Below are 57,671 nucleotides of genomic sequence, written 5' to 3'. Positions count from 1 at the left end.
GCAGGACGGCGGCGTGGTACGGGTGCGCGATCAGGTTGACCGCCACGACCAGGGCGGCGTCGCACTCGCCGGAGCGCAGGGCCGTGGCCGCGAGGTGCAGCGCGGTGAGCGCGGAGGAGCACGAGGTGTTCACCGCGATGCTCGGGCCGCGCAGGCCGAGGCAGTGCGAGATGCGGCTGGGGATGTCCGCGGCGACGCCGGAGACCCGGGCCGGCCCGCCGTCCGTCCAGCCGGCCGCGCCGACGTGCTGGTAGTCCTGCCACATGACGGCGGCGTAGACGCCCACGCGGGGTGCGGCGGCGCGCAGCCCCTCCGGGGTGTACCCGGCGTTCTCCAGGCACTCCCACGCCACCTCCAGCGCCAGGCGCAGCTGCGGGTCGAGCTCGCGCGCCTCGGCCGGGGCGATGTGGAACAGCAGGCTGTCGAAGCGGTCGATGTCGTCGAGGTACGCGCCGGGCAGCGCCGAGCCGATGTCGGCGGCCCGCGCGGGCGGCGGCGGGGCGACGCTGCGCCACCCGGCCGCCAGGTTCTGCCAGAGCCGGTCCACGTCGGGGGCGTCGGGGTAGCGACCGGACAGGCCCACGATCGCCACGTCCCGCACGTCCGGCACGGTCGGCTCGTCCGGCACGGTCGGCTCGTCCGGCACGGTCGGCGCGGCGGGACCGGCCGGCGCGGCGGGCAGCGCGAAGGCGGGCGCGGCGCCGGCCGTCGCGGGGTCGTGGCCGGCCGGGCCGCCGAGGAACGCGTGCAGGAAGCGGTGGCCGTCGTCAAGGGCGAACTGCGCCCGGACGCGGTCGAAGGCCAGGCCGCCGACCGGGCACAGGCCGAGCCCGAACGCGGCCTGCCCGAGCATGAGCAGCTCGCCGAGGTAGCCGGCCTCCAGGCGCAGGTACCCGTCGGCGTCCGGGCCGTAGACGGGCTCGATGCCGCGCGACTGCCCGATGAGGTACACCTCGAAGGACGCGGCGTCGAAGACGGGCCGGTTGTAGAAGAAATGGATGCCGCGCGGGATGTCGGGCGCGGGGTTCACCAGCTGCAGGGCGCGCTCCTGGGCCCGCAGGTAGTACAGCCCGGCCGGCACACCCTCCACGGCGTCGGGCCGGACCCGCACGTAGACCTGCACCGCGTAGGTGTCGCCGGCGGACGGGTACAGCCGCCGCTGCCCGTCGCCGGGGTCGGCCCCGAGCAGGCCGAGCAGCCCGTCGAACGCGGCGCGCGGAACCGGCCCGGCGGCGAACGTGCGGCGGGTGCCGCGCCACCGGAAGTGCTCGGCCGCGGGGGCCGCGCCGCTGAGGGGCACGAGGACGTCGTCCGGCCCGGCGGGGCGCTGTCCCCATCCGGCCGCCTTGAACGCGGCCTGCTCGTGCGCGGAGAAGACGTCCACACTGGACGGTGCGGGAACCTCGGGCACGGCGGGCCCGGGCGGATCGGCCGGCGCCGCGACCGGGACCGGCGCCGCGACCGGGACCGGCGCCGCGACCGGGGCTGGTGCCGGTGCCGGTGCCGGTGCCGGTGCCGCGACCGGGGCCGGGGCCGGGGCCGGGGACACCGGCCGGGCGCCGGTGGAGGCCAGATGGCGCGCCATCGCGGCGACCGTCGGCTCGGCCAGCAGCACGTTGACCGGCACCCGGCGGTCGTAGCGCCGCCGCAGCTCCCCCGCGACCTGGACCATCGTGAACGACGTCGCGCCCTGGTCCCACAGGTCCTGCTCCGCGTCGACCGACGCCTGGCCGAGCAGCCCGGCGAGGATCGCGCCCAGCTCGCCGGTGAGCCGCTCCTGCGCCGCGGGCTCCACCACCGCGGTGGGAGCCGGAGCGGGAGGCGGAGCCGGAACCGGGGCCGGGAGCGGCGTCGCGGCCACGGGGGCGACGACGGCACCGTCGACGATCGGGGAAGGGGGCGGCGGCCACGGCAGCGCGTCGCGGTCCAGCTTGCCGTTGGCGGTCGCCGGGAACGCGGGCACGGCGACGACCGCGTTGGGCACCATGTAGTCGGGCAGCGTCCGCGCGGCGAACGCGCGCAGCTCGCGGGTCGGCGGCAGCGGGCCGGCCGCGACGATGTACGCGACGAGCTTCCTGTCGCCGGCCGGGTCGGGCCGGGGCACCACGACCGCGTCCGCGACCGCCGGGTGGCGGCGCAGGCAGTGCTCGATCTCGCCCGGCTCGACCCGGAACCCGCGGATCTTCACCTGGGTGTCGGCGCGGCCGAGGAAGACGATGACGCCGTCGGGGCGGTAGGCGGCCCGGTCGCCGGTGGCGTACATCCGCTGCCCGGCGGGGCTCGCGAACGGGTCCTCGACGAAGCGCTCGGCCGTCAGGTCGGGCCGGTTGACGTACCCCTCGGCCAGGCAGACGCCGGCGATGTACAGGTCGCCCTCGATGCCGACCGGGCAGGGGCGGCGAGCCTCGTCCAGGATGTAGTACCGGCAGTTGTCGATCGGGCGGCCGTAGGGGATGCTGCGCCAGGCCGGGTCGACGTCCTCGATCGGGAAGTGGTTGGACCACACCGTCGCCTCGGTCGCGCCGCCGAGGCTGACGATGCGGGCCCGGGTGAACACGGCCCGCAGCGCGTCGGGCAGCGTCAGCGGGGTGTAGTCGCCGGAGAGGAAGACCAGCCGCAGGTTGCCGGTGCCGGGGTGGGCGGGCTCGGGGCCGGGCAGCAGCGGCATCAGCTGCGCGAGCGTGGTCGGCGCCGAGTTCCAGAACGTCACCGGCTCGCTCAGCAGCACGTCGAGCAGCAGGGCCGGGTCCTTCTGCTGTTCGGCGTCGGCGACGTAGAGCCCGGCGCCGCTGCCGAGCAGCCCGAAGATGTCGTAGACGGACAGGTCGAAGCCGAGCGACGTGACCTGCAGACCGACGTCGCCGGGCCCGGTGGGGTAGGCCCGGGCGGCCCAGTGCAGCAGGTTGTCCAGGGCCCGGTGGGCGACCAGGACGCCCTTCGGGGTGCCGGTGCTGCCGGAGGTGAAGATGACGTACGCCGGGTCGTCGGGCGTGCCGCGCCACTGCGGGCCGGCGTCAGCCCCGGGCACCGCGTCGGCATCGAGGACCGCGACGCCCGCGGGCGGCTCCCACTGGGCGGCGCCGCCGGAGCTCAGCACGATCCGGGCGCCGGTGTCGGCGAGCATGACGTGCGCGCGGGCCTCGGGCAGGGCCGGGTCGACGGGCACGTAGGCCGCGCCGGTCTTGGCCACGCCGAGCACGGCGGCGATCATGCCGGGGCCGCGCCGGGCCCGGATCGCCACGAACGTGCCGGGGCCGGCGCCGAGCGCCTGCAGCCGGGCGCCGATGCCGTTGGCCCGGCGGTCGAGCTCGCCGAAGGTCATCGCGCCGCCGCGGGAGCGCAGCGCCACGGCGTGCGGGCGCTGCCGGGCCTGCCGCTCGAAGCGCAGGTGGGCCGGCTCGGGCGGCGGGTGCGCGACGGCCGTGTCGTTCCAGGCCGGCGAGGGGGCGTCCGCGGCGGGCCCGGCCGCGAATGGTTCGCGCAGCAGTCGCTCGTAGGACGCGAAGGCCTCGTCGAGCGCGCCGGGCGGGAAGTCGCCGGGCACGGCGTCCCAGCAGTAGACGAGCTCGTCGCCGTCCTCGGCGGCGATGCAGTCCAGGGACACGTCCGGCGTGTACGTCATCCAGGGCCCGGCGGCGACGCCGCCGGGCAGGCGCTCCTCGGTGAGTTCGAGCAGCCCGGTATACACGATCGGGAAGCCGTAGTCACCGCCGCGGCGCTGGGCCATGACCACCCGCCGCAGCTCCTCCAGGCCGCTGATCGCGTCGCCGGCGGCGTCGCGCAGATACTGCTGCCGGATCAGCGCCGCGCGCTGCGCGACGGGCAGCGCTCGCGGGCCGCGGGCGATCCAGCTCAGGCCGGTGTGCTCGCCGGGGCGGTACGGCTCTTCCTGCGGCGTCCACCGCACGGCCGGCAGCGCGAAGTCCTCGTCGAAGACGGTCGCGAGCGCCTGGACGAGGATCGCCAGCAGGAGCGGGTCGGCGCCGTACCCTTCGGCCTCCGCCCGCTCGCGCAGCGCCCGCCAGCCGGTCAGCCGCCCGGTGCGCCGCTGCCGGTGCCGGTCCGGGTCCTGGGCGAGCCGGGGTCCGGGCGGCATGCCGGCGAAGCGCTCCCGCCAGTAGGCGCGGGCGGCGTCGCGGGCCGGCGGCGGGTGCTCGGCCGCGCGGTGGCGCTCGAGCGCGGCCCAGGGCCGGGCGGTGCGCGGGGCGGCGGCGGGGTCGGCGGCGAGGCGGAACAGCTCGCGCAGCATGCGGTGAATGCTGATGCCGTCGGCGATGGTCAGGTCGATGCCGCAGTGCACGACCCACCGGGGGTCGCCGTCCCCGGCGGTGCGGGTCACCCGCAGGTCGAACTGGGGCCAGCGGTCGAGCGGGAACGCGGTGCCGGCCATCTCGTCACGGATACGGGCCAGCTCCGCCGCCTCGTGGCCGGGGTCGAGCTCGATGACCGGGATGTGCCAGCCGTCACCGGCCCTGGCCCGCACGCGCAGGGTGCCGTCGTAGCACAGGCGCGAGCGCAGCACGTCGTGGGCCTCGATCATGCGCTGCCAGGCCGCCTCCAGCCGCGCGAGGTCGAGGTCGGCGACGGTGAAGCTGTGGTAGACCTGGCAGCCGTCCCATGGTGCCGGGCCGCTCACCCGCGGTACGAAATAGGCCTTCTGCAGCTCGTTGAGGGGGCGTTGCTCGTCGTGCGCGCCGTCGTCCGCGGCGAGGGCCCGCAGGGCGTTGGTGAACGAGGCGAGCAGCGTCTGCGGGGTGCCGGCCGCGAATCGGGCCGGTGCCACGTCCCAATGGATGCGCAGTGCGCCGTCCTGCTCCCACATCTGGTGGTCCAGCGCGACGCCGGACGTCCGGCTGCAACGGTGGGTGGTGTACGCGGCGAAACTGTTGCGCACGTCGGCGGTGGGCAGGTCGAGCAGGCTGGTGAAGACGACGGGCAGGGGGTCGTCGCCGCTCGCGTGCCGGTCGCGCAGGGCCTCGACGCCGCTGGTGCGGGCGTGGCCGAGATCGCGCCAGAGCGCGGCGTGCAGGGCGGCCGCGGTCTCCTCGAAGGGGCCGGACGCGGGCTCGACCGCGAAGACGACGGTGGAGGTGAACGGACCGGGCACCGCGTCGGCCGCGGCGGGCAGGCGCATCCGGTCGCTGGCGGTCAGCACGAGCGCGTACGGGTCCCGGGCACCGTGGCGGGTGAGGGTGTCGGTGAAGACGGTGAGCACCAGCGCGGTCGGCGACACGTCGAGGGCGGCGGCGTGCTCCCGCAGCCGGCGCCACTGGGCCGGGGTGAGGGCGGCCCGCAGGACGCTGCGGGGCAGCCGGCCCGCGGGCGGCTCGTTGCCGAGCACCGCCGGAGCCCGCAGCACCGCGGGCAGGCGGTCCCGCCAGTAGGCCAGGTCCGCCTCGCGGGTGCCGGTGTCCGCGGCGAGGGTGCGCAGGCAGTGCTCCAGCGTGAGCGGGCCGCCGCCGAGGTCGTGGCCGGGCTCGCCGTACGCCTGCCACCAGTGGGCGAGCACCAGGTCCAGGCCGCGGCCATCGATGATCAGGCCGTCGATGACGAGATGCAGCACCACGGCGTCACCGGGGCCGCGGCTGACCTCCAGGGCCCAGCGGTCCTCGCCGCCGGGGCCGAAGGTGCGGGCGGTCAGCCGGGCGCGGACCTGCCCGAGGTGCGCGGCGAACTCGGCGGGGCCGGCGGCCGAGCGGTCGTGGACCGGCACCGTGGCCGGCGTGGAGGCGGGCGGCGCGACGCGCTGGCGCCAGTCGTCGCCGACGCGCAGGCGCAGGGCGTCATGCGCCGCGACGACCCGGTGCCAGGCCGCGACCGCCGCGTCCGGGTCCAGGCCGGCGACGGTGAACTCGCGGTAGAGCTGGCAGCCGACCGGGTCGGGGCTCAGGTCGGGGTCGGCGCCGATGAGGTACGCCTGCTGGATCGGGGTGAGGGGGAGGCCGTCGTCCGCGGCGGGCCCGGGGCGCCGATCGTCGTCCCGGTCGCGGGACGGGTCGTAGCCGGGCGCGAGCGCGGCGAGGCGGCCGGCCAGGCCCCGGATCGTGGTGCCGCCGGTGATCCACTCGATCGGCACCTCGGCCCCGAGCCGCGCGCCGAGCTCCAGCACCAGCCGCACCGCCAGCAGCGAGCTGAGCCCGTGGTCGCGCAGCGGCTGATCGTCCTCGGCCCGGGGGCCGCCGGGCAGGCCGGCGAGGGTGGTGCGGACCAGGTCGGCGTACCGCTCGTCGTGGGTCATCGTCTCCCCCAAACGGGCGCGCGCCGCCGTCCGGCGCACGGCCGCGGCCGCACGCCGGTTCATCGGCGCGTGAAGAGATTTACGATGGTTGTTATTGCAATGCCGATGCTAAACGCCGCCGAGCAACATTCCTGCTCAGAACTGAGCAGGGTCGGCAGCCGTTTTCAGACACCGGCCTCAACATAGGCGGCCATTGACGGCTCATGGACCGCGAGAAACGCCTGCGGCGAGAGGTCCACGAGACCGGCCGCCCGGAACCGCTTGAGAAAGAACCCCACCCGCGAACGGGTCGTGCCGACCATTCCGGACAGGTCGTCCTGGGTGATGCGGTCGTCGATGAGTAAGTGCGAGCCGTGCACCCGGCCGAGCTTGCGGGCCAGGCTGAGCAGGGTGGCGCCGAGCCGGCGCTCCGAATCCATCATCACCAGGTTGGCGATGATCTGCTGCTGCTCGGCCACTCGCTGCGCGAGGTGCCGCACCAGGCCCTCGACCAGCTCGTCGTCGGCCAGGGCCTCGAGGAAGCGCACGACCGGGATCTGCCACACCACCGAGCGCTTCATCGCCGAGGCGGTCTCGGTGCAGCACGGCAGGAACATCGCGAGCTCACCGAGCGAGTCGCCCGGCGTGCAGATCGACAGCAGGCACTTCTTGCCGTCCTTGGCATATATGACCGTCTTCATCAGACCGGACTCGAGGAGATAGACGTTGCCGTCACTGTTGCCGTAGTTGTAGAGATTTTCGCCTTTTTCGATCGTTACCTTGGAAACGCTCGCGGGACTGTTTTCCACGAATTCCCGCAGCTTGTGACCGAACATCTCCGGCATGGCGTCATGATTGCCGATTGACACGGAGCCCCCAAGCCCACACTCGTTTCGAAACCGAGCAACGGCACCGGACTCGACCGCACAGCATGGCGGCCCGGCCGTCCGGGCACGAAGCGTAACACTACGCTGACGTAGCGCGAATCAACACCTGGCGATGTGTGTCACGTCGTGCTAGGGGGAGGTCCGCGGCGCAGATCCGCGCAGCCGATCGGCGCGCCCCACAGACAGCGCGGCCGGCAGGGGCTGGTCCGCGGGGACCACCCATGCCGGCCGGCACTGGAGCCGAGCACCCCGACACCGCGGCATCGCGGTGCCCGATGACACGCGAGGGTCACGGCGGCGCGGGTCACGGCCGGTTCCGCTGCGCGAAGTCCAGGGCCAGATCGATCAGCTCCGCGGGTCCGCGGAAGAGTGAGATGTGATCGCCGTGCGGGGCGATGTGCAGTGTCACCTCGTCGAGGCCGCGGGCGACCGCGATGGAGCCGTCGGGGTGGGCGGTCGTGTCGTCGGCGCTGGTCACCACGAGCGTGGGCAGGGCGATTCGGGGCAGGTGCCCCCGCACGTCGGTGGCCATGATGGCGCCGTTGAGCAGGCTGTAGCGATACCACAGCTCGCCCGTCGCATACGGGTAGATGACCAGGTGCGCCATGTCCTCGGGCAGCTGCTCGACGAGCGAGTTGCTCAGCACCCGGTGCACGGCGGCCGATCCGGCGCGCCCCTGCCGGGCCATGTCCAGCAGGGCCTGCAGGTTGCGCTGGTGATCGGTCTTGGGGGCGACCGGGCCGAGCTCGAAGTCGCCGTGCCACAGGCTCATGGAGGTGAAGCGGGCCGGCCACCGCACCGCGGCGTCCAGGGCGATCACCGCGCCGCCGCACAGCCCCATCAGGTGCGCGCGGCCGACGCCGAAGTGGTCCATCACCGCGATCAGGTCGGCGGCCTGCGCGGCGACGTCGGAGGCGGGGCCGTCCTCGGGGTCGCGCACGCCGGGGCCGAACAGCCAGCGGCTCTCCCAGGTCACGACGTGATGGGTCCGCTGGAGCCGGCGCACCCAGTGCTCGCTCAGCTCGACCGGCATACCGCAGGCCGAGGCGAGCACGACGGCCGGGGCGGCGGGGTCACCGGCGGCGTAGGCGGTCAGCCGCGCGCCGTCGGGCCGGAGCAGCTCGGCGCGCCGGCAGGCGGCGCCGAAGCTGCGGGCCAGCACGTCCGCGGCGGCGGCCGCGACGTCGGGTGGCTCGGGCGGGTCGGCGGCGGCTTCACGCAGCCAGGCGGCCGAGAGGTCGAGACGGCGCCCGACGACCCCGGCGAAGACGTCCGGGGCCGCCTCACCGGCGCCGAGCAGCCGGAACGCCCCGGCGCCGACCCGGTCGGCCACACAGCCGAGCAGGCGCCCGGTCGCGTGCAGCTCGACCGGGCCGGCCGCGGCGCTCGCCACGGCGACCGGCGGGCTCAGCACGCCCGCGAGCGGCCGCACACTCAGCACGCGCTCGGTGAGCCGCGCCACCGCCTCGATGGAACCGGCTCCCATCGCCTCTGACCTCCATCGCCGACGCAGCGCGCCGGCCCCTCGCCGTTGCCGTTGCTGTCCCGGAAGCGCTCAGTCGCGCCGGAACTGGTGCCCCCGGGTCGTGCGGTCGGTGAGGCGGTTGTGGCCGAAGCGATCGTCGCCCCGCACCAGCACCACACCGTAGCGATCGAGTGAGACCCGGCCGCCGTACTCCTCGATGGCATCAGTGTCCGGATACACTCTTACCGATGTCGGCACATACCGCGCGGCGAAGCCCAGCCGCATCTCGTCGGTCCGGCCGCTGTGCGGGTGGGAGGCGTGCATGAGCGTCGACCAGAACATGATCGCCTCACCCGGGCGCATCACCATCGACACGGCCTTGGACTCGTCGGGCTTCCAGTCCGGGTCGACCTGCAGCTCCCGGTAGTCGTAGCCGAAGAAGCCGCGGCGCACGCCCTCCTTGTCCCGCGCGTTGATCCCCGCCGGGTCGTAGTGCATCCGCTTGGTCTCGTCGTAGTGCATCTGCTGGTGTGAACCGGGGATGAACTGCAGGCAGCCGTTGTCCTCGTTGGCCTCGGTGAAGGCGGTCCACACGGTGATCGTGCCGCCGAAGTCCTTGGCCTCGTCCGGCCAGAGGATCTGCGGCGTGCCGGAGGCGTTGGCGAACGTGTCGGCCTGGTGCCAGTCGGTGCCCTCGTCGCCGGGGTACTTCGGGAAGAACTCCGTGCGCCAGCACAGCACGTCCGGCCCGAGCACGCTGGCCACGCGGTCGGTGATCTGCGGGCGCAGGATGTGCTCGGCGAGGAACGCCATGTCCAGGTGCCGGTCGTAGTTGGCGATGTTGGTGTTGCCCGACGTCGCCGCCTCGTCCTGGTAGACGGCGGCCGAGCGGTCCATGAGCGCGAGCCGCTCGCGCCGCCACGTCTCGCGCATCTGGTCGATCTCGTAGACCTTGAACGGGCCGAAGTATCCGCGCTCGCGGAAGCTCGCCAGCTCCTCGGCGCTCAGCGCGAAGCGGTGGGTCTCGTCAGCGATGGTCATGACTGCTCCTTGACGCAGGTGGCGATCCGCCGCAGCGTGGCGACGCCGAGCTCGCTGCCGTTGAGCTCGGTGCCGAAGCGGCGGTTCACCTCGGCGATGATCCGGATGAAGGCCAGCGACGTGGCGCCGATGTCGAACAGGTCGGTGTCGGGGTTCACCCGCTCCCGGCCGAGCACCGCGCCGGCGAGCGAGCCGACCACGGCGAGCACGTCGCCGTCGCCCGCCGCGGGGGCCGCGGCGGCGGCGGCGCGCGGGTCGTAGGCGGCCAGCGCGGCGCGGTCGGTCTTGCCCGACGGGGTCAGCGGCATCCGGTCCAGCACCCGGTACTCGGCCGGGCGCAGGTGGACCGGCAGCTCGGCCCGCGCCCGCGCGGCGAGCGCCCCGTCCAGGGCGTCGCGGCCGGCTCCGGCGGCCGGGACGACGTGGGCCACCAGGCGCAGGTCGCCGTCGCCGAAGTCGTGCGGGAGCACGGCGACGGCGCCGACGCGCGGGTCGGCGGCGAGGCAGGCCTCGATCTCGCCGGGCTCGACGCGGAAGCCGCGCACCTTGAACTGCTCGTCGGCGCGGCCGGCGTAGTACAGCTCGCCGCCCTCGCGCACGACGAGGTCGCCGGAGCGGTACAGCCGCTCGGGCTCGGCGCCGTCCACGCAGAGCGTCACGAACCGCTCGGCGGTCAGCTCCGGGCGGTCGAGGTAGCCACGGGCCACGCCGGGGCCGCCGACGTACAGCTCGCCGGCGACGCCGTCGGCGACGGGCCGGCCGTCGCCGTCCAGCACGTGCACGCGCAGGTCCGGGATCGGCACGCCGATCGGGCTGTCGCCGGGCCGGTCGAGGTCGGCGCGGCGCATGCGGCGGTAGGTGACGTGCACGCAGGTCTCGGTGATGCCGTACATGTTGACCAGCTCGGGCCGGGCGTCGCCGAAGCGTTCGATCCAGGGGCGCAGCAGCCCCGGGTCGAGGCGCTCGCCGCCGAAGACCACGCAGCGCAGCGACGGCGGCAGCTCGGTGGCGTCGGCCATCAGCTGGCGGAACATCGACGGCGTGGCGCTGAGCACCGACACGCGCTCACGGGCGAGCAGCTCGCGGAACAGCTGCGGACTGCGGGTGGCCTCGACCGGGACCACGACCACCGTGCCGCCGTGCAGCAAGGCGCCCCAGAGCTCCCAGACCGAGAAGTCGAAGCTGGTCGAGTGGACCATCGTCCAGACGTCGTCGGGCCCGTAGCCGAACCAGGACCGGGTCTGCTCGAACAGCCGCAGCACGCTGTGGTGCTCGACCCGCACGCCCTTGGGCGCCCCGGTCGAGCCGGACGTGTAGATGACATAGGCGAGGCGGTCGCCGTCGCAGCCCGGCGCGTCCGTCGGGGCGGGCCCGGGGGCCGCCGGCGAATCCAGCGGCACGACCTGCACCGGGGCGTCGGCGGGCAGTGCCGCGGCGTCGTCGGCGACGACCACCGCCACCTTGCTGTCCTCGAGCAGGTAGCGCAGGCGCGCCGCCGGGTACTCCGGGTCGAGTGACAGGTACGCCGCGCCGGCCTCGAGAATGCCCAGCAGCCCGGCGATCAGGCCGGTGCCGCGGCGGGCCGCGAGCCCGACGGTCATGTCGGGGCCGATGCCGGCCTCGCGCAGCCGGGCCGCGACCCGGCCCGCCCGCTCGGCGAGCTCCCCGTAGGTCAGCCGGCCGTCCGGCGCGACGACCGCCGTGCGGCCCGGGTCCTGCTCGGCCCGGCGGCGGAACACCTCGTGCAGGCAGGCGGCGCCATCCTCACGCATCATGCCCCCTCGTGGTCGCGAACTTCATCTCCGCACTCCGTATACGTCGGTCTGCATACATCGATGATCGTCACTTACATCGTAGCGTTGCCGCCGCATCGCTGCTGCTCACATTTGCGCAGAAGCCCGCCAGCCACGCCGCGGCCCCTTGCATCAGGCGCTGCGCCACGACGTCGACGTGGCGCTGCCGCCAGTCCTGCAGCGGCGTCCCGGCGACGAAGCGGTTGAACGCCCCCATCGCCGGGCCGCAGTGGATCTGGTAGTTTGCCCGCTGCTCGTCGTCGGCGGCCGCGGCCATCCGGGTCGAGTGCACGAAGTACCAGCGGAACACCAGCGCCATGCGGAGGCGCGGGTTGCGCTCGGCCCGGGCGAGCTCGTCCGGGCGCGTGCGGGCCAGGTAGTCCGCCGTCTCCTTCCACACCTCCTCGACGGTGCGGCCGAAGTACCGCTCCACGGTGGCCAGCTCCGCCGCGTCCAGGGCCTCCAGCGCGTCGTACTGCCGGTAGAGCTGGTAGAGCTTGTTGGCCCGGGCCGCGAACAGCGTGCCCCGCCGCACCACCTGCACCCGCGCGCCGAGCTCGAACATGTCCCCGGCCGGCGCGTACGTGGTGTCGGCGACATCGAGCCCGGCCAGCAGGTCCTTCACCGCGGCGGACGCGCCGGACTCGGGCGTGCACTGGTTCACCGAGCCGGTCACGACGAAGTCGGCGCCGAGCACGAACGCCGCCGCGACCGCCTCGGGCGAGCCCAGCCCGCCGGCCGCGCCGACGCGCACCGGCGTCGCGTACCCGTAGTGCCGCACGGTCCGGTCCCGCAGCCGCACGATGGAGGGCACGAGGGTCAGCGCGACCCCGGCGTCGGTGTGCCCGCCGGAGTCCGACTCGACGCACAGGTCGCCGCTGACCGGCAGCTCCCGCGCGACGGCCGCCTCGTCCTCGGTGAGCCGCCCGGTCTCCACCAGCTTGCGCAGCAACGGCTCCGCCGGGGGACTCAGGAACGCCTCGGCGACCTCGGGCCGCGACACCTTGGCCAGCACGTGGCGCACGGCGACCGGCCGGCCGGCGGCGTCGCGGTGCGCGCCCGAGAACCGGAACCGCACCACCGGGGCGGTCACCTGGGTGTACCCGGCCGCCTCCACGAAGCGCACGCCGTGGTCGAGGTACAGCCCGACGGTGGCGTCCTCGCGGGCGCCGTCGTCCAGGCCGTAGAGCAGGTTCATGCCGAACCGCCCGCCGCGGCCGAGCGCGGCGCCGAGCTCCCGCAGCGCGTCCTCGATCTCGTCCAGACGCAGGCCCCCGGCGCCGAAGAACCCGATGAGGCCCGCCTTGGCCATGCGGATGACGAGGGCGGTGGAGGCGATGCCCTGGTACATCGAGCCGGCCGCGTAGGCGTACCGCACGCCGTAGTCGTCGCGGAACCCCCGGCTGCCCAGGCTCTCCGCCGGGTCGGGCGGCGTGATCGCGGCCGCGGCGCGCCACAGCCCGGACAGGACGGCGCCGGGCCCCACCTCCGCCGCCTCCTCGACGCCGCACGAGCGCAGGAACAGCATCGTGTCCCACCACCGCACCGGGCTCGCGACCTGCTCGCGCAGCAGCCTCGCGATCTCGCCGGCCGGGTAGGGCCGGGCGGTCACGTTGGCCACGACCGGGATCCGCGGCGCGGCGAACGTGAAGCCGCCGAGGAACGCCCCGAACTCCCGCGCCGCGTCGCGCATGTAGCGGGAGTGGAACGGCGCGCTGACGTTCAGCGGCACCGCCCGCCCGCCGGCCGCGCGCACCGGCGCGACCAGGGCGTCGAGGCGCTCCCGGGGGCCGGAGAGCACGAGCTGCTCGTCGCTGTTGTGGTTGGCGACGTCCACGCCGTCAGGGCCGTCAGGGCCGTCACAGCCGGTCTCGCGCAGCAGCGCGGCCACCCGGTCGGCGGGGAGCCCGACGACGGCGAGCATGCCGCCCGCGGCGGCCTGGGCCATGAGCTCGCCGCGGCGCCGCACCAGCCGCACGCCGGTGGCGAAGTCGAAGCAGCCGGCGGCGAAGAGCGCGTCGTACTCCCCCAGGCTGTGCCCGGCGAGGAAGTCCGGCTCCGGCTCGCGCTCGCGGCGCTGCAGGCAGTGCAGCGCGTTGACGATGAACAGCGCCGGCTGGGCGTAGCGGGTGTCCCGCAGCCGGTTGTCCGGGTCGCGCAGACACAGCTCGCGCACGTCGTATCCGAGGATCTCGCCCGCCTCGGCCAACAGGTCGGGCCGATGGTCGAACACGTCGGCCCCCATGCCCCGCCGCTGCGATCCCTGGCCGGGAAACAGCCATGCCCGCACGATGCCTCCTTCAGCAGGTTTCGTCGGATGGGCGCGGCTCACCGGTCCCAGGGCATCCGCGCGCCGCTGGCGAACGCGGTGATGCGCTCCCGGGCCACCGGCGAGTGCATGAGACGGCCGAACTCGCGCACGGCGTCGGCCTCCATCTCCTCCGAGACGATCCACATGCGGCGGAAGTACCGCTTGAGGTCGCCGATCGTCGTGCCGTCGAGCTTCGTGGCGCGCACGAGCAGCCGCCGCAGGGCCGGCTCGGGATCGTCGGCCAGCTCGTCGACGAGGCCGCACCGGGCCGCGTCGGCGGCGCCGACCGGCAGCGTCGACAGCGTCATCGCGTAGGCGCGCTGGAAGCCGACGCGGCGGATGAGGTACGGCAGCACGCAGCACGGCAGCAACCCCCACAGCGCCTCGGGCAGGCCGAACTGGCTGCCCGGCGTCGCGTGCACGAGGTCGCTGGCGGCCACGATCCCGACCCCGCCGCCGGAGGCGCGACCGTCCACACAGGACACGACGATCCGCTCGACGGTGGTGAGCCGCTTGAGCAGTCCCAGGAATCGCTCGCCGCCGTGCGCCGCCAGGTCGTCGGTGCCCGCGGCGGCCGCGTGCAGGTCCATGCCGCTGCAGAACGCCGAGCCCTCGGCCCGCAGCACGACGACGCGGCAGCCGGGGTCGGCCTCGGCGCGGTCGAGCGCGCCGTGCAGGTCGGCCATCAGCCCGGGGGTGATGCTGTTCTGCTCGCGCGGCCGGTCCAGCGTGACGGTGAGCACGGCGCCCTCGCCGCGCAGGCGCAGGGTGCCGTTGGGTGCGGTCAGCTCCACCGGTACCTCCGGTGGAAGTCGCGGATCTCGCCGAGCACGAGCAGCCCGCGCCCCTCCATCCGGGTCTTGTAGATGTGCTCGTATGCGCCGACGTCGAAGACGTGGTCGCGCACCCCGCACATGCGGTGCAGGCTGTCGTCGGAGACGGTCTCGTACTCCGCGATGGTCAGCGGGTGCCGGGCGGCGATCGCGCCGGGCAGGTCGAGGGCGGCGAGCCGGGCGGCGGCGCCCTCGGCCACCACGCCGCTGTAGAACTCCGAGGCGCAGCCGGAGCCGTAGGAGTACAGGCCGATGCGTCTTGGCCGGTCGAAGTCGCCGTGATCGAGCAGGGCGCACAGTGCGAGGTACAGCGCCGCGGAGTAGACGTTGCCGACCTCGGTGCAGTAGCGCAGCGACGGCGTCACCCGGGCCTGGAAGTCGGCCTCGATCTGCTCGGGCGGCATGCGTTTGAGCTTGCGCAGCAGCTGGCGGTGGGCGCTGCGGACCATGCCGGCGAACGGCGTGTGCAGCACCAGGTAGTCGAAGGTGGTCATGATGTCGGCGCCGGCGACCCGCTCGGTGTAGTGCTGGTAGGACTGCTCCAGGCAGTGCATGTACGACAGCAGCGACAGGTCCGAGTCCCCCGCCTCCAGGTCCGGGCGCGGGCGCAGCGTGTCCATCACCTCGTGGCTGTAGTAGCCGTTGGCTCCGGCGTCCAGGGCGAGGATGTCGGCCTGGCGGCTGACCACGAGCGCGACCGCGCCCGCGCCCTGCGACGGCTCCCAGTAGGTGTTGCGGGCCGCGACGCTGGCCGCGTCGGCGGCGATGACGAGGGCGCGCACCTGCGGATCGGGGTGGGTGGCGACGAAGCCGGCCGCCATCTGCAGCGCCGCCGTGCCGCCGTAGCAGGCGTGCTTGGTCTCGAACGACCGGCACCGCCGGCTCAGGCCCAGCGCCTCGTGGACGTACGTGCTGATCGGCTTGCCGAAGTCCAGGCCCGACTCGGTGCCGACGATCACCAGCTCCACCCGCTCGCGGGCGTCCGGGGTCAGCGCGTCGACGATCGGCTTGGCCGCGTTGACCGCGTTGGTGACCGGATCCTCGCACGGCAGGTTCACCGATTTTCGCGTCATCAGCAGGTTGCCGAAGCGGCGCAGGTCCAGTCCCCGGGCCTCGAACAGCTGCCGCACGTCCAGCGACGCGGGGCCGATGTACGCGTTGATAGCCTCGATGCCAACGGTCGTCACACCGCCACGCTACGAAGCGCTCTCGTCGCCGTCTGCTCAAATCTGCGCAGGCGAAACACGATGGCATTGATATTTGCGAATGAGCATTCCTGAGTAGACGCGGGGCGCCGGCCGGGCGAGCATGCGGCGATGGACGACTGCAGCCTGCCGCGGCGAGCGTGCAGCGAGGTGTCCAGCGCCTGCGGCGAACCACTGTGCGCCACGGCCGGGCCCGCGGCCGGATGGGTGCTGATCGAGCAGCCCGGCCCGCTCGGCCGCCGGCCCGCCGCGCAGAGCCCACTGGTGCCGCCCGCGCTGCTCGCCGAGCTCGGCCGCCTCGGACTGCGCCCGCAGCTGATCCGCCGGCCGGGCCGGGTGCGCCCCGCCGAACACCGGACGGTCTTCCTCGCCGGCGGCGCCACCCTGCGCCGGCTGCTGGTGCGGGAGCCGGCCGACCTGCTGCGGCCCGGCGCCCGGACGGCGCTGGCCGCGCTGGCCGCCGGCGAGGTGCCGCAGCTGGGCGAGGCGTGGACCCGGCCGCTGTACCTGGCCTGCGTGCAGGGCTCCGTCGACGCCTGCTGCGCCCGGCTGGGGCGCCCCGTGGCCGAGGCGGTGCGCCGGCTGGTCGGCGACCGGCTCTGGCAGACCAGCCACCTGGGCGGCTGCCGGTTCGCGGGCAACCTGCTGTGCCTGCCGGACGGGGCGCTGTACGGCCGGCTCACCCCGGCCGCGGTCCCGGCCGTGGTGGCCGCGTGCGAGCAGGGGCGGGTCGAGCCGCGCTGGTTTCGCGGCCGGACCGGCTGGCCCCGCGCCGCCCAGGCCGCCGAGGCGCACCTGCACCGGGCGACGGGCGGCTACGGCTGGGCGGACGTGGCGCTGCACGGCGTGACCCGCGACGGCAGCGGCGGGCACCGGGTCCGCCTGGCGGTCGGCGAGGAGCGCTACGAGGTCGACGTCCGCGCCCATGACCTGCCGCCGCGGCGCACCCGATGCCCGCACGGGCACCAGTCCAGCCCGTGCCGGTTCGTCGTGGCATCGGTGCGGACGCTCAAGAGTGCGCAGACAGATCCGCGACCGGCACCGGAGCATGGATGGCGTTCAATGGCAGACTCGCGGACCGAGGAGGGGCCGATGACCCAGAACATGGTGCAGATGCACCCGATCTTCCTCAAGCAGGCGGAGTACCTGGCCAAGGGTGACCTGGACGGGCTCATGCAGTGCTACCACCCGGAGGCGATGGTCGTGCGCTTCCAGGACATTCTGACCGGCCGCGACGAGATCCGCGGCATGATCCAGGGCTACATGGACATGAACATGCAGTATCTGGAGATGCTCGAATACACGCACACCGACGACACGATCCTGATGCGCGGCGTGATGAGCGTGAAGGGCGTCGAGGAGATCGGCTTCGGCGCATACGTGCTCAAGGACGGCCTGATCTGGCGTCAGGTTTCCGGATCCGAGGGCGGAATGCGCAACTGGGACGAGGTCGAGGGCTGATCAACGACCCCACGAGAGGCATTCACGTTGTGTGCGTGAATGCACCGTGGGTATCCTCGGGCGATACGGCCGCCATTGTCGCGGAAATTGCCGGAAGCACGATCGGACGGGGCCGCGCGATCCCGCGCGGCCCCGAACTCCGCGCGCATCGCATCGCACGACGACAGGACGACGCATGCCGACCGACACGCCACCCGCCGCCGAGCCATTGCCGGCCCGCCGGCGCGCCCTGGGCACGGCCAGCGCCCTGCTGGCCCTGGCCCTGGCCTCGCTGGACCAGGCCATCGGGGCGATCCTGCCCCGGGTCGCCGCGCAGCTGCACGGGCTGCAGCTGTACGCGTGGGTCGGCACCGCCTACCTGATGTCCTGCGCCGTGGCCGTGCCGATCGCCGGCAAGCTCGGCGACCTGCTCGGGCGCAAGCCGTTCCTGATCGCCGGGATCGTGGGCTTCATGGCCTCGTCGGGGCTGTGCGGCGCCGCGCCCGGCATGGGCTGGCTGGTCGCCGCGCGCGCCCTGCAGGGTGTCTTCGCCGGCATGCTCATCGCCACGGTCTACACGGTGCTGGGCGACCTCTACCGGCCCTCCGAGCGTGCCCGGATCCAGGGCGTGGCCAGCAGCGTCTTCGGCGTCAGCTCGGTCCTCGGGCCGCTGGCCGGGGGCTTCGTCACCGACCAGTTCGGCTGGCGGTGGGTCTTCTACATCAACGTGCCGCTGGGCCTGATCGCGCTCGCCTTCGCCCTGTCGCTGCCGCGGGTGAGCGGCCACACCACCTGGCGCGACCTGGACCTGCTGGGCTCGGCGCTGCTGGCCGCGGGGCTGACCCCGCTGCTCGTCGGGTTGTCCCTGGCCGGGACCGCGCCCGGGCACCCGTCGGTCACGGCCTGGGTGCTCATGCTCGGCGGCGCCGCCGTGCTGGTCGGCTTCTACCTGGTCGAGACCCGGGTCGTGGCCCAGCCGCTGGTGCCCTTCGGGCTGTTCCGCAGCAACCCGTTCACCGTCGCCATCGTCATCGCGTTCCTGTCCACGTTCGGCATGATGGCCGCGGTGTACTTCGCCCCCCTGCTGTTCCAGGGCGTGCTCGGGCAGAGCCCGACCCGCTCGGGCACGCTGCTCGCGCCGCTGATGCTCGGCCTGATCGTCACCAGCACGCTCACCGGCCGGCTGCTGTCGCGGGTGCCGCGGTACCGCTACCTGGCCACCGGCGCGCTGGCCGGGCTCGCCGCCGCGCTGGCGATCCTGGCCTACACCCGCCCGGGCGCCGGCGGCGGCCCGGCGACGCTGGCGATGGTCCTCGTCGGCCTCGGCATGGGCGTGCTGCTGCCGCTGACCACCTCGGTGGTGCAGAACGCGGTCAAGCGCAGCCACCTCGGGGCCGGCACCAGCCAGATCCAGTTCTGGCGGGTCATGTCCGGCCCGGTCTCGGTGGCGGTGCTCGGCGCCGTGCTGTCGGCCGGGCTGGCCGGGAAGGTGTCCGAGCGGCTCGCCACCGTCGGGCTGCCGCCCGGGGTCGCCCTGCCCGGCGGCCTCGCCGACGGCGACCCGCACAGCGCGCTGGACCCCGCGGCACTGGCCCGGATGCGCGACACCCTGCCCCCGGACCGCCCGGATCTCTACGACGCCATCGTCGGCGCCGTCCGCCTCGGCGTCGCCGACGCCCTGCACACCGTCTTCCTGGTCGCCGCGGTCATCGCCGTCGCGGCCGCGGTTGCCAGCCTGTTCCTGCGCGAGGTACCACAGTCGGACCCCGTGCCCGGCCCCACCGATCAAGCCGCCGGCCGCCCCGCGGCCGCCGCCCGCGACGGGGCCTGAGCGCTCCGGCATCCCGACGGGCCCAGCCGCCTGCGTGGCGACCGGCCGGCCGAGCCCAGAGAGGATCGCCATGTCCCAGCCCCCCGCGCTCCCGGGGCGCCGCGAGTGCCCGCTCGACCCGCCACAGCAGCTGGGCGACCTGCGCCGCGAGCGTCCGGTCGCCCGGGTCCGCCTGTGGAACGACGACGAGGCGTGGCTCGTCACCCGGCACGACCTGGCCCGGCAGGTCCTGCAGGACCGCCGCTTCAGCGCCGACGCGACGAACCCGAGCTTCCCGCGGCTCAGCCCCGGCCTGCTGGTCGGCGCCGAGCGGGCCGGGCGGCGCAGCTTCAGCCGGATGGACGAGCCGGAGCACGGCGTGCTGCGCCGGATGGTCGCCCAGCCGTTCTCCACCCGCTCGGTCGAGCTGCGCCGGGCCGAGATCGAGACGGTCGTCGCCGACCTGCTCGACCAGATCGTGCACAAGGGGCCGCCGGCGGACCTCGTGCGCGACTTCGCCCTCCCGGTGCCCACGCAGATGATCTGCCACCTGCTCGGCGTGCCCTACACCGACCACGCGTTCTTCCAGGACCGCACGGCCACGGCGATCGTGGCCCGCGACGCGACGGCGGAGCAGTCCCGCACCGCCCGGGCCGAGGTGTACGCGTACCTCGACGACCTGGTCGCGGCCAAGGAGCGCGACCCCGGCGACGACCTCATCGGCGACCTCGTGCGCCGGCAGGTCCGCGAGGGCCGGCTCAGCCACGACGACGTGGTCACGATGGCGTGGCTGCTGCTCGTCGCGGGTCATGAGACGACGGCCAACATGCTGGCCCTGAGCCTGCTCACCCTGCTCACCCACGACCACCTGCGCGCGGCGATGCTCGCCGACCCGGCCGTGGTCCCGCGGGCGGTGGAGGAGCTGCTGCGGTACCACTCCGTGCTCAAGGACGGCGTCCCGCGCGTCGCGACCGAGGACGTGACCATCGGCGGCACGCTGATCCGGGCCGGCGACGGGGTGATCATCTCGCTGCCGGCGGCCAACCGGGACGACGCGGTCTTCCCGGCGCCCGACACCGTCGACTTCGACCGGCCGAACGCCCACCAGCACGTCGCGTTCGGCCACGGCCTGCACCAGTGCCTGGGCGGGACGCTGGCCAACCTCGAGCTGCAGATCGCGCTGCCGGCGGTGCTGCGCCGGCTGCCGGGGGCGCGCCTGGCCGTGCCGCTGGAGGAGATCCCGTTCCGCGACGACATGAGCGTGCACGGCGTCCACGCGCTGCCGGTGACCTGGTGACACAGCGGTGCCCCGGGGCCGAGTGGCCCCGGGGCACCTCGTGCCGGGCTGCGTCAGGACGACTTGGCGCCCTGGGTGGCGTGCATCCCCCAGTGCTGCGGGGTGAGCGCGATGTCGGTGAGGGTGGCGTCGATGAACATCCGGTCCCAGGTGCCGCCGCCCTTCTCCGGCGCGATGCGCTCGCGGGTGTAGACGTCGAGCACCTCGGGCTTCATGAACGCGCGCATGTCGATCATCGCGTAGTAGGAGCTCAGCGACTTGAGGTGCAGCAGCCAGTGGATGCGGTCGGAGCGGCCGAAGGCCTCCTCGTAGAGGAAGACGGTGACCTCGCCGCGCTGCTGCTCGTTGATCATCTCGGCGACGTCGCGGGCGAACTGCCGCCCCTCGGCGCGCAGCCCGTAGCGCAGCTGGCCGTAGCGGTGGATGATGATCCCGGCGTTGGCCGAGTGCAGGATCTCCTCCGGCGCCAGCCTGGTCTGGTGCTGCGCGGGCGGCACGACGGCGGCCCCGCCGAGCCGGTCGCCGGGGGCCGGCGGGGTCGCGTCGCCGGTGCCGTACATCCCGGTGAACTGCGGCAGCAGCACCGTCTCGCGCAGCCCGGCGTCGAGGAACATGCGCTCCCAGCCGCCCCCGCCGCGCTCGGGCGGGATGCGGTGGCGCAGGATCAGGTCGCGCCAGCCCTCGTCCCGGGTGCCCATGCGCAGCAGCGTGTCGTAGGCGTCGAACGACTTGAGGTGGATGAACCAGTGCAGCAGGTCCTTGGTGCCGAAGGTCTCCTCGTAGAGGAAGACGGTGACCAGGCCGGCGTAGTTGGTGTTCATGTACTCGGCCAGCTCGCGGGCGAACTGGCGGCCCTCCGAGCGGAAATCGCCGCGCAGCTGCCCGACGCGCTCGACGATGACGCCGGCGTTGGCCGAGTGCAGGATCTTGTCGGGGGCAACGCTGGTCTGATGCTGGGCGGACAGTACCGCCGCGTCGTGCGTCACGGTCACGGAAAACTCCTCACCAGGGGTCAGAGCGGCAGCTTGGGGCTCACGCCGCCGACGTAGGGCACCAGCACCGTGTCGTGGATGGTGCCGGGGATGAACATCGAGGCCCACGAGCCGCCGCCGCGCGAGGCCGGCACCCAGTCGCGGCCCAGCAGCTCCTCGGCCTCCGGCGTGCCGGCGGCCGCGCGCAGCGCCGGGTAGTCGGCGAGCGAGCGCAGGTGGATCAGCCAGTGGATGCGGTCCTGCTTGCCGAACGTCTCCTCGTACAGCAACGAGGTGACCAGGCCGGGCAGCGCCAGGTTGAGCCGCTCCTGCCAGGCCGCGGCGAAGTCGCGGGCCGGCTCGCGCACGTCGTAGCGGACCTCCGCGGTGCGGTGCAGCAGCGCGCCGCAGCTCGCGGTGTCGAGCTGCAGCTCGCGCGGCTGGGCCGTCTGGTTGCGCGCCGGCGGCACGAACAGCTCCTTGGGGTCGAAGCCGTCGCCGGCGTGCGTCTGGCCGTGCTGCGGGCAGAAGATCCGCTCCTGGATGCTGCCCTGCACGAACATGCGCTCCCAGTTGCCGTGGCCCTTGTCCTCGAGCCGGTCGCGCTCGGAGATGTCCTGGAAGTCCCGGTCGTGGTCGACCATCTCCAGCACCCGCTGGTAGTCGTGGGGCGACTTCAGGTGGATGTACCAGTGCAGCCGGTCGCGCGTGCCCAGCACCTCCTCGTACAGGAACGTGGTGATCGCCCCGGCCTGCGCGGTGTTGAGGTAGGCCAGCACGTCGTGGCCGAACTGGCGGCCCTCGGCGGCGAACTCGTACTGCAGCTGCCCGACCCGGTGGATGATCAGGCCGCAGTTGGCCGAGTGCAGGACCTGCCCGGGTGGCAGGGGCGCCTGGGCGGCGGCGGTGGGCACGTCCGCCGCCGGCGGGCGGATGTCCGTGGTCATGCTGGCTCTCCAGTCTTCGCGACGGGGGTGAACGTGACGGGCAGCGCGGCCAGGCCGCGCATGATGCGGGTCTCCCGCCAGCGCAGCGCGTCGGCGGGCACGGCCAGGGCGAGGTCGCCCAGCCGGCGCATGAGCGCATCGATGGCGACCTGGCCTTCGAGGCGGGCCAGCGGGGCGCCGACGCAGTAGTGGATGCCGTGGCCGAAGGCCAGGTGGGCCGGGCCGGCGCGGCCGATGTCGAGCTGCTCGGGGGCGCTGAAGCGGGCCGGGTCGCGCCCGGCCGCGCCGAGCGCGACGGTCACGACGCTGCCGGCCGGGACCCGCACGCCGTCGAGGTCGACGTCGCGCACGGCGACGCGCAGCGTGGCCTGGTGCACCGGCGCGTCGATGCGCAGGAACTCCTCGACCGCGCCGGTGATGAGTTCGGGCCGCTCGGCCAGCAGTTTGCGCTGGTCGGGCGCGCCGAGCAGGGCCAGGGTGCCGTTGGCGATGAGGTTGACGGTGGGCTCCTGGCCGGCGCCGAGCAGCAGCTCGGACATCGCCAGCAGCTCGCGCTGGGACAGCCGGCTGTCGCCGTCACGGGCGACGATGAGCGCGGAGAGCAGGTCCGGCTGCTCCTCGGGGGGCAGCGCGGCGTCGACCGTCGCGGCCTTGCGCTCCAGCAGCTCGGTGAGGAACTCGCGCATGCGCCGGTTGCCCTCCTGGCGGGTCATCGGCGCGTCGGTGACCTCGGGCCCGGTCAGCATGGCCGTGGACCACAGCCGGAAGTCGTCGCGGTGGCCGTGCGGCACGCCGAGCAGCTCGCAGATCACCGTGGCGGGCACCGGGTGCGCGTACTCGCGGATGAGGTCGGCCTCGCCACGCTCGACGAACGCGCCGATGGCCGCGTTGGCGATCCGCTCGATCATCGGCCGCAGCCGCTCGACCCGGCGCACGGTGAACGCCTTGGAGACCAGCGAGCGCAGCCGGGTGTGGTCGGGCGGGTCGGTGTTGATCAGGTGGAAGATGTAGTCGTTCTCGTCGGGCTGCTCGGCGGTGACGTAGCCGGCCTCGCGCAGCTGGTCCCAGAAGCGGCGGGGGTCCTTGGAGAAGGACGTGTTGTCGGCCAGCACGTCGCGGGCGCTGTCGTAGCGCACCACCAGCCAGTGGTGCAGGCCGTTGGGCTCTCTGACGTGGCAGGCGGCGCCGCCCTCGCGCATCGTGGCGTAGGCCGGGTAGGGGTCGGCACGGAATCCCTCGGGGTAGTCGACCGGCGCACCGGCCGCGGTGTCGCCCATGACGGCTCCAATCTGTGCTCCGCCGACCGGGCGCGGCCGGCACCGCGGAAATGATCAATGAGCAAATGGCGCATACCTCGACCAGCGTCAATCAATTGGTGCCCTTGCGTCTGCCTCATAGTGAGCATCGGCGCAATGTTCGCGGCCTTATCACGGGAAGCTGCGGAAGTCTGCTCAATATTGAGCACTGCCACGGGTTGAGGTATACCCTCGTCAACTCCCGTTCGATGGAACTTCTCTTGACCAATGACATCGGAGCGCGGTAGTCACAATCATGCAGACATCGACCGACACTGGTGAGCAGACCGTTACGCAGGTGCCTCGGCAACGCAGAAGCGTCAGTGAGCTGTGGAAGGCCCCCGAAAACGACCCCGCGTGGGCCCGCCCCGTCCTGCTGGTCATCGTCGCGTGCGCCGCATTCCTCTACCTGTGGCAGATGCGCGGCAGCGAATTCAAGCCGATCCACGGGCCGATGGTCCGCAGCATGACCCAGAGCTTCGAGAACTTCTTCTTCGGCGCGGTGGACCCCAACGGCTGGGTCGGGCTGGACAAGCTGCCCGGCTACCTGTGGCCGCAGGCGATCTCCGCGGCGATCTTCGGCTTCCACCCGTGGGCGCTGATCCTGCCCCAGGCCGTCGAGGGCGTGATCAGCGTCGTGCTGATCTACGCCATGGTGCGCCGCTGGGCCGGACTGCACGCGGGGCTGCTCGCGGCGGGCCTCTTCGCGTTCACGCCCGTGACCGCGGCCCTGTTCGGCAACCAGATCGAGGACGCGGCGCTGCTGTGCTGCCTCGTCGTGGCCGCCTACGGCTACCAGCGCGCGGTCGACTCCGGCCGCCTCGGCTGGCTGATCTTCTGCGCGGTGTGGGTGGGCCTGGCGTTCCAGGCCAAGATGCTGCAGTCGTGGCTGGTGCTGCCGGCGTTCGCGGTGGCCTACCTGCTCGCCGCGCCGGTCACCGCCGGGCGGCGCTGGGCCAACCTCGGCATCGCGGGCGCCGTCATGGTGGTCGCGTCGATGTTCTGGATGATCATCAGCCTGATCGTGCCGAAGGACAGCCGGCCCTACCTGGACGGCACGACCAACGACAACGTCTTCTCCCAGGTGTTCGGGTTCAACGGCTTCAGCCGCATGGGCGACAGCATCCACGTGCCCGGCGCGATCGTGCCGCTGCTGGGCGGCTACGCCGAGATCGAGGGCAGCCCGGAGAAGCTGTTCTGGAGCAGCCTCGGCTCGCAGATCGGCTGGATGTACCCGGTGGCCCTGGCCGGGCTGGTGCTCGGGTTCCTCTGGGGCACCACGCGCGGCGAGCGCACCGACAAGATCCGCGCCGGCCTGGTGATGTGGGGCCTGTGGCTGATCGTCACCGCGCTCGCGCTGAGCTTCGGCACCCTCGCGCACACCGCCTACGTGGCCGCGCTGGCTCCGCCCATCGCGGCGCTGGCCGCCTACGGCCTCGTGCTGCTGTGGCGCGAGTTCAACGCCGGCGGTCAGCGGGCGTGGGCACTGCCGGTGGTGCTCGCGCTGACCGTCGCCTGGGGCGCGTACTTCACCCTCTCCTACAGCGAGTTCCTGCCCGGCCTGGCCGAGGTCGTCATCGTCGTCGGGATCGTCGCCGTGGTGCTGCTCGCCCTCGCCGCAGCGCGGGGCGGGCAGCGTGGCGGCCTGAGCCGCTACGCGTTCGTCGCCGGGCTCGTGGCGATCCTGCTGCCGCCCGTGGTCTGGTCGGGATCGGTCATCTCGCCGACGTACCGCGGGACCGTCAGCGAGGCCACCGCCGGCCCCGTGCGCGGCGTCGGATTCCTGCCCAAGGGCAAGGACGCCGACGCGATGCGCAAGGTGCTGCAGCAGATCCGGCCGATCTTCGGCACCACCACCGAGCTCACCCCGGCGCAGCGCTCGCTGCTGGAGTACCTGCGCGCGCAGCAGCACGGCGAGAAGTATCTGGCCGCGATCTACCCGGAGATCCAGGCGCTGCCGCTGATCCTGGCCGAGAAGGCACCGGTGCTGCCGATGGCGGGGCTGTCGGGGCGCGCGTACACCCCGAGCACCGACGAGCTCAGCGGGCTGGTGGCGCGCAAGGAGCTGACGTACGTGTACTTCGGTGACGCCAGCGTGCTGGGCAAGCTGCTGCCCAACCCCAACACCGACGCGCTGCGGGCGTGGGTGAAGGACCACTGCACGGTGGTGCCGCCGGCCGAGTACGGCGCCAAGGCCCCGCAGAAGCCGGAGATCGGCCTCTACCGCTGCGGCGGCTGACCCTCAGCGACCCTCGCCGAACCTCGTTCGAACCAGCGTCCGCCGCTGCTCACTTTGGAGCAGCGGCGGACGCGTGAACGGGCTTACGGTCACCGCATGGCGGACGCTTCCGACTACTCCCCCATGGCTGCGGACCTCCTCCGGCTGCGCGCCCGGGAGCACGGCGACCGGGTGCCCTTCACCGTCGGCGCCGAGCCCGGCCCGTCGTACGCGGAATGGGACCGCCGCTCCGACCGGGTCGCCGCCGCGCTCGCCCGCGCCGGGCACGGCCGCGGCGACCGCATCGCCCTGCTGTTCGGCGGGATGGACTGGACCGACTACGCGATCGCCTACGCCGGCGTGCTCAAGACCGGCGCGACCGCCGTGCACCTGCCCGCGACCCTGGGCGCCGCGGACCTCGCCGACCGGCTGGGCGAGTGCGGGGCCGGTGACGCCGTCGTCGGCGCCGGGGTCACGCCGCCCGACGGCGTCACCGTGCACACGGTCGCCGGGCTCACCGCCGCCGGCACCGGATTCGCCCCGACCGTCGCCGTCGCGCCGCACGACATCGCCGACATCCTCTACACCTCCGGCACGACCGGACGGCCGAAGGCGTTCACCAACCCGCACGGCGCGCTCACCTACGGCCGCGGCCCGGCGGCGCTGGCCTCCTTCGACGGCTCCGCGCCGCTGCTGGCGCCGATGCCGCTGGGCACGCCCTCCAGCGCCAGCACCGTCGGCATGCTCGCGCTGACCACCACCTCGGCCGTGGTCATCTGCCCGGTCGACGACGTCGAGCTCATGGCGGCCCTGACGGCGCGGTTCGGCGTGGTGTCGCTCATGCTCACCCCGTGGACGGCGATCCGGCTGGCCAACGCGCGCGTGCACGAGCGGCACGACCTCAGCAGCGTGCGGCGCCTGGCGCTCGCCTCGGCGGCGCTGCCGCCCGCGGTCGCCCGCCGGCTCACCGCGATGATGCCGGGCCTGCTCATCAGCACCGCCTACGCGCAGGGCGAGGCGGCGCCCGCGGTCGTGCTCAGCACCTACGACCCGGACCGACCGCTCTGCGTGGGCCGGCCCGGGCCGGGCACCGAGCTGCGCGTCGTCGGACCCGGCGGAGACCCCGCGCCGACCGGCGAGATCTGGCTTCGCTGCCAGGCCCCGAAACGCCTGTACCTCGACGAGGCGCGCAACCGCGAGATCCACGCCGGCGGCTGGACCCGCACGCGCGATCTGGGCCGGCTCGCCGCCGACGGCCGGCTGGAGCTCATCGACCGGGCGGCCGACGCCCTGCCGACGCCGTCCGGCTGGCTGTCCACATTGGAGGTCGAGCACGCCGCCTACGAGCACCCGGGCGTGGTGGAGGCGACGGCCTACGGCGGCACCGGCGGCGACGGGGCGCCGTGGCTGCGCATCGCCGTGGTCCTCGCGCCCGGTCACGCCGTCGACGGCCCCGGCGGCGTCGCCGAGGTGGTCGGCGGGCAGCTGCCGGCCGACGCGCCGCCGTGGCGGGTCGAGCGGCACGAGCGGCTGCCCCGCGGGATCACCGGCAAAGTCCTCAAGCACGTGCTGCGCGACGGCACACGGGCCGTCACATCCGGAGGTGCACATGTATGACGTCGTGGTCGTCGGCGCGCGCTGCGCGGGCGCGCCGGTGGCGATGCTGCTGGCCCGCGCCGGCCGGCGGGTGCTGCTGCTGGATCGGGGCACGCTGCCGTCGGACAAGCTCTCGACCCTCTACATCCAGCAGCCGGGCGTCGCGCTGCTGCGCCGCTGGGGCGTGCTGGACGCGGTCCGCGACTCCGGCTGCCCGCCGCTGGAGCGGGTCGTGTACGAGCTCGGCGACGTGCGGCTCGCCGGCTGCGCCAGCCCGGTCGACGGCGAGCGGGCCGCGTACGCGCCGCGCCGGTTCGTGCTCGACACCATCCTCGCCGAGGCCGCCGTCGCGGCCGGGGCGGAGCTGCGCCAGCGGTGCCGGGTCACGGCGCTGCTGCGCGACGGCGAGCGGGTCACCGGCGTGGAGTACCGCCGCAGCGACGATCCGGACGCCGAGCCCGTGCGGGTGCCGGCCCGGCTGGTGGTCGGCGCGGACGGGATGCGCTCGAGCGTGGCCGAGTTCGCCGAGGCGGAGAAGCTCGTCCAGCACCCGCGGCTGACGTGCGCGTACTACGCGATCTGGAGCCGCTTCCCGGCCGACTTCGAGCTGTACGAGGGGCCGACCGGCTGGGTGTCCGCCGTGCCGACCAACGACGCCGTGCTCGTCTCGGCGTACTATCCGCAGGACCGCTTCGAGGAGGTCCGCCACGACGCGCAGCGGCACTACCTCGACAACGTGCGCACCAACGCGCCCGGGCTCTTCGCCCGCCTGGGCGGCGCCACGCAGCTGGAGGCGCTGCAGGGCACCGGGGACCAGCAGAACTTCTTCCGCCGGGCGCACGGACCCGGGTGGGCCCTCGTCGGCGACGCCGGGCACCACAAGGACTCGCTGACCGCCCGCGGGATCGGCGACGCGTTCCTGCAGGCGCAGCTGCTGGCCGACCTCGCGGCGCCGGCGCTCGGCGAGCCCGCGGCGCTGGACGCGGCCCTGGCCGACTACGCCGCCGAGCGCGACCGGCGGCTGACCGAGTCGTATCAGGGCACGCTGCTGGTGGCCCAGGCCGCGGCCCGCGAGCAGCGCAAGGCCCTGCTCGCCGCGGTCGGGCGCAGCGAGGAGCTGACCCAGGTGTACTTCGACGCGGTGGCGGGCCTGCGCTCCCCCACCGAGCTCTACACCCCCCAGTTGCAGGCCATGCTGGCCGGCCGCTGAGACGCCGAAGGAGTTCACGCATGGCCGAGAACGTCAGCGGTACCTTCGACATCACCTCGCAGGATCGCCCCTACGACGAGGCCGAGGGCGCCCGCCTCATGCACGCCACCGGGCACAAGGTGTTCCGCGGCGGCATCGAGGGCACCAGCCGCGTCGAGCTGATCAAGGCCGTCTCCGCGGTCCCCGGGTCGGCCGCCTACGTCGGTCTCGAGCGGGTCGTCGGCGCCGTGGGGGGCCGCGCGGGCAGCTTCGTGCTGCGCCACACCGGCCTGATGGACCGCGGCGACGCGACCCTCGAGGTGACCGTGGTGCCCGACACCGGAACCGGTGATCTGACCGGCATCGCCGGCCGCATGACGATCACCGTCGTCGACGGGCACCACGACTACACGTTCGAGTACAGCCTGCCGTCGTCCTCACCCGAATGAGTGGGGACCCCTACTCCGACCGGTCCTGCATCTCCCACAGGTGATCCAGGACGTGCCAGACGAAGCGGCGAGCGGCGTACCGCGGTGGCCACCCCTTGGCTGCGGGCGCGACCTCGCCGCTCGGCTTGCCCAGCACCTCCAGCACGGCCGCCCGCAGCGACTCGATCGCCTCGGTCTCGCCCGGCTGCGGCTCGGGGTGCTTGATCCCGATCTTGCGCGCGTACACCGCCTCGGAGCTCAGCACGTGCCCGACCATGACGTCCCGGTCGCGCCCGCCGCCGCGGGGCCCCTTGCGCAGCTCCTCCGGCGACACCTGGGCCTGCGCGTCGAACAGGCCCCACGCCGCCGTCAGCAGCGCCACGTGCCGCTCGGCGAGCGCGGCGTCGACCGCCGCCCGGTCCTCGTCGCCGACGGCGGCCGGCACCCCGAAGTCGGTGTTGCCCGAGCCGGGCCACCGCCGCACGATCTGGTAGGTGAGGTCGGCCTCGGCCGGGAACGCCAGCCCCGCCGCCACGGCCACGGGCCGGAACCGCTCGGCGTAGTCGGCCAGCGCGGCGACGGCCGCCTCCTCGCCCGCGGCGGCCCGGGCCCAGCCGGGCCAGTCCAGGGCCACGGCGAACGTCTTCTTCTTGCCCGCCTCGACGGCGATGCGCACCACCGTCATGACGGCTAGGGCAGCTCGTACTCGAGCCACACGCGGTGCGTGCCGTCCCCGTCCACGGTCATCCCGCCGCCGCCGGAGATGCCGGCCAGGTCCGCGGTGCCGCTGCCGGCCACGATGGTGAAGAACTCCCCGGTGCGGTCCGAGCCCGACGTCGACGCGGAGTGCACGAAGTTGAACGCGCCGGAGCGGCCGTCCACGCTGCCCTCGAACGACTCCATGGCCACGTACGTCCCGGCGCCGGACGCCTGGTCGAACGCGGACGTGAACAGCGTCGCGGATCGCCCGCTGATCTCACCCTCGTAGTGCTTCTCCATCAGCGCCACGCCGACGGGCAGCGCGGTTTCGATCGGAGGGTCGGGTGCCACCGTCGTGGGGACGAAGCTCTTGACGCTGAAGGTCCCGCTGACTCGCATGCAATGTCCTCCCAGATACGACTTTCGATTACGCGACGCGATCACGAGGTCACGCAATTCACAACCCGCGATGGTACTGTACGAACCAGACCCGCGCCCGGCGCAACCATATCCCGTGTATAGATTACCCTCTATCGAATGATCGCTCCGGGGTGACTCGATCCGGGGTGAGCCGGTAGCCGTGGATCGCCGCCGCACTCCTGACCCCGTAGCCGCGCCCCGCACTTGCATCCGGTACTCGGGTACAGGTTTATCGTCAAGGCCAACCGCCAGCGCGAGGAGCTGCGATGACCTTCGACATACCCGGCGCCTGCACCCTGCCGGCCGCGGACCGCCCGCTGCGACTGGCCGAGTTCGACGCCCTGTTCGGCACCGCCACCCGCACCGTCACCGCCGTGAGCCCCACCCACGCCCGGATGCGCCTGACCGGCCCCGCCGGCCTCGAGGCCGCGGTGCGGGACCTCGCCGCCCGCGAGACCGCCTGCTGCTCGTGCTTCACCTTCACCGTCACCCCGCAGGCCGCCGCGCACGGCGAGGCGCTCGTCCTCGACGTCGAGGTCCCCGCCGCCCACGCCGCCGTCCTCGCCTCACTCACCGAGCGCGCGGCCGGGGCGACCCCATGACCACCAGCCCGCCCGCCGAGGAGGCCGGGCTGCGCTCCGGCGAGGTCGCCGGGCGGGCCGGGGTGAACATCCAGACGCTGCGGTACTACGAGCGCCGCGGCCTGCTCGCCCCGCCCGATCGCACCCTGGGCGGCCACCGGCTCTACCCGCCCGGCACCGTCGCCCTGCTGCAGGTCATCAAGGTCGCGCAACGGCTCGGCTTCACCCTCGACGAGGTCGCCGGCCTCCTCGACACCGGCCGCCGCCGGCACCCGACGCCCGACCTGCGCCAGCGCGCCCTCGACAAGATCGCCGAGGTGGACGCGAAGATCGCCGACCTCACCGCGATCCGGGCGGCCCTGACCGAGGTCGTCGACGCCCGCTGCGACTCCCTCACCAACTGCACCTGCGCCGACTGTCCGATGCCGATGCTGACCATCGGCACCCGCCCCGACCCCGACGGAGACCACACATGAGCCTGCTCCTGCGGCCCGCGCCCGCCCGCCCCGAGCAGCCGCCGGTGGACCACGGGCCGCCGCTGCGATCCAAGGTCAGCGGGGTCCTCGCCGCGATCGCCTGCGCCGCCTGCTGCGCCCTGCCGCCGCTCGTCGCCGCCGGCGTGCTCACCACGGCGGGCGCCGCGATCCTGCGCCAGACGCTCCTTGCCGTCTCCACCGGCCTGGCCGCGACCGGGCTCGGCCTGTGGTGGCTGCACCGCCGCCGCAGCCCCCGCCGCGCCGCCGCGCCGCCGCGACGCCCACCGCGAGCCACGGCTGCGCGGAGGACTGTCGCTGCTGACCGACGACCGCGGCCGCCACGGCCCGTGACCGCGGCGGCTGCCGAGCGGCGGCGGACGCGGCCGGGCGGGCTACACAGGAACCGGGGTCTGCAGCCGCTTCCCGCGCCCGCGCAGCTCCTCGTACCAGCCCCAGTCCTCGTTCTGGTCGATGACGGTCTGCAGGAAGCCCTCCACCGTCTCGGTGCGGGCCCAGTCCCGCTGGAGTTCACACGCGACCGAGTTCCACGTCGTGGGCTGCGCCCCGGCGTTGTTGATGCGCTCGAGCGCATTCTGGTGCGACTCGATCGTCGTACCCCCGAGCGCGTCGACGACCGGGAAGACCTGGTACCCCTCGTTGAGCGCGTCCAGGCTCGGGAACAGCAGGCACGCCTCCGTCCACAGTGCGCACATGATGAGCTTGCGGCGCCCCGTGGCCTTCACCGCGTCGAGGAACTCCCTGTCCTCCCACGCGTTGATCTGCGTCCGGTCGTACGAGGGGATGTCGGGAAGCTCGTTTCGCAGCTGCGGCACCGTGTCCGGGTTCACGCCCGACTGCACGTTCACGGTCGAAAGGACGGTCGGCACGTTGAACACCCGGGCGAGACGCGCGAGCGCGACCATGTTGTTGAGCATCCGCCCGGTGTTCATGGACCGCACCGTGTAGATCTGCGGCGGCTGGTAGTCGATGATCACGAGTGCCGCGTTGCCCGGGCTCAGCAGGTGATCCTTCGCCGGGTCACGCTTGGGAAGGCTGGTCATCGCGTCCTCCACGCTGCGACTGGCCGTACGGCGAGCGGCTGCGACCGGCCCGAAGGCGAGCGGCCCGCTCACCACCGTCGGCTCCGAGCTACCCCCGGCCGGCCGGGGAAAACCCCCGTCGCCACGTGGTGAGTGCTGTCATGTGCAGGCCTCCGGCCCCGGAGCGCGCCACCCCGGGCCGGAGGCCTTCATCTACGTCAGTTCTACGGCGCCGGGCTCAGTACGAGTAGCCGCGCTGGGAGATCCAGTCAGCCAGCTTAGGGGTGCTGACCCAGTAGGTGCCGTCGCCCCGGGGATTGGCCGGATCGGCGATCTTCACTGTGCTGCCGCCGTCCTGGTACCCCACGACGGTGAGGTAGTGCCCGCCCTCGTAGGAGTGGAAGACACCGGCGTTGTCCGTGAGGTGCCCGGCGATGTTGGCGACGACCGCCCGCCCGCTGCTGACGGTGGACACCACGTCGGCCTGCAACTGCTTCGCCTGCGCCGGCGTCGCCGGGTAGGCCGGAATCTCCCTGGTGCGGTACACCGTGCGGCCGCCGCCGATCACGCTGTTGAGCACCCGGGTGGTGTCCAGGGCCGAGTTCGTCCCGTTCGTGGTGGTGCCCAGCAACGACGCGGCCCGGTCCTGGCTGATGGCGTGACCCGCCGCCGTCAGCGCGATCCGGGTGGCCGCCGGGCCGCAGTAGTAGAAGTTGGGCTGCAGCTGGAAGTCGTAGGCGAGCACCTTCTCCGCCGGGGCCGGCGCCGTGGACTGCGTCGGCGCCGCGGCGGCCGGGTCAGGCACGGCCCGGGCGGCATCAAGCCCGGCCGCCGGAGCGCCCACTGCGGCCGCGGGGGCCGACGACGTGTCGGCGACCTGGCCGCACGCGCTGACGGCCGCGGCGGTCGCGGCGAGCAGGGCGCCCGAGATCGCGACCGCTCGCACCCGGCGGATGCCTCGGATGCGGCCGGCCTGCTCACGTACGGGTTCAGCATGCATTGCGACTCTCCTCAAAAACCCCGCGCAGGGGCGATCGATCAGGGTTGAGCATCGGGGGTTGTGCGCGCGGCACGGCGCTCGGGGGCGGGCCGCATGGGCCGGCCACCGCGATACGGCGTGGGCCGCGCGGAGCAACGCGTCCCGGCACGCCCGCGGCGCCACTCGGCGCCGCGCGACGGCGGTCCGCCCTGCGTGTGATCAGCGCTCGGCGGCCGCCGGCGATCGACGCAGACCCGGGCCTACATGCTCCGGGCGAGGATGGCTGCAACAGGGGTTGCGGCTGTGCACAGGCGAATCTCCCTCACGCATCCGCTTACCGGGTTAGCTGACGGATTCGGGCGCGAAGGTCGCCCTACCGCGGGCACTCGGCCCGCGGATTCACCCCAGACGTGCGGTGGGTCCCCGGCTCGTGCATGGCACGACTCAGCGGGCCCGTCCCGGCGCCACCCGTTGTGGACACGAACCGGGGCGAGCGAGTCATGACGTTACGCAGGGCCGCCGGCCTCGCCTAGACCTGCTAGCTGGAAGAAGCGCACTCCGCGCAACTACACAACGCGGCCGCCGACCCACGGACCGTCAGATCCGTGGCCCGGCGGCGGACGGCGATTGGACATCCGACGGCCGCGAGGGCATCTTCGACACCGCCGGCAAGGCGACACGGGAGGAGCTGGCAATGCGCGGTGACCGGACCGGCGGAGCGACGCGGCGGCTCGGCGCCGCGGCATGGTGGTTCGTCGCCGGTTACGGCGTGTCCGCGGTCGGCACCGGGCTGTGCTACCCCTTTCTGGCCATCTATCTGAGCCAGTTCCGCGGCCTGTCCGCCGCAGCGATCGCACTGCTGCTGCTCGTCCTGGCCGGTGCGGCCGTGCCGATGTCGGTCGTCGGGGGCTGGCTCGTGGACCGGCACTCGCCGCGGATCGTGGCGGTCGCCGCGCTGCTGACCCAGACCGTGGGCTGGCTGCTGGTCGCACTCGGGTCCGGGTACGCCGCCGAGCTGGCGGCGGTCCTCGTCATCGGGGTCGGGACCGGCGCGTTCCTGCCCGCCGTGGTGCCGATCATCACCGCGCTCAGCGCCACCGCCGAGGCCAAGGTCCGCACGATGTCGCTGCGCTACCTGCTGCTCAACCTCGGCCTCGGGGCCGGGGCCGGGCTCGGCGGTGTGCTGCTCGGCTCCGCCACCGGCTATCGGTGGATGTGCGTGGCGAACGGGGTCAGCTGCGCGGTGTACGCCCTGATCATCCTCTTCCGCGTGCCGCTGCCGCGATCCGACGGCGACGCGGCGCAGCACCGGGAGCGGCTCGTCCGGTTCCGGCCCGGCCTCAACTACGCCCTCCTGCTCGTCGCGCAGCTGCTGCTGGTCACCTTCGGCCTGGCCCAGATGGAGAGCGGCGTGCCGCTGGTCATCCGCACCGAGATGTCCGGCTCCACCGCGCTGGTCGGCGGTCTCTACGCCGTCGCCACCGCCGTGGTCCTCATCGGGCAGCTGCCGGTGTCTCGCTGGGTGGAGCGGGTGCACAAGACCAGGGCGCTGATCACCATGGGACTGCTGTGGGCGGCGGCGTGGCTGCTGGGCTACACCGCCGGGGCGCTCACCGGCGGCCCCCGGGTCGCGCTCCTGGCCGTCATGATGGTCACCTTCGCGCTGGGCGAGTGCGCGTACAGCCCGGCGTTCTACACGCTCGTCGAGCGGATCGCCCCGAAGGGCACACTCGGGCGCTCCTCCGGCGCGGCGTGGGCGGTGTTCCAGGTCGGCAACACCGTCGGCCCGCCCATCGCGGTGTTCCTGCTCGGCGCCCGCGTGCCGCTCTGGCTCGTGCTGGCCGCGGCCGCCGTGGCCGCCGCGGTGCTGCTCCTGATCGTCGACCGGCGGATGCACGCCGCGCACCGCACGGCGCTCACCGCGCGATGACGCCGGCCCGGCCGGGCGGCGGGCCGCTGGTGCCACTGGCTGACGATCTCGGGGCCGTGCGTGCCGGCGATGCGCCGCTCGCTGTTGGCGACGGTGGCGCCGAACGGGCGCAGGCCCGCACCGCCGGTGCCGAACTCGCGGATGCCGGCCGGGGTCGCGACGCCGTCGGGGCGCTGGGGCGCGAAGCGCTCGTAGTCGTGGTCGTCGCCGTTGAGCACCGCCGCCTCCGTGATGCCGGCCCAACAGGTGCTGCTCGGCGTTCCGCCAGAACGCGGTCCGCACGCAGCGCGCCTGGTGCGGGGTGAACGCGTAGGTCTCCGCCGCGCGCGTCGTGCCGGTGCTGCGGCCGGCGTGACGTTGCGGTAGCGCAACCGTCGAGGTCCCTCGCGGAGGGTGCCGGTGCGGCCACCGCGAGCGATCCCCGCGCACCGCCGCCGGCCGGGAGGTTGCTGTGCGGCGTCCGGCGATTGCGTCGTCCGCCGCTGGGTAGGGCCGCGTATGCACCGGAAACCCTTGAAACCCTTGAAACCCTTGTGTGCAAAGGAAGTACGGGAAGGCGAGGCGCATGACGGTGGTGGCTCGGCTGCTGGCCGCACGAGCGCGGGAGCAGCCGCGGGAGCCGGCGTTCATCGCCGGCGCGGACGGTCACGCGGTCTCGTGGCCGGCCCTGGCCTCCTACGCCGGACGGCTCCGGCGGCTGGCCGCGGCGCGCCGGGTGCCGCCGGGCGCGCGGATCGGCCTCTTCGTCGCCGACCCGCTGCGCTTCGCCGCCGCCTACCTCGGGGGGCTGGCCGCCGGGCTCACGGTGGTGCCCGTCGATCCCCGGCTGCCGGCGCCGGCGCTGGAGGACTTCCTCGCCCGGCTGCGGGTCGACGTCGTGGTCACCGACGCGCCGCTGTCGTCGCCGGGGGCGGGGGTGGAGATCTGGGTGGCCGGGAGCGCCGCGCCGGTGCCGACGGGCGCACCGCCGACCGGCGTGCGGCCCAGCGCCGATGCCGCCCTGCGCCCCGCCGTGCTGCTGGCCACGTCCGGCACGACGGGTGAGCCGAAGGGTGTTCCGCTGTCGCAGGCGCAGCTGCTGCACGCGGCCCGCCGGGTCGCCTGGCACCACCGGTTCGGGCCGGGCCAGCGCGGGTACAGCCCCCTGCCGCTGTTCCACGTGAACGCCCAGGTGATGGGGCTGCTCGCGGCGCTGGTCAGCGGCGCGTCGCTGGTGCTGGACGGCCGCTTCGAGCCCGACGCGTACTGGTCGCGGGTGGCGCGATGGTCCCCCACCTGGCTCAACACCGTCCCGGCGATCCTGGACGCCCTCGCCGCGCAGCCCGCGCCGCCCGAGGCGAGCCTGGCCGGGGTGCGTTTCGCGCGTTGTGCTTCGGCGCCGCTGCCCGGCCCGACGCAGGACGCGTTCACCGCGCGCACCGGTGTCGCGGTGCTGAACACGTACGGGATGACCGAGGCGGCGGGCCAGATCACCGCCAACCCGCTCGACGCCTCCGCCCGGCGGGCCGGCTCCGTCGGGCTGCCGGTCGGCGTCGGGCTCGCGGTCGCCGATCCTGACGGCCGGCCCGTCCCGCCGGGTGCGCAGGGCATGGTGATGCTGCACGGCCGGCCGGTGGCCCACCGGTACCTGCGGCTGAACCCGCACGGGGCGGAGGCGAGCCGGCCGGCCCGCGACGCGAACGGGTGGCTGCCCACCGGCGATCTGGGGTACCGCGACGAGGACGGCTACGTGTACCTGGTCGGCCGGGCCGATGACGTGATCAACCGGGGCGGCGAGAAGCTCCACCCGCAGGAGGTGGAGCACGTCCTGCTCGGCCACCCCGGGGTGCGCTCGGCCGCCGTGGTCGCCGCGCCGCACGAGCGGCTCGGTCAGGTACCGGTCGCCTTCGTCATGCTCCGGCCGTCGCACACGCGGGCGGGTGTCGTCGAGGAGCTCCAGCGGCTGTGCGCCGAGCGCCTGCCCCGCCACAAGTGCCCGGCCGCCGTCACCGTCACCGCCGAGCTGCCGGCCGGCCCCACGGGCAAGGTGCTCCGCCGTGCCCTCCGCGCCGACGCGGCGGCCCTGGGCGGCGGCCGGTGAGCGGGCCACCGCCCGGCGCCGCCACGCTGGCACGGCAGGAGCGGGCACGAGCCCCGGCCCACCTCGGCGCGCTCGATGTCGTCCGGGTGCTCACCGTCGGGCTCGTCATCGCCGTCCACGTGCTCGCCCAGCAGCCGGGCGGGGTGACGCTGTCCAACGGTGCGCCGCTCATCGTGCTGCACGTCAGCCGCGAGGTGTTCTTCCTGCTCACCGCGTTCGTGCTCGTCTACAGTCGCCGCGATCGCGCGCCGTCGAGCTGGTGGGCGTTCTGGCGGAGGCGCTACCTGCTGATCGGCGCGCCGTACGTGGTGTGGACCGCGGTGTACTACGCCGCCGGCGGCGGGCCGCTGTGGCCGGGGAGCCGGGCGCTGAGCGGGCTCGCGCGCGACCTGCTGACCGGCGGCGCCCGCTACCACCTGTACTTCCTGCTGGTGACCATGCAGCTGTACCTCGTGTTCCCGCTGCTGCGCCGGCTGCTCACGGCCACCCGGGGCCGGCACGGGTGGCTGCTGGCCGCCGCGGCCGTCTACCAGGCCGGCTGTTACACCGCCGTGCAGCGCGGATCGGTGCCCGGGCTCGGCGACCCCAGCGCCTACCTGCCCAGCTACCTCGGGTTCGTCGTGGCCGGTGGCGTGGCGGCCTGGCACGCGGAGGCGCTCATGCGACGGACGTTCGAGCGGATGTGGTGGGTGTTCGCCGGATGCGCGCTCGCCGTCGCCGCGGGCGTCGGGGTCTTCTTCGTGCGCGCGTCGGTCCTGCGCCAGCCCCCGCTCGTCGCCGGCGCCGTGTTCCAGCCCGTCGTCGTGGTGGAGAGCGTCGCCGTCGCGTGGGCGTTCCTGGCCTGCGGCGTCGCCTGGCAGCGCCGGGGCGCCCCGGGCCGGCGGCTGGTGCGCTCCGCCTCGGACGCCTCGTTCGGGGTCTACCTGGCTCACCCGCTGCTGCTGCAGGGTCTGCTGGCGGTGGCCGCGGCCTCGGGCCTGGCCGCCGTGGCCCAGCGGCAGCCCGGCCCGCTCGTCACCGCGGCCGCGACGGCCGTCGTCCCATTGATCTACCTGGCGTGCTGGGTGGCGGTGGCGGTGGCGCTGCGCACGCCGCTCAGCCTGCCGCTGACCGGCCGAGCTCGGCGCGGCACCAGGCAATGACCCTCGAGGAGGATGCGATGCGAACGTCACCCGGCATCACGATGGTGATCGACGGCGGGCTGCCCACCGCCGCCTTCACCGACCTCGTCACCAGCCACGGCGACTACATCGACCTGGTCAAGTTCGGCTGGGGCACGGCGCTGGTGACCCGGGACCTCGACCGCAAGGCCGGGGTGCTGCGGGAGGCCGCGATCGGGTTCTACTTCGGCGGCACGCTGTTCGAGCACCAGCTGTGGACCGGGCGGCTGGACGAGTACCTGCAGCTGGTCCGGCGTACCGGCGCCACCCACATCGAGGTGTCCAACGGCACCATTCCGCTGGACCAGCGCGCCAAGGCCGACCACGTGCGGCGCCTGTCGCAGTACCGCCCCGTGCTGTCCGAGGTCGGGTACAAGGATGCCGACCGCTCGGCGCGGCTCACCCCGGAGCAGTGGGTCGACGCGATGGGCGAGGACCTCGACGCCGGCGCCATGATGGTCGTCACCGAGGCCCGCGAGAGCGGCCGCAGCGGCATCGCCCGGCCCGACGGGCACCTGCGCCGCGACGTCCTGGACGCGGTCGTCGCCGGCCTCCCCACCGCTCAGGTGATGTTCGAGGCGCCGACCAAGACGCTCCAGGTCGAGCTCATCACCGCCCTCGGCCCGGACGTCAACCTGGGCAACATCGCCGCGACCGACGTCCTCGGGGCGGAGACGCTGCGCCGCGGGCTGCGCGGCGACACCCTGCTGCACGTGGCCATGGCCCCGTCGAGCCCGTCCGGCGAGCTCTGAAGAAATCCCACCCGTTCCCTGAACCCGTCGAGGAGACCGAGACCCATGCGATCCACGCACGACGCCTTCCACGTCGCGGTGCCCACCCACGATCTCGACGAGGCGGTGCGGTTCTACGTCTTCGGCCTCGGCGCCAAGCTGGCCCGCCGCTACGACGACCGCGTCACGTTCGACTTCTTCGGCGACCAGCTCGTCTGCCACCTCGACGCCGACGCCGTGGCCGCCCAGCCCGTCGAGTATCCGCGGCACTTCGGGGTCACGTTCGCCCGCACCGAGGACTTCGACCGGCTGCTGCAGCTGGTCGAGCACCGCAAGCTGCGCGTCCTGTCCGGCCCCACGGTCCGATTCGAGGGCACCGCCGAGCAGCACCGCACCATCTTCCTCGTCGACCCGTCCAACAACGTGCTGGAGTTCAAGCAGTACGACGACCCGAGGCTGCAGTACTGACCGGACGGAGGCGACGGCCGCACACCGCGGCGGCGCTCGTCACGGTCGCGTGCCTGGCCCTGACCGCCTCGCGCTCGCCGGCCGTGCGACCATCGCCGGGACCGCCCGTCAGGTGGACGCAGGCGACCGTCCCGATCGTCGTGGACGGGCTCCCCCGCGGCTACCTGCTGGTCCGCCCGTTCGCGCCCGGTGCGGCCCGGCTGCCGGTGCTGGTCGACCTGCACGGCTGCTGCGTCACGCCGGAGTACGAGCACAAGCGCAGCGGGTTCGCCGACGTGACCGGGCCGGCGATCCTGGTGTACCCCACCGGGGTCGGCCAGTCCTGGAACGCGGGCTCCTGCTGCGGCCCCGCCCGGGCCGCCGCGGTCGACGACGTCGCCTTCCTCGACGCCGTCGTCGACAAGGTGCTCGCCACCCAGCCCGACGCCGACTCCGGCCGGGTGTTCCTGGTCGGGTACAGCAACGGCGGCAAGATGGCCCTGCGCATGGCGTGCGCGGCCCCCCGGCGCTTCGCGGCCGTCGCGTCCTACGCGGCCGTCAGCTCGATGCCGTGCCCCGACCCGGCGCCGGTGTCGCTGCTCGAGGTCGCCGCGACCGGCGACCCGGAGCTGACCATCGGCCCCGGCGGACCGCCCCGCACCGCCGACGGCTACACCCAGCCCACCGTCGAGGGGCAGGCGCAGCAGTACCGCCGGACGAACCGCTGTCCCGCCACCCCGAGCACCCGCACGCAGGGCAACCTGACCACGAGCACGTGGTCGGGCTGCGGCACCGGGCGGTGCGTACGGCTCGCCGTCTACCGGGGCGGCAGCCACGACTGGCCGGCGGGCGACGACCGCACCCCGTCGGGCGCGCAGGTGACCTGGGACTTCTTGCACACCGTCGGCAACGCGGCGGCGGGCTGCCGGCGCTGAACCCCGGCCGTGCCGCGGGACAGCGTGTTCAGGGCAGCTGCGGCAGGAACCGGTGGCGGGCGAGCGCCGCGGTGGTCTCGGCCGCGAGCGCGACGACGAACGCGGTGATCGCGAGAATGACGATCCAGGCCCAGATCCGGTACCCCGGCGGGTGGGCGTAGGCGATCCAGTGCAGCGCGAACGTGGCGACCGCCGCGTAGGGGAAGGCGTACGCCCAGAACCCGGAGGTGAAGCGCAGGTGGCGGTAGACGCCGATGAGCCGGAGCTGGACCAGCACGGCCAGGAGCGTGTAACCGGCGAGCCCGAAGGCCACGGCGTCGACCTTGCCGTGGGTGGTGGCCAGGTAGGCCAGGCCGGCGAGGGCGGGCGGGGCCGACGCGATCGCCAGGGTGGGCTGCAGCTGCGGGGGGAGCGGGGGGCGGAAGGCCAGCCGGGCCAGCACCACCGACTCGATGACGAGCCACGACACGAGCCCGAGGCCGAAGAACACCCGGGCGAGGCCCGGCCAGCCGGCGAGGCTCGCGCCGATGGCGGCGATGAGCCCCCCGGCGACGGTCGGCAGCACGTATCCGGGGTGCAGCTTGTCCAGGACGAGGCCGCCGGTGATCCATTGGCCGACCATCCACCCGGCGAGCGCGATGGTGAGGATGACGAACACCCCGAACACCCCCTGCCCCGCCGCGTGGTCGTGGCGCATCAGGCCGATGGCCAGCAGCATGCCGACGATCGGGATCAGCGAGACGAAGGGCCCGAGCACCGGGTCGGTCAGCTCGGCGGTCCAGCCGCCCGGTCGCCGCGACACCTGCATGACGTAGCCCACGATGAGCGTGAGCCAGACGACGGCCGCCAGGACGCACAGGGCGTCGGACACGATCGCGGGCGCGAACTGCAGCACCGCGGCATAGCCCCAGCAGCCGGCCAGGCCGGTCAGGCCGTACGCGATGCCGAACAGGTTCGGGGTGATCCCGACGTGAGGTTCGTTCGTCCGTACGTTCACCGCGGCACGCTACCCGGCGATCCGGCGGTTATGCGGTGGCCCGGCCGGCTCGGCACCCGCGCCGCCGCACCGGCCGAGGGTGACGTGCGAGGGCGAAGCGCGAATTTCTCGCCCTGATCGGGTTACGTCTGCTGGCGCGGTTGGTAGCAGGCCCCAAGTGAGGTGAGCGAAGGAGGGATCATGTATCGCATACGGCGAGTAGTCATGGCCGCGACCGCCGCTACCGCAATCGCCACCGGTGTCCCGGTGGCCGCGTCGGCCCAGCAGCCGAGCCCGGGAGCCCCGGGCCCCGGCACGACACAGACGGCGCCGCCCCAGCAACACCAGGGTGGTGGCATGCACGGGCTCAAGGGCGTGCTGCACGGCGAGGGCACGGTCCAGACGGAGCAGGGGCAGGTCCGCGTGGCCATCCAGCATGGCACCGTGAGCCAGGTGAGCGGGTCCGACGTGACCGTGCAGTCGTCCGACGGCTTCACCCGCACCTGGACCGTGGGGCCGGACACCAAGGTGGTGTCGATGCGCACGGGCCTGCAGTCCGGGCAGGTCGGCAAGGGATCGGCCGTCTTCGTGGCCGGCACGGTCCAGGGCACCGGCTCTTCGGCGACGTACACCGCGACCTACGTCCTGATGCACCCCATGCACGACGGTGGCATGCAGGGCTCCCAGGGGGCGAGCGGCGCCGCGCCCACGAGCTGACAGCGTCGACCGGTGCCCGGCCCGCCGGACCGGGCACCGGGTGATCCCCGAACGCGCGCGAGGTGACGCGGCAGCACTCCCGCCCCCGTCCGCCCCGCGCGATGGTTGCATGGGGCGACCGGGGGCACAGCAACCCGCTTCACCGCAGGGGATTGCCAGATGTTGAAGGGCTTCAAGAACTTTCTCATGCAGGGTGACCTGATCGTCGTCGCGGTCGGCCTGGTCGTCGCGCTGGCCTTCAGCACCTTGATCAAGACGTTCACCGACAGCATCATCACGCCGCTGATCGGCGCGGTCGGGGGCGGAGGAGCGGCCGGGAAGGGCCTCGGCTGGACGATCAACGGTCAACGCATCGACGTCGGCGCCTTCATCGGCGCACTCATCTACTTCATCATTTTCATGGCCGTCATCTACTTCCTGATCGTGGTGCCGTACCGGGCGTACATGAGCCACCGCGGCAAGACCGTCTTCGCCGACCCGCCGCCGACCAAGGAGTGCCCGAGCTGCAAGCTCGCCGACCTGCCGACGGGCGCGCACCGGTGCCCGCACTGCACCAGCGAGCTCGCCGGGGTCGGCTGAGCGATCCGGCTACGGCAGGGTGTACTCGGTGGCGACGACCTGGTCGGTGGGCAGGATCTCCATCCACTGACTGAACACGGCGAACGGCGCCGCGCCGAACTTGATGCCGCCCTCCAGCGGGTCGAAGCCCTTGCTGAACACGGTCTCGGTGGGCAGGGTCAGCTCGCTGCCGACCCGGCCCGGGTCGGCCGGGACCGGGGTCAGGGAGGCCTCGTGCTCGGCGCGGATGCGGTCGGCGATGAGCAGCAGCACCTGGCCGATGCTCTGCCCGCGGTACTGCGGCGGGTCCTGCGTGGCGTCGAACGGATAGGGCTCGTCCAGCCCGTCGCTGCCCGCGACCTCGGGGCGGCGCAGCCACGCCATCGCCTCGCGCTCGCGGCCCGGGCGGATCGGCAGCACCGCCTTGACCCAGGGCGAGTTCAGGAACGCGTTGCGGTGCACGTCGCCGTCGAGCTGGATCAGCCAGCCCAGCGAGGCGCCCTGCGGTGCGGGCGCGGTCTCCTCGGTGATGAGGTAATACGGCCGGTGTCCGGGGATGACCCGCGGGCGGCCCTTGCCGATCCGCGCGACCCGGTCGCTGAGCGCGGGCTCGGCGATGATCGTCGGCTGCAGCTCGCCCTGGTCGTCCTTGGCGGCCAGGCGCTGCTCGCGCGGGCGCCACCAGTCGGGGGCGACGAAGTACAGCATCGAGTCGACGTCGAACAGATACCGGATCAGCTCCGACGCGACGTGGTAGTCCTCGTTGGTCCAGCCGTTCTCGTTGCCGTACAACCGCTTGATGAGCGAGCGGTAGACGATGCTGCGCTCCTCGGCCCGCAGATCCTCCTGGGGCCGCGGCCGGACCTGGCTCACCAGCTTGAGCCGGCTGCGCAGCGTGTCGTAGAACAGCTGCTCCTTCTTCAGCGCCACCTCGTCGTCGTAGGCGGTCTTGAGGTCCGCGTTGGCGCGGTCGATCGCGGCGCGGGCCTCGGGCGTGGGCGCGTACACCAGGTTGGCGTCGAACGGGATCGCCGGCCGGCCGCCGAAGCTCGCGTGGGTGAGGTGCACGACGAAGCTGTTGTTCTGCACGTCCGGCGCGTCGACGTTGAAGTTGACCTGGGCGCCGTGGAAGTCGAGGCTGCTGACGGCGTCCAGCACGAACCCGGCCGGCGGCGGCGGGCACTTGAACGCGAACTTGAACTGGATGATGTCGTCCTTGCCGGCGTCGGGCTTGAAGATGCCGTGGTCGGCGTTGTCGCCCGAGAGCTCATAGGTGTTCTCGGCCTCGTCGTCGGCGCCCTGGTACAGGATGAACGGGATCGCCAGCGAGTGCGTCTTGTCGATGTTGGCCGGGTAGGGCTTGTAGTCGGGGGCCTTGACGCCCGGGTCCAGGGCCGCGGAGGTGGCGTGCACGAACTCGCCCAGGCCCAGCGGGTCGCCCGGGTTGTCGATGTAGAGCTGCCAGCACAGCTGCTCGCCGAGATCCTGGACCTGCACCGCCACCTTGCGCATCTTGCGGCTCAGCTGGTAGCTGACGAGCCGGTCGGTGGTGTTCTGCAGCAGGTACCGGCGGCTGGACGTGTCGGTGGTCTCGGTGACGGTGCGAAACGTCGTCCTGTAGTTCTGGCGGACCTCGCTGGACAGCTTCGAGCTCTGCTCCCGCATCCGCTTGTGGGTCTGCTCCTGGGCCTGCTTGCGGGAGCTGTCGAGGTTGAAGCTGCCGCTGCCGCTGGCCTGGAAGATGCCGGCCACGCCGCCGCTCGCGCTCGCGGTCACGCCGAGGCGGGTGTCGTTGGCGTTCTCGACCTTCACCGCGTCGGACAGCTCGTCCTGGTCGGTCTGCGCCACCTCGGTCTTCGTGGTGGTCTCGGCGGACTGCTCGACGGTGCGCTCGACGAGCTGCCGGCGGGTGTTGACCTCGACGAGCTCGACCTGGCCGCCGGGGCTGATCCACACGTGCCCGACCGGCGGGCCGAGGAACGTGCCGATCTCGAAGAAGTACTCGCGGAACATGTGCAGCAACCCGATCGGCGACAGGAACGCGGAGCGGGCCGGGTGGTCCTCGGCGAACCACGTGGCCGCGGCGAGCACCCGCTGCCAGGCCGGCACCTTCGGCGTCAGCATCTGCTGGACCGTCCGGGGCGACGTCCGGCGCAGGTACCGCAGCAACGCCCCGGCCGCCCCGTCCTCGCGCACGGGCGCCGGAGCGGGTGCGGGCGCGGGCGCGGTCCCCGGCCGCATGCCCGGGTCGAGCACCAGCCCCTCGCGGAGGTTCATCGCGACGGTGCGCTCGTCCGGCTCGGGGGCGAGGCGCACCACCGGCCCCCGCGGCTCGGCCGGCGGCGCGGGGCTCGCGGCCGGCTCGAGCATCGCCGGGTCCACGAGCCGGGCCGCCTGGCGGAACCGGCTCGACGTCGCCTCGGCGAGGTGCTCGTGCTGCAGCGTCGAGCGCCATCCGACGAGCGGCTGGTACACCCCGAACAGCTCGCTGGCGTAGGGCAGCACGCCCTTCTTCGCCTCCTCCCCCGCCGGCTCACCCGCCGGCTGCGGGGCCGGCGCCGCGGCGACGACCGCCGGGCCGGTGAGCGCCTGCACCACGTTGTCCGGCCCGCTCGGCTGGGTGCGGAAGTTCAGGAAGCGCGGGTGCTCGGCGTCGGTGCCCGACAGCGTCACCAGCGCCGCCGCGGTGAACCGGTCCTGCCCGGCCGGCGCCACGAAGGCGATCTCCAGCGAGCCGTCCGAGAGGTCGTCGGCGTCGTGCACCACGAACTGCAGCGCCGCCGCCTCGCCGCCCGGGCGCAGCAGCCGGGTGCCCCGCAGCTGGGCCACGTCCGGGAACGCCGAGGGGTCGCGAATGTCCACGGCCGTGCCGAAGCCGAGGCCGATCGGGCCGCCGTGCGCGGGCTGGTCGATGTCGACGCGGTACCGCCACAGGGCGAACCCGCCGCCCGCGATCCGCGGGAACGGTGTCGTGCCGATCAGGCTGACGGTGTACATGGGTCCCCCTCCGCTGTCATTCCCCGGGCGGTACCTTGCCGATCCCCGTGATCCCGGCCGCGTGCGAGAAGCCGATGCGGGGCGTGGTGTGGTGCGCGTCGAGGAAGACCGGCCGGTCGTCGCCCGGTCCGTAGTCGACGTACGAGTCCGACATGCGCACGCTCGTCCAGCGGGTGTTCTGCAGGATGCGCGCCCAGCGGCCCGGCGGCGTCTGCTGCCGGTCGAGCGTCAGCCCGGCCCCGCGCAGGTCCTTCCAGACCGGGTCGGGGTCGGCGAGCGGATCCGGCGGGACCCGCCCGGACGAGTGGTAGCTGCGCACGACCCGGGTGCCGTCGAAGGCGAACCAGGTGCGCAGCAGTTGCTGGTACGCCTTCCACCCGCCCGTGTCCGGGTGGAACCCGTCGAGGTCCCACAGCTCCCGGAACGCCGCGTCCCATACGCGCGGCGCGTCCGTCCCGGCCGTCGACGGCACGCCCCACAGCGTCGTGCCCTGCGTGACCGGGAACGTCTTCATGACCTGCTTCACCGGGGCGATGCCGGTGCTGAACCCGCTCACGGCGACCGCGCCGACCGGGGGCACGGCCCCGAAGTCGGTGCTGAACACGGCCCGGGCCAGCGAGCGCAGGTTCGGCCCGCACAGCTCGTCCGGATTGTCGGCGGGCGGGCGTACCCCGGCCGAGCTGGTGCGGCACTGCCGGTGCAGGAACGCGGCCACCTCGCGCAGCAGCCGCAGCGCCCCCTCGCCGGTCACGAGCGGCCCCAGGTCGGTGCCGTGCGCGATCGGCATGACCGTGATCGCGCGGCTGCGGCGGGCCAGCAGCTGCGCGACGAAGTAGAACTCGTCGAGCAGGTACTTCTTGCCCAGGTCGAAGTACTGCTGAAACGGGCTGTCCTGGTTGATCAGCCCGTACGGGTAGGTCGCCGAGTACGAGCTCGTGTTCGGGCTGTAGAACAGCACGAAGTCCAGCCGCGACACCGGCCGGGGCCGCCCGAGGTTCGGCGAGAACACGGCGACGGTGAGCATCTGGTCCGTCTGCGGCGCCGGGTAGCGCAGCCAGTAGAACCGCCCGAGCGCGTCGACCTGGACCTTCACGAGCCGGTGGCGAAACTGGGCCCAGCCGCGGGCGGTGTCGGCGACCGGGGTCGCGGGCAGCAGGTCATCCTCGGCGACGTAGCAGTCGAGCTGGTCGTTCCAGTGCCCGGTGTAGGCGCGCACGGCGGGGTACTTGGGCGGCCGCCACAGCAGCGCGGCGTGCGGGTCGCGGCCCGGCCGGCGCATCACGGCCTTGATCTGCTCGGCGTCGAGCTCCACCACGGGGCACGTGTCGAGCCGCCCCAGCGTCACCGTGAACGTGACGTCGTCGCCGGCCACGGCCCGCTGGGCGAGCGCGTTGTTCCACGGCTCGGTGCGCAGGTCCCCGGCGACGGCGATGTGCTCGGTCACGTACGCCGGGTGGGCCACGACGATCAGCGGGATCGGCGGCGGCGACGCCAGCACCGTGCTGAAGCGCCCGGCCGCGTCGGTGCCGCCACTCGCCCCGCCCAGGCTCACCAGGGCGTTGGCGATCGGCAGGCCGTTGACGTCCCGGACCAGCACCGTACAGGTGAGCGCCACGTCGCCCAGTGTGACCGCGAGCCGGGCGCCGGCCAGCCAAGTGGCGGGTGTGAGACAGCAATCCGGCCCGGGCGGCGGGGCCGGCCGTCAGTGGGGCCCGTTGTTCCGGCTCGGCGGCGGGGCCTGGCGGATGTCCGACCGGGTGGTGCTGGCCAGCCACATGGCGGCGAGCATGGCGAGGCCGGCGCAGACCTGGATCCACGGCCGCACCCCGCTGGTGTCGATCTTCTCGTGGAACGCGGTGACACCGACCGCGACGCTGACGGCGGGGTCGGCGATGGCGATCGCCATGAGCGGCACGGCGATGCGCGAGCTCTGCAGCGCGTTCTGGTTGAGGATCACCGCGGCCAGCCCGGTGACGACCAGCGCGTAGGTCTGCCCCCGGGCGAAGATCGCGCCCGGATCGAGGGACAGCTCCGCGGTCAGCGCCTTGAGCAGGGAGGCGGCGACGCCGTAGAGCAGGCCGCTGGCGACGCCCAGCAGCACCGCCCGGGTCGCGTTGCCGGCGCACCACGCGAAGAACAGGCACGCCGCGAGCACGGGCCCGGCCCACAGCGCGACGCCGAGCCAGCCGGCCACCGACGGCTGGGCGATGCCGGGGCGGGGCTGGGCGGCGAGCAGGAACGCGGCCAGGCCGGCCCCGCCGAGCGCCACCACGGCGTAGTCGCGCCGGTGGACGGGGCGCCGGTTGAGGGCGGCGGCCAGCGGGATGGCCAGGAACAGGCCGGTGATCAGCAGCGGCTCGACGAGGATGAGCGGCCCGAAGCTCAGCGCGAGGGCCTGCAGGCCGGTGCCGATGGTCTCCGGCACCCAGGCCAGCAGCCATCGGGGCCGGCGGATCAGGCGCAGCAGCAGCCGCGGGTCGAGCGGCGGCGCCCGCTCCTCGAGCTTGGCCTCGCTCTGCTCGAGCGCGGCGCCGACGGCGAACGCGGCCGCCGACCCCAGCGCCGCGACCACGGCGACGACGTTCTCGCCGGCGCCGGGGTCACCGGCGGCCGTCATCGCCCACCGGGCGAGCGGCGGCCGGACCCGGCGACGAGGTCGGCGATGCCGGCGGCCGGATCGCCGGCGAACAGCGCGAGCCCGGCGGCCCGGGCCCGGCGGCCCCGCTCGCCGCCGGTGAGCTCGCCGAGCACCCGCCCGAGCTGGTCGCGCCCGCGCACCAGGGTGCTCACCCCGGCCTCGTCCATGGCGGCCGCGCTCGCCCGGCCGTGGCCGGGCAGCGGCCGGTACGTGAGCACGGGCAGCCCGCACGCCATGGCCTCCAGCGCGGTGAGGCCGCCGCCGTTCTCCACGAGCACGTCGACGGCGCGCAGCAGCTCCGGCATGTCGTCCACCCAGCCCAGGACCGGCCCGGTCCCGGCCAGCACCATCCGGCTGCGCAGCGCCTCGTTGCGCCCGCAGACCGTGACCGGGATCGCGGCGCCCGTCCGGGCGATGTCGGCGGCCGTCGCGGCGACCTCGCCCACGCCCCACGCCCCGGCGACCACCAGCGCGAGCGGGGCCTGCGGGGGCAGGCCGAAGCGCTGCCGGGCGCGCCGCCTCGCCGCCGTGGAGGCGGGGGCGCACCGGGCCGACACCACCCGGCCCGCCACGCGCACGCCGGCCGCGGCGTGGGCGAGCGCCTGGGCGCGGCTCGTCTCGTGCGCCACGCAGTGCACGTCGACGCCCGGGGACAGCCAGATCGGGTGCGCGGCGAAGTCGGTCACGTAGGTGACCACCGGCACGGCGAGGTGCCCGTCGCGGCGCAGCGGTCCGAGCAGCTGGCTGGCGATCGGGTAGGTCGACACGACCACGTCGGCGTCCTCGGGCAGCGCCCGGCGCATCCGCGCGCGCACCGGGCGCAGCAGGGCGCGCGTGATCGGTGCGGCGCCGCGGAACCGGCAGGCGATCGCGAACAGCCCGTCGTAGATCCAGGGCAGGCGCAGCAGCAGGCCGTGATACGTGCCGCGCAGCAGCCGTCCGAGCCGCCACGGGAAGACGTCGGTGACGTCGAGGCAGTCGACTCGCAGACCCCGCGCGCGCAGCCGCTCGGCCAGCTCGCGGGTCGTGCCGTCGTGCCCGGCGCCGACGCTGGCCGAGATCACCACGACGCGGCGGCGCAGGTCGGCGCGGGGCGCCGCAGACTCGAGAGTGGACACGCCAGGCGCACTACCGCACCACGCCTGGTTCTAACGCTCGGCCCGCCGGCGGCGGCGGGCGGGAAGGGGTGGTCCGATGCGGATCGCGAACCGGGTCGCACTGGTCACCGGCGCCTCGTCGGGCATCGGCGAGGCCACGGCGCTGCGGCTGGCCGGTGCGGGCGCGCGGCTGGTCCTGCACGGCCGGGACCGGGACCGGCTGTCGGAGCTGGCCGAGCGCACCGGCGGCGTCGCGGTGGTCGGCGACCTCGCCGAACCGGGCGCGGCCGAGCGGCTGGCGGCCGAGGCGGACCGGCTCGGCGGCGGCGTGGACATCCTCGTCAGCAACGCGGGCGTGGGCTGGGCCGGGCCGTTCGGGGAGATGGCGCCCGACGACATCGCGCGGCTGGTCGCGGTGAACCTGGTCGCGCCGATGCGGCTCACCCGGGCCCTGCTGCCGGGGATGCGTGACCGCGGGGACGCGCACGTCATGTTCGTGACGTCGATCGCCGGGCGCACGGGCGTGGCCGGCGAGGCGGTCTACGCGGCGAGCAAGGCGGGGCTGGACGCGTTCGCCGAGAGCCTGCGGCTGGAGACGCGGGGCACGGGCGTCGGGGTCGGCGTCTTCGTGCCGGGGGTCGTGCAGACGGAGTTCTTCCAGCGCCGGGGGCGGCCCTACGAGCGGCGCCGCCCGCGGCCGCTGCCCGTGGACCGGGTCGCGGACCTGCTGGTCGGGGCGATCGCGGCGGGCGGTGCGGAGCGCTACGCTCCGGGCTGGCTGCGTCTGCCGGTCGCGGTGCGCGGGGCGGCCCCCGGCCTGTATCGCCGGCTGGCCGCCCGGTTCGGGTGAGGCTACCCGGCGCGCAGCGCGCGGATCGACTGCCGCAGCGACGCCATCGTCGCCAGCACGGCGGTGGGCTCGTAGCCGCAGTGGGCCATGCAGTTGGCGCAGCGCGGGTCGCGGCCCCGCCCGTAGCGCTCCCAGTCGGTCGTCTCCACCAGTTCGCGGTAGGTGGGCACGTACCCGTCGGACATCAGGTAGCAGGGTCGCTGCCAGCCGAACAGCGAGTACGACGGCACGGCCCAGGCGGTGCACGGGAAGTCGATGCGGCCCTCGAGGAAGTCGAGGAACAGCGGCGAGTGGCTCAGCCGCCAGCGCCGTCGCCGGCCGTCGGCGAACGCCTTGGCGAACAGCTCGCGGGTCTGCTCCACCCCGAGGAAGTGCTCCTGGTCCGGGGCCTTCTCGTAGGCGTACGCCGGGGAGATCATCATCTCGTCGATCCCCAGCTCGTCGTTGAGGTGGTCGAGGACCTCGATGACGGTCTGCGGGGTGTCGGTGTTGAAGAACGTGGTGTTGGTCGTGACCCGGAACCCGCGCCGCTGGGCCTCCCGCACGGCCGCCACGGCCTCGTCGAAGACACCCTCCTTGCACACCGAGGCGTCGTGGCGCTCGCGGAGGCCGTCGATGTGGACGGTGAACGCGAAGTACGGCGACGGCCGGAACTTGTCGAGCTTCTTCGGCAGCAGCAGGGCATTGGTGCACAGGAACACGTACTTCTTGCGCCGCAGCAGCTCGGCGGTGATGACGTCGATCTGCGGGTGCATGAGCGGCTCGCCGCCGGCGATGGAGACCATCGGCGCGCCGCACTCGTCGATCGCGGCCAGCGCCTGCTCGACCGGCATACGCCGGCGCAGCACGTCGGCCGGGTGCTCGATCTTGCCGCACCCGGCGCACTTGAGGTTGCAGGCGAACAGCGGCTCCAACTCGACCAGCAGGGGGAACTTCTCGCGGTGGTGCAGCTTCTGGGACAGCAGATACCGGCCGATGCGCAGCCGTTGCCGCAGGGGGATGCTCATTGCCGTACCTCCTTGGGCAGCATGAAACGGACGTCTTCGAGCACGGCGGTGTGCTCCCGCACCGTGCGGGCCCCGAGCCCCGACAGCGCGGCGAGCACCTCGCCGACGACGGCGGGCGGGGCCGAGGCGCCGGCGGACACGCCCACGCTGCGCACGCCGGCCAGCCATCGCAGGTCGATGCCGCCGGTGCCGTCGACCAGGTACGCGGGGGTTCCCGTGCGCTCGGCGACCTCGACGAGGCGCTTGGAGTTCGAGGAGTTGACGGACCCGACGACGAGCACGGCGTCGCAGGCGTCCGCGATCTCGGCCACCGCGCGCTGCCGGTTCGTCGTGGCGTAGCAGATGTCGTCGGACGGCGGCGCGGTCAGGCCGGGGAAGCGCGCCCGCAGCACCGCGAGGACGTCGGCGACGTCGTCGACCGCGAGGGTCGTCTGGACCAGGTAGGACACCCGCCGCGGATCGTCGACGCGCACCCGCTCGGCGTCGCCGACGTCCTGGACGAGCCGGACCCGCTCGGGCGCCTCGCCGAGCACGCCGTCGGTCTCCTCGTGCCCGGCGTGGCCGATGAGCAGCACGGTGTCGCCGTGCTCGGCGAAGCGCCGGGCCTCGCTGTGGACCTTCGTCACGAGCGGGCAGGTGGCGTCGATCGTCGGCAGGTGCCGCTCGGCGGCCGCCGAGCGGACCGCGGGCGAGACGCCGTGCGCGGAGAACACCGTCATCGCGCCCTCCGGCACCTCGTCGACCTCGTCGACGAAGATCGCGCCCCGCCGGGACAGGTCGGCGACCACGTGCGTGTTGTGCACGATCTGCTTGCGGACGTACACCGGCGGCCCGTACTGCTCCAGCGCGCGCTCCACGACGAGGATGGCGCGCTCCACCCCGGCACAGAACGAGCGGGGCGCGGCGAGCACGACCCGGCGGACCGTGGTGGCCGCCGCCCACTCCCGCAGCCCCGCGGCCACGGCCGGCAGGGCCGCCAGCGCCGTGCGCAGCCGCCCCACGGTGCCCGGCCGCAGCACCGCGCCGGTGTCGGCGACGACCCGCACGCAGGCGGCGGGGCGGTCCCCGGCCCCGGCGAGCAGCCACGCCGACTCCAGGTCCGCCGTCAGCGCGCCGGTCCCGGCGAGCCGGCCCCGGGCCGCGCCCAGGGCCAGCCGGTCGGTGCTGAGCACCGGGCCGGCGCGCACGGGCAGCCCCTGGCGGCGCAGCGCACGCTCGAGCAGGACGGCCGAGGGCAGCACGGTCACGGCCGGCGCCGCGGCGCCGGCCCGCACGGCGGTGCGGACCTCGGTGGCCACGACGACGTCGCCGGGCTCGAGCCCGGCGTCCAGCCCGCCGCCGACACCGGCCACGGCGAGCGCCCCGGCCCCGGCCACGGCGGACGAGGCGGCGGCCCGTTCGGAGCGGCGGCGCCCGGCGCCGGTGTGCAGGACGGTGCCGAGCGGGCCGGGCCGGCCCCGGCGCAGCGCCGCCGCCTCGGCGCGCATCGGCGCGCACAGCAGCCAGTCGCCGTCCGCGCGCTGGTGGGCCGGCGTGCTCATCGCCCCTCCTCGGCGCTGTCGCGCAGGATGCGGCCGAGGGCGCTGACCGGGAACACCAGCCGGTACAGGTGGTAGTTGATGTAGAAGTCGCCCGGGAAGCCGGTGCCGGTGTAGTGCGGCTCGTCCCAGGTGCCGTCGGGGCGCTGGGTGTCGAGCAGCCAGGCCAGCGCCCGGCGCGCGGCGGGCGTGCGGTGCTCGCCGGTGGCGTGCAGCGCCAGCAGGGCCCAGGCCGTCTGCGACGCGGTGGACGTCCCGCGCCCGCGCATGGCCGGGTCGCGGTAGGAGCGCATGTCCTCGCCCCAGCCGCCGTCGCCGTTCTGATGCTCCAGCAGCCACCGCACGGCGCGGCGGATCGAGGAGTGCCCCGGCGCGACGCCGGCGGCGGTCAGGGCGGGCACGACGCAGCCGACGCCGTACACGTGGTTGGCCCCCCACCGGCCGAACCAGGAGCCGTCCGTCTCCTGGGCCCGCAGCAGCCACCGCACGCCCCGGCGGGTGGCGGGTGAGTCCCTCAGGCCCTGGGCGCACAGCGCCTCCACGATGTGCGCGGTGACGTCGGCGCTGGGCGGGTCGATGACCTCACCGAAGTCGCAGAACGGCAGGTCGGCCACGAGCGCGCGGTCGTTGTCGGCGTCGAAGGCGCCCCAGCCGCCGTCGCGCGACTGCATGCCGACCAGCCAGCGGGTGGCCCGGTGCAGCACGGCATGGCCCCGCAGCGGGGTCCGTCGCAGCGCGAGGATCACCTCGGCGGTGTCGTCGGTGTCGGGGTATCCGTCGTTGTCGAACTCGAACGCCCAGCCGCTCGGCGGGACGTGCGCCCGGCGGACGGCCCAGTCGCCCCGCGCGGTGATCTCCTCCCCGGCGAGCCAGTTCCCGGCCCGCACCATCGCGGGATCGTCGGCCGGCAGCCCGGCGTCGGCCAGGGCCGTGACCGCGAGCGCGGTGTCCCACACCGGCGACTGGCACGCCTCCAGGCGCCGCACCGTCCCGCCGGGCGACTCCTCGCGCACGGTGAACCGTTCCAGCCCCACCAGGCCCGCTCGCAGCACCGGGTGCGTCACGGGGTAGCCGAGGGCGTGCAGGGCGATGAGCGAGTACACCCACGGCGGCTGGATGCCGCCCCAGGAGCCGTCGGCCTCCTGCCGGGCGATGATCCACTCGGCGGCGCGGCGCAGCGCGTGGCGGCGCAGCGGCCGGGCGGCGACGCGCTCGTAGCCGCGGGCGGCGAGGTCGAGGCGGTGCAGCCAGCCCGCGCGGCGTGTCAGCGGCGGCGGTGGCGGCGGGTGCAGCCCCGTGCGCAGCTCCGGCAGCGAGAAGCCCAGCGACCGCACGGGCCGCAGCGCCCGCACGATCGACAGCGGCACGATGGTCTGGCGGGCCCAGCACGCGAAGTCGTACACGTTGAAGGGCATCCACGCGGGCAGCAGGACGAGCTCGGGCGGGACGGCGGGCACCCGGCGCCACGGCCACTCGCCGAACAGTGCCAGCCAGATGCGGGTGAACACCCGGCTGCGCTCGATGCCGCCCCGGTCGCGGACGAACGCCGCGGCCGCCGCCATGTGCGGTGCCTCGGGCGCATCGCCGGCCAGGCGCAGCGCGGTGTACGCCTCGATGGTGGTGGACAGGTCGCCGGGGCCGCCGTGGTACGTCGCCCAGGCCCCGTCGTCGCGCTGCCGGGAGCGGATCCAGCGGGCCGTCTGCGCGGTCAGGCGCTCGTCGCGGAGCCCGAGGAACCGGCGCATCATCAGGTCCTCGGCCTCGATCGTCACGTTGGTCTCGAGCTCGCCCTTCCACCAGCCGGCGGCGTCCTGCCGGGCGCGCAGGTGATCCGTCGCCCGCTCCAGGCCGTCGCGGAGCCGGTCGATGAGCTCGTCGCGCGCGGGTGCCCGCGTCGGTACCCCGGCGGCCATCAGTGGTGGCGTCCCGTCACGAGGTGGGCGAGGTCCGCCAGGTCGTCGTGCACGTCCGCGGGCAGGCCGAGCGCGTCGAGCTCGGCGAGCGCGTGGCGCAGGTGGCGGTCGGCCTCCTGCCGCACCCAGTCGCGCGAGCCGGCCTCCTCCAGCAGCCCGGTGGCGGTGCGCAGGTCGGCGTCGTGCAGGTCGCCGGTCGTCGCGTACAACTCCCGCAGCGCCTCGCCGGCGGCGGTGCCGGACGTGAGCGCGTGCACGACCGGCACCGACTTCTTGCGCGACCGCAGATCGGACCCGACCGGCTTGCCGGTGCGCGCCGGCTCCCCCCAGACGCCGAGCTCGTCGTCGACGAGCTGGAAGCTCATCCCCAGGTGGGTGCCGAGGCGCGTCAGGCCCTCGGTCACGGCCACGGGGGCGTCGCACAGCAGCGCCCCCAGCGCGCAGGCGCACGACATCAGCGCCGCGGTCTTGTCGGCGCTCATCGCGAGGCACTCCGCGAGGGTGACGTCGTCGCGCCGTTCGAACTCCAGGTCGGCGACCTGTCCGGCGATCAGCCGGTGGACGTCGGCGTCCAGCCGCCGGGCCGCCCGCACGGTGCCCGGCCGGGTGTCGCCGCTGAGCACGTCGCGCGCGAGCAGCATGAGGGCGTCACCGGCGAGGATCGCGGCGGGAATGCCGAAGACCGCCCAGGCCGTCGGGCGGTGCCGGCGTACCGTGTCCTGGTCCATGACGTCGTCGTGCAGCAGCGAGAAGTTGTGCGCGAGCTCGACGGCCGCCGCGGCGGGGACACCCCGGTCGGCTGGATGACCGGCGGCGCGGGCCGACAGCAGGGCCAGGGCCGGACGGATGCCCTTGCCGCCCGCGGCGGACGGCGAGCCGTCGGCCTCGCAGTAGCCCATGTGGTAGGCGGTGACCCGCTGGTTGCGGGGGTCGAGGCGGCCCAGGAGCTCCCTGATCCGCGGCTCGACCAGGGCGGGTACCTGATCGAGGAAGCCGACGGGTGCGATGGTCAACGTGTGCCCTCCAGGGTTCGGTCGGCAGATGCCAGGTGGGCGAGCACGACGTCGGCGGCGCGGTGGCCGCTTCGGACCGCGCCCTCCATCGTGTCCGGCCACCCGGTGTCGGTCCACGCTCCGGCCAGGACGAGGCCGGGAATGCGGGTCGCCGCGCCGGGCCGCAGCGCGCGGGTCCCGGGAGCCTGCCGGAAGGTCGCCCGCGGCTCGCGGGTGACGAACGCGTCCAGCAGCCGTGCCGAGCGCGCCGCGGGCAGGAGCCCGGCGACGGCCTCGGCGCAGACGGCGGTCAGGCGCGCGGCCGGGGCCGCGATGGTGTCGTCCGCGGCGGAGATCGACACCACCAGGTACTGCTCGCCGGGCATCGAGTCCGGCGTCCGGTCGAAGATCCATTGGGCCGGGGACTCGACGGCCGCGGCGAACGGCAGCCGGGTGACGGGCGAGTCGTAGCGCAGGTGGACGTTCACGATCGGGGAGCTGCCCAGCCGGTGCCAGTCGTCCCGGGCGGCGCCCGCGGCGGGCGGCACCAGCCGCGCGGCGGCCCGCGGCGGAACGGCCAGCACGACCGCGTCGGCGAGCATCTCGTCCTGGGCCGTGCGGCCGCCGGAGCCGCCGGTCACGACCCGGAACCCGGTGACGTCCGGCCGGATCCGCTCGGCCCGGCGGCCGGTGGCGACCCGCACGCCGAGCCGGGTCAGCAGCCGGCGCGCGGGACGGCCGTGCAGGTCGGCCAGCGGCACGAGCGGCCGCCCGATGTCGCCGGCGCCGGCGCGCTCCAGCAGCCCGGTGCGGAACACCCGCGCGGCCAGCGCGAGCGACGCGTGCTGCGCGGGCGTGTTGAGCGCGGCGACGGTGATCAGGTCCCACAGGCGGCGCACCGCCCGGGGACCCTGGCCGTGCTCGGCCAGCCACTCGCCGAAGGACCGCTCGTCGTTGGCCGCGTCGTCCGGGTCAACCGTGCGCAGCGCGCCGGCCGCGGCGATCGCGCGCACCCGCTCGCGGGCGTCGAGCAGGCGGTAGCGGGCCAGGGCCGGCAGCAGATGGGCCGGGGCCGGCAGCCCCCGCGTGCGGGCCAGCACATGCGGCGCCCGGCCGTGCGAGAGGACCGGGACCCGGAAGTGCGGCTGGATCCGGGCCAGGTCCGCGCTGCCGAGCCGCTCCAGCAGGGCCCGGTAGCGCCCGTAGCAGCGCAGGAACACGTGCTGCCCGGTGTCCACGACGAGCCCGTCGTGGTCGAAGGAGTACGTCGCCCCGCCGAGCTCGTTGCGCCGCTCGACCAGCGTCACCCGGGCACCGGCGTCGGCGAGCAGGAGGGCGGCGGTGATGCCCGCGAGCCCGCCGCCGACGACGCACACGTCGCGGCCGGCGACCGGGGCTGATGGCGTGTTCGACGGCGTGGCCATCAGGCCGACCGCAGCGCGAGGGCACGGGCGGCGACCATGGCCTTCGCGCCGGAGGAGAGCGACAGCCGGGTGCGGGTGACGGCCAGCGGGTCCTCGGCGATGCGGGCCAGCAGCCGGCGGTAGATGCCGGCCATCGCGGCGGTGCAGGCGGCGCTGCGGGCGTCCAGCATCGGCAGCAGCCGAAGACCGGTCTCGTACCACCGCTCGGCCCGCTCGGCCTCGAAGCGCACGAGCGCGGCGAAGCGCTCGGGCGGGTCGGCGAAGCCGTCGCCGTCGAGCTCCAGGTTGCAGCCGAATCGGTCCAGGTCGTCCTTGGGCAGGTAGACGCGGCCGGCCAGCTGGTCCTCCCGCAGATCGCGCAGGATGTTGGTCAGCTGCAGCGCGATGCCCAGCGCGTCGGCGAACGCGGCGGCCCGCGGCGGCGCTCCGGTGCCGAAGACGCCCAGCGACAGGCGCCCGACGGAGCCGGCCACGCAGCGGCAGTACCACAGCAGGTCGTCCATCGTGGCGTAGGTCGTGCCGCGCACGTCGGCCGCGCAGCCG

At 74.2% G+C, this 57,671-nt stretch carries 44 protein-coding genes, 1 pseudogene and 1 riboswitch (2 of these 46 only partly in view); of the genes and pseudogenes, 18 read left to right on the top strand and 27 right to left on the bottom strand.

Going from position 1 to position 57,671, the window contains the following annotated elements; translation table 11 throughout:
- The 8 genes from ACQP2P_RS20605 to ACQP2P_RS20570 form a co-directional block, all read right to left on the bottom strand.
- Positions 1-6,238, bottom strand: the 5' portion of a protein-coding gene (locus ACQP2P_RS20605) for an amino acid adenylation domain-containing protein (protein WP_433618262.1). It extends 6,221 nt beyond the left edge of the window; the window shows 6,238 of its 12,459 coding nt (coding positions 1-6,238); it begins with the start codon at positions 6,236-6,238; its stop codon lies beyond the left edge, outside the window.
- Between the two features lie 164 nt (positions 6,239-6,402).
- Positions 6,403-7,062, bottom strand: a complete 660-nt coding sequence (locus tag ACQP2P_RS20600) for a Crp/Fnr family transcriptional regulator (RefSeq protein WP_433618261.1) — start codon at positions 7,060-7,062, stop codon at positions 6,403-6,405.
- Between the two features lie 346 nt (positions 7,063-7,408).
- On the bottom strand, positions 7,409-8,590 hold the full coding sequence (locus ACQP2P_RS20595; RefSeq protein ID WP_433618259.1) for an alpha/beta fold hydrolase: 1,182 nt from the start codon (positions 8,588-8,590) through the stop codon (positions 7,409-7,411).
- Between the two features lie 69 nt (positions 8,591-8,659).
- Positions 8,660-9,610 carry a chlorinating enzyme gene (locus ACQP2P_RS20590; RefSeq protein ID WP_433618257.1) on the bottom strand — a complete coding sequence of 317 codons (951 nt, stop codon included), beginning with the start codon at positions 9,608-9,610 and terminating at the stop codon, positions 8,660-8,662.
- Positions 9,607-11,385 (bottom strand): amino acid adenylation domain-containing protein, encoded by a 1,779-nt coding sequence (locus ACQP2P_RS20585; protein WP_433618256.1) that lies wholly within the window; start codon positions 11,383-11,385, stop codon positions 9,607-9,609. The genes ACQP2P_RS20590 and ACQP2P_RS20585 overlap by 4 nt, the downstream gene beginning before the upstream one ends.
- Positions 11,386-11,452: 67 nt before the next feature.
- Positions 11,453-13,693, bottom strand: a complete 2,241-nt coding sequence (fabD, locus tag ACQP2P_RS20580; RefSeq protein WP_433618255.1) for an ACP S-malonyltransferase — start codon at positions 13,691-13,693, stop codon at positions 11,453-11,455.
- 38 nt (positions 13,694-13,731) lie between these two features.
- The gene (locus ACQP2P_RS20575; protein WP_433618253.1) at positions 13,732-14,508 is read right to left on the bottom strand and encodes an enoyl-CoA hydratase-related protein; all 777 of its coding nucleotides are present in this window, start codon (positions 14,506-14,508) and stop codon (positions 13,732-13,734) included.
- Entirely contained in the window at positions 14,499-15,734 is a 1,236-nt protein-coding gene (locus ACQP2P_RS20570) for a hydroxymethylglutaryl-CoA synthase family protein (protein ID WP_433618251.1), read from the bottom strand. Before ACQP2P_RS20570 ends, ACQP2P_RS20575 begins: the two co-directional genes overlap by 10 nt.
- A 129-nt stretch (positions 15,735-15,863) precedes the next feature.
- Between ACQP2P_RS20570 and ACQP2P_RS20565 the strand changes: the two genes are divergently transcribed.
- The 3 genes from ACQP2P_RS20565 to ACQP2P_RS20555 all read left to right on the top strand — a co-directional run bounded on the left by ACQP2P_RS20565 (position 15,864) and on the right by ACQP2P_RS20555 (position 20,299).
- The gene (locus ACQP2P_RS20565) at positions 15,864-17,213 is read left to right on the top strand and encodes a sucrase ferredoxin (RefSeq protein WP_433618249.1); all 1,350 of its coding nucleotides are present in this window, start codon (positions 15,864-15,866) and stop codon (positions 17,211-17,213) included.
- A gap of 175 nt (positions 17,214-17,388) precedes the next feature.
- A complete protein-coding gene (locus tag ACQP2P_RS20560) occupies positions 17,389-19,023 on the top strand; it encodes an MDR family MFS transporter (RefSeq protein WP_433618247.1) in 1,635 nt (544 codons plus the stop codon).
- Positions 19,024-19,093: 70 nt separating this feature from the next.
- Complete coding sequence (locus tag ACQP2P_RS20555; RefSeq protein WP_433618246.1) at positions 19,094-20,299, top strand: cytochrome P450; 1,206 nt, start codon at positions 19,094-19,096, stop codon at positions 20,297-20,299.
- 53 nt (positions 20,300-20,352) lie between these two features.
- On the opposite strand, the gene ACQP2P_RS20550 is transcribed toward ACQP2P_RS20555, so the two are convergent.
- From ACQP2P_RS20550 to ACQP2P_RS20540, 3 genes are read right to left on the bottom strand one after another with little or no spacing between them, the layout of a single operon-like run.
- The gene (locus ACQP2P_RS20550; protein ID WP_433618244.1) at positions 20,353-21,291 is read right to left on the bottom strand and encodes a DUF6039 family protein; all 939 of its coding nucleotides are present in this window, start codon (positions 21,289-21,291) and stop codon (positions 20,353-20,355) included.
- 20 nt (positions 21,292-21,311) lie between these two features.
- Entirely contained in the window at positions 21,312-22,217 is a 906-nt protein-coding gene (locus ACQP2P_RS20545; protein WP_433618243.1) for a DUF6039 family protein, read from the bottom strand.
- Positions 22,214-23,494, bottom strand: coding sequence for a cytochrome P450 family protein (locus tag ACQP2P_RS20540; protein WP_433618241.1), 1,281 nt, complete (start codon positions 23,492-23,494; stop codon positions 22,214-22,216). The genes ACQP2P_RS20545 and ACQP2P_RS20540 overlap by 4 nt, the downstream gene beginning before the upstream one ends.
- Before the next feature lie 316 nt (positions 23,495-23,810).
- On the opposite strand from ACQP2P_RS20540, the gene ACQP2P_RS20535 reads away from it, so the two are divergent.
- The 4 genes from ACQP2P_RS20535 to ACQP2P_RS20520 all read left to right on the top strand — a co-directional run bounded on the left by ACQP2P_RS20535 (position 23,811) and on the right by ACQP2P_RS20520 (position 28,964).
- Entirely contained in the window at positions 23,811-25,751 is a 1,941-nt protein-coding gene (locus tag ACQP2P_RS20535) for an ArnT family glycosyltransferase (protein ID WP_433618240.1), read from the top strand.
- A 96-nt stretch (positions 25,752-25,847) separates the two neighbouring features.
- Positions 25,848-27,347 (top strand): class I adenylate-forming enzyme family protein, encoded by a 1,500-nt coding sequence (locus ACQP2P_RS20530; RefSeq protein WP_433618239.1) that lies wholly within the window; start codon positions 25,848-25,850, stop codon positions 27,345-27,347.
- Positions 27,340-28,536 (top strand): NAD(P)/FAD-dependent oxidoreductase, encoded by a 1,197-nt coding sequence (locus tag ACQP2P_RS20525; protein WP_433618238.1) that lies wholly within the window; start codon positions 27,340-27,342, stop codon positions 28,534-28,536. Before ACQP2P_RS20530 ends, ACQP2P_RS20525 begins: the two co-directional genes overlap by 8 nt.
- A 20-nt stretch (positions 28,537-28,556) precedes the next feature.
- Positions 28,557-28,964: a DUF3224 domain-containing protein gene (locus ACQP2P_RS20520; RefSeq protein ID WP_433618236.1), complete on the top strand. Its 408-nt coding sequence runs from the start codon at positions 28,557-28,559 to the stop codon at positions 28,962-28,964.
- A 10-nt stretch (positions 28,965-28,974) separates the two neighbouring features.
- Here the strand turns inward: ACQP2P_RS20520 and ACQP2P_RS20515 are convergent, their stop codons facing one another.
- Complete coding sequence (locus ACQP2P_RS20515) at positions 28,975-29,628, bottom strand: hypothetical protein (RefSeq protein WP_433618234.1); 654 nt, start codon at positions 29,626-29,628, stop codon at positions 28,975-28,977.
- A gap of 5 nt (positions 29,629-29,633) precedes the next feature.
- Positions 29,634-30,041, bottom strand: coding sequence for a DUF3224 domain-containing protein (locus tag ACQP2P_RS20510; RefSeq protein WP_433074765.1), 408 nt, complete (start codon positions 30,039-30,041; stop codon positions 29,634-29,636).
- A 287-nt stretch (positions 30,042-30,328) separates the two neighbouring features.
- Here ACQP2P_RS20510 and ACQP2P_RS20505 point away from each other — a divergent pair, with 287 nt between their 5' ends.
- The gene (locus ACQP2P_RS20505) at positions 30,329-30,664 is read left to right on the top strand and encodes a hypothetical protein (RefSeq protein ID WP_433618233.1); all 336 of its coding nucleotides are present in this window, start codon (positions 30,329-30,331) and stop codon (positions 30,662-30,664) included.
- Positions 30,661-31,119, top strand: a complete 459-nt coding sequence (locus tag ACQP2P_RS20500) for a MerR family transcriptional regulator (RefSeq protein ID WP_433618232.1) — start codon at positions 30,661-30,663, stop codon at positions 31,117-31,119. Before ACQP2P_RS20505 ends, ACQP2P_RS20500 begins: the two co-directional genes overlap by 4 nt.
- A 392-nt stretch (positions 31,120-31,511) precedes the next feature.
- Here ACQP2P_RS20500 and ACQP2P_RS20495 read toward each other — a convergent pair whose 3' ends face one another.
- Together ACQP2P_RS20495 and ACQP2P_RS20490 are read right to left on the bottom strand one after the other, a co-directional pair.
- Entirely contained in the window at positions 31,512-32,180 is a 669-nt protein-coding gene (locus ACQP2P_RS20495) for a hydrolase (RefSeq protein WP_433618231.1), read from the bottom strand.
- Between the two features lie 217 nt (positions 32,181-32,397).
- Entirely contained in the window at positions 32,398-33,159 is a 762-nt protein-coding gene (locus ACQP2P_RS20490) for a C39 family peptidase (RefSeq protein ID WP_433618230.1), read from the bottom strand.
- 295 nt (positions 33,160-33,454) lie between these two features.
- A riboswitch (cyclic di-AMP (ydaO/yuaA leader) is annotated at positions 33,455-33,598 on the bottom strand.
- 234 nt (positions 33,599-33,832) lie between these two features.
- Between ACQP2P_RS20490 and ACQP2P_RS20485 the strand changes: the two genes are divergently transcribed.
- The 6 genes from ACQP2P_RS20485 (at position 33,833) to ACQP2P_RS20460 (ending at position 40,421) form a co-directional block, all read left to right on the top strand.
- Complete coding sequence (locus ACQP2P_RS20485) at positions 33,833-35,068, top strand: MFS transporter (protein ID WP_433618228.1); 1,236 nt, start codon at positions 33,833-33,835, stop codon at positions 35,066-35,068.
- A gap of 565 nt (positions 35,069-35,633) precedes the next feature.
- Entirely contained in the window at positions 35,634-37,148 is a 1,515-nt protein-coding gene (locus ACQP2P_RS20480) for a class I adenylate-forming enzyme family protein (RefSeq protein WP_433618226.1), read from the top strand.
- Positions 37,145-38,290 (top strand): acyltransferase, encoded by a 1,146-nt coding sequence (locus ACQP2P_RS20475; RefSeq protein WP_433618224.1) that lies wholly within the window; start codon positions 37,145-37,147, stop codon positions 38,288-38,290. The genes ACQP2P_RS20480 and ACQP2P_RS20475 overlap by 4 nt, the downstream gene beginning before the upstream one ends.
- A 17-nt stretch (positions 38,291-38,307) precedes the next feature.
- Positions 38,308-39,060, top strand: coding sequence for a phosphosulfolactate synthase (locus ACQP2P_RS20470; RefSeq protein ID WP_433618223.1), 753 nt, complete (start codon positions 38,308-38,310; stop codon positions 39,058-39,060).
- Between the two features lie 45 nt (positions 39,061-39,105).
- Complete coding sequence (locus tag ACQP2P_RS20465) at positions 39,106-39,507, top strand: VOC family protein (protein ID WP_433074827.1); 402 nt, start codon at positions 39,106-39,108, stop codon at positions 39,505-39,507.
- Positions 39,508-39,647: 140 nt separating this feature from the next.
- Entirely contained in the window at positions 39,648-40,421 is a 774-nt protein-coding gene (locus ACQP2P_RS20460) for an alpha/beta hydrolase family esterase (protein WP_433618222.1), read from the top strand.
- Between the two features lie 28 nt (positions 40,422-40,449).
- Here ACQP2P_RS20460 and ACQP2P_RS20455 read toward each other — a convergent pair whose 3' ends face one another.
- Positions 40,450-41,418, bottom strand: a complete 969-nt coding sequence (locus ACQP2P_RS20455; RefSeq protein ID WP_433618221.1) for a hypothetical protein — start codon at positions 41,416-41,418, stop codon at positions 40,450-40,452.
- 336 nt (positions 41,419-41,754) lie between these two features.
- Here ACQP2P_RS20455 and ACQP2P_RS20450 point away from each other — a divergent pair, with 336 nt between their 5' ends.
- Positions 41,755-42,114: a hypothetical protein gene (locus ACQP2P_RS20450; protein ID WP_433618220.1), complete on the top strand. Its 360-nt coding sequence runs from the start codon at positions 41,755-41,757 to the stop codon at positions 42,112-42,114.
- Between the two features lie 159 nt (positions 42,115-42,273).
- Positions 42,274-42,693 carry an MscL family protein gene (locus tag ACQP2P_RS20445; protein ID WP_433618218.1) on the top strand — a complete coding sequence of 140 codons (420 nt, stop codon included), beginning with the start codon at positions 42,274-42,276 and terminating at the stop codon, positions 42,691-42,693.
- A gap of 9 nt (positions 42,694-42,702) precedes the next feature.
- Here ACQP2P_RS20445 and ACQP2P_RS20440 read toward each other — a convergent pair whose 3' ends face one another.
- From ACQP2P_RS20440 to ACQP2P_RS20425, 4 genes are all read right to left on the bottom strand, one after another.
- Positions 42,703-45,669, bottom strand: coding sequence for a hypothetical protein (locus ACQP2P_RS20440; protein ID WP_433618216.1), 2,967 nt, complete (start codon positions 45,667-45,669; stop codon positions 42,703-42,705).
- Positions 45,670-45,685: 16 nt separating this feature from the next.
- Entirely contained in the window at positions 45,686-47,284 is a 1,599-nt protein-coding gene (locus ACQP2P_RS20435) for a hypothetical protein (protein WP_433618214.1), read from the bottom strand.
- 87 nt (positions 47,285-47,371) lie between these two features.
- Positions 47,372-48,286: a DMT family transporter gene (locus ACQP2P_RS20430; RefSeq protein ID WP_433618212.1), complete on the bottom strand. Its 915-nt coding sequence runs from the start codon at positions 48,284-48,286 to the stop codon at positions 47,372-47,374.
- Complete coding sequence (locus tag ACQP2P_RS20425) at positions 48,283-49,425, bottom strand: MGDG synthase family glycosyltransferase (protein ID WP_433618210.1); 1,143 nt, start codon at positions 49,423-49,425, stop codon at positions 48,283-48,285. Before ACQP2P_RS20425 ends, ACQP2P_RS20430 begins: the two co-directional genes overlap by 4 nt.
- A 76-nt stretch (positions 49,426-49,501) precedes the next feature.
- Here ACQP2P_RS20425 and ACQP2P_RS20420 point away from each other — a divergent pair, with 76 nt between their 5' ends.
- A complete protein-coding gene (locus ACQP2P_RS20420; protein ID WP_433618209.1) occupies positions 49,502-50,254 on the top strand; it encodes an SDR family NAD(P)-dependent oxidoreductase in 753 nt (250 codons plus the stop codon).
- A gap of 2 nt (positions 50,255-50,256) precedes the next feature.
- Here ACQP2P_RS20420 and hpnH read toward each other — a convergent pair whose 3' ends face one another.
- The 7 genes and pseudogenes from hpnH to hpnD form a co-directional block, all read right to left on the bottom strand.
- Positions 50,257-51,261 carry an adenosyl-hopene transferase HpnH gene (gene hpnH, locus ACQP2P_RS20415; RefSeq protein WP_433618207.1) on the bottom strand — a complete coding sequence of 335 codons (1,005 nt, stop codon included), beginning with the start codon at positions 51,259-51,261 and terminating at the stop codon, positions 50,257-50,259.
- Positions 51,258-52,211, bottom strand: coding sequence for a 4-hydroxy-3-methylbut-2-enyl diphosphate reductase (locus ACQP2P_RS20410; RefSeq protein ID WP_433619193.1), 954 nt, complete (start codon positions 52,209-52,211; stop codon positions 51,258-51,260). Before ACQP2P_RS20410 ends, hpnH begins: the two co-directional genes overlap by 4 nt.
- A gap of 135 nt (positions 52,212-52,346) precedes the next feature.
- Positions 52,347-52,748 (bottom strand): annotated as a pseudogene (locus tag ACQP2P_RS20405) (hypothetical protein); the annotation flags it as partial.
- 50 nt (positions 52,749-52,798) lie between these two features.
- Positions 52,799-54,712 carry a squalene--hopene cyclase gene (gene shc, locus ACQP2P_RS20400; protein WP_433618205.1) on the bottom strand — a complete coding sequence of 638 codons (1,914 nt, stop codon included), beginning with the start codon at positions 54,710-54,712 and terminating at the stop codon, positions 52,799-52,801.
- Positions 54,712-55,725: a polyprenyl synthetase family protein gene (locus ACQP2P_RS20395; RefSeq protein WP_433618203.1), complete on the bottom strand. Its 1,014-nt coding sequence runs from the start codon at positions 55,723-55,725 to the stop codon at positions 54,712-54,714. Before ACQP2P_RS20395 ends, shc begins: the two co-directional genes overlap by 1 nt.
- On the bottom strand, positions 55,722-57,128 hold the full coding sequence (gene hpnE / locus ACQP2P_RS20390; protein ID WP_433618202.1) for a hydroxysqualene dehydroxylase HpnE: 1,407 nt from the start codon (positions 57,126-57,128) through the stop codon (positions 55,722-55,724). The genes ACQP2P_RS20395 and hpnE overlap by 4 nt, the downstream gene beginning before the upstream one ends.
- Positions 57,128-57,671, bottom strand: partial view of a presqualene diphosphate synthase HpnD gene (gene hpnD / locus ACQP2P_RS20385; protein ID WP_433618200.1) — the 3' portion only. The gene runs 326 nt beyond the window's last position; 544 of the gene's 870 nt are visible here — the last part of the coding sequence; its start codon lies beyond the right edge, outside the window; the stop codon is at positions 57,128-57,130. The genes hpnE and hpnD overlap by 1 nt, the downstream gene beginning before the upstream one ends.

It is taken from the genome of Dactylosporangium sp. CA-139114 (assembly GCF_050955725.1).
Classification (GTDB): domain Bacteria; phylum Actinomycetota; class Actinomycetes; order Mycobacteriales; family Micromonosporaceae; genus Dactylosporangium.
The sequence above is the reverse complement of the archived record's forward strand: the minus strand, read 5'-3'. Positions and strand labels throughout refer to the sequence as shown.

Coding starts and splice junctions, on each gene's coding strand:
- ACQP2P_RS20530 (WP_433618239.1), top strand. CDS start 25,848: ATGGCGGACGCTTCCGACTACTCCCCCATGGCTGCGGACCTCCTCCGG.
- ACQP2P_RS20555 (WP_433618246.1), top strand. CDS start 19,094: ATGTCCCAGCCCCCCGCGCTCCCGGGGCGCCGCGAGTGCCCGCTCGAC.
- ACQP2P_RS20525 (WP_433618238.1), top strand. CDS start 27,340: ATGTATGACGTCGTGGTCGTCGGCGCGCGCTGCGCGGGCGCGCCGGTG.
- ACQP2P_RS20515 (WP_433618234.1), bottom strand. CDS start 29,628: ATGACGGTGGTGCGCATCGCCGTCGAGGCGGGCAAGAAGAAGACGTTC.
- ACQP2P_RS20420 (WP_433618209.1), top strand. CDS start 49,502: ATGCGGATCGCGAACCGGGTCGCACTGGTCACCGGCGCCTCGTCGGGC.
- ACQP2P_RS20510 (WP_433074765.1), bottom strand. CDS start 30,041: ATGCGAGTCAGCGGGACCTTCAGCGTCAAGAGCTTCGTCCCCACGACG.
- ACQP2P_RS20430 (WP_433618212.1), bottom strand. CDS start 48,286: ATGACGGCCGCCGGTGACCCCGGCGCCGGCGAGAACGTCGTCGCCGTG.
- ACQP2P_RS20505 (WP_433618233.1), top strand. CDS start 30,329: ATGACCTTCGACATACCCGGCGCCTGCACCCTGCCGGCCGCGGACCGC.
- ACQP2P_RS20540 (WP_433618241.1), bottom strand. CDS start 23,494: ATGGGCGACACCGCGGCCGGTGCGCCGGTCGACTACCCCGAGGGATTC.
- ACQP2P_RS20545 (WP_433618243.1), bottom strand. CDS start 22,217: ATGACCACGGACATCCGCCCGCCGGCGGCGGACGTGCCCACCGCCGCC.
- ACQP2P_RS20485 (WP_433618228.1), top strand. CDS start 33,833: ATGCGCGGTGACCGGACCGGCGGAGCGACGCGGCGGCTCGGCGCCGCG.
- ACQP2P_RS20495 (WP_433618231.1), bottom strand. CDS start 32,180: ATGACCAGCCTTCCCAAGCGTGACCCGGCGAAGGATCACCTGCTGAGC.
- ACQP2P_RS20445 (WP_433618218.1), top strand. CDS start 42,274: ATGTTGAAGGGCTTCAAGAACTTTCTCATGCAGGGTGACCTGATCGTC.
- ACQP2P_RS20470 (WP_433618223.1), top strand. CDS start 38,308: ATGCGAACGTCACCCGGCATCACGATGGTGATCGACGGCGGGCTGCCC.
- ACQP2P_RS20565 (WP_433618249.1), top strand. CDS start 15,864: ATGGACGACTGCAGCCTGCCGCGGCGAGCGTGCAGCGAGGTGTCCAGC.
- ACQP2P_RS20450 (WP_433618220.1), top strand. CDS start 41,755: ATGCACGGGCTCAAGGGCGTGCTGCACGGCGAGGGCACGGTCCAGACG.
- ACQP2P_RS20585 (WP_433618256.1), bottom strand. CDS start 11,385: ATGATGCGTGAGGATGGCGCCGCCTGCCTGCACGAGGTGTTCCGCCGC.
- ACQP2P_RS20440 (WP_433618216.1), bottom strand. CDS start 45,669: ATGTACACCGTCAGCCTGATCGGCACGACACCGTTCCCGCGGATCGCG.
- ACQP2P_RS20600 (WP_433618261.1), bottom strand. CDS start 7,062: ATGCCGGAGATGTTCGGTCACAAGCTGCGGGAATTCGTGGAAAACAGT.
- ACQP2P_RS20465 (WP_433074827.1), top strand. CDS start 39,106: ATGCGATCCACGCACGACGCCTTCCACGTCGCGGTGCCCACCCACGAT.
- ACQP2P_RS20480 (WP_433618226.1), top strand. CDS start 35,634: ATGACGGTGGTGGCTCGGCTGCTGGCCGCACGAGCGCGGGAGCAGCCG.
- shc (WP_433618205.1), bottom strand. CDS start 54,712: ATGGCCGCCGGGGTACCGACGCGGGCACCCGCGCGCGACGAGCTCATC.
- ACQP2P_RS20590 (WP_433618257.1), bottom strand. CDS start 9,610: ATGACCATCGCTGACGAGACCCACCGCTTCGCGCTGAGCGCCGAGGAG.
- ACQP2P_RS20490 (WP_433618230.1), bottom strand. CDS start 33,159: ATGCATGCTGAACCCGTACGTGAGCAGGCCGGCCGCATCCGAGGCATC.
- ACQP2P_RS20560 (WP_433618247.1), top strand. CDS start 17,389: ATGCCGACCGACACGCCACCCGCCGCCGAGCCATTGCCGGCCCGCCGG.
- ACQP2P_RS20595 (WP_433618259.1), bottom strand. CDS start 8,590: ATGGGAGCCGGTTCCATCGAGGCGGTGGCGCGGCTCACCGAGCGCGTG.
- hpnH (WP_433618207.1), bottom strand. CDS start 51,261: ATGAGCATCCCCCTGCGGCAACGGCTGCGCATCGGCCGGTATCTGCTG.
- ACQP2P_RS20520 (WP_433618236.1), top strand. CDS start 28,557: ATGGCCGAGAACGTCAGCGGTACCTTCGACATCACCTCGCAGGATCGC.
- ACQP2P_RS20500 (WP_433618232.1), top strand. CDS start 30,661: ATGACCACCAGCCCGCCCGCCGAGGAGGCCGGGCTGCGCTCCGGCGAG.
- hpnE (WP_433618202.1), bottom strand. CDS start 57,128: ATGGCCACGCCGTCGAACACGCCATCAGCCCCGGTCGCCGGCCGCGAC.